Annotated in this window: 49 protein-coding genes (2 of these 49 cut by a window edge); 7 read left to right on the forward strand and 42 right to left on the reverse strand. The window is 68.0% G+C overall.

Annotated features, from left to right (window positions below):
* The 8 genes from mihF to pyrR form a co-directional block, all read right to left on the reverse strand.
* A protein-coding gene (mihF, locus tag DQ353_RS08755; protein WP_113762376.1) for an integration host factor, actinobacterial type crosses the window boundary here: on the reverse strand, positions 1–234 show its 5' portion. It extends 102 nt beyond the left edge of the window; 234 of the gene's 336 nt are visible here — the first part of the coding sequence; it begins with the start codon at positions 232–234; its stop codon lies beyond the left edge, outside the window.
* A gap of 389 nt (positions 235–623) precedes the next feature.
* Entirely contained in the window at positions 624–1,487 is an 864-nt protein-coding gene (gene pyrF, locus DQ353_RS08760) for an orotidine-5'-phosphate decarboxylase (protein WP_113762377.1), read from the reverse strand.
* Entirely contained in the window at positions 1,480–4,821 is a 3,342-nt protein-coding gene (gene carB, locus DQ353_RS08765; RefSeq protein ID WP_113762378.1) for a carbamoyl-phosphate synthase large subunit, read from the reverse strand. Before carB ends, pyrF begins: the two co-directional genes overlap by 8 nt.
* Complete coding sequence (carA, locus tag DQ353_RS08770) at positions 4,822–6,021, reverse strand: glutamine-hydrolyzing carbamoyl-phosphate synthase small subunit (RefSeq protein ID WP_113762379.1); 1,200 nt, start codon at positions 6,019–6,021, stop codon at positions 4,822–4,824.
* On the reverse strand, positions 6,018–6,578 hold the full coding sequence (locus tag DQ353_RS08775) for a PH-like domain-containing protein (protein WP_113762380.1): 561 nt from the start codon (positions 6,576–6,578) through the stop codon (positions 6,018–6,020). The genes carA and DQ353_RS08775 overlap by 4 nt, the downstream gene beginning before the upstream one ends.
* The gene (locus DQ353_RS08780; RefSeq protein ID WP_113762381.1) at positions 6,579–7,910 is read right to left on the reverse strand and encodes a dihydroorotase; all 1,332 of its coding nucleotides are present in this window, start codon (positions 7,908–7,910) and stop codon (positions 6,579–6,581) included. It lies immediately after the preceding gene.
* 20 nt (positions 7,911–7,930) lie between these two features.
* The gene (locus tag DQ353_RS08785; RefSeq protein WP_113762382.1) at positions 7,931–8,935 is read right to left on the reverse strand and encodes an aspartate carbamoyltransferase catalytic subunit; all 1,005 of its coding nucleotides are present in this window, start codon (positions 8,933–8,935) and stop codon (positions 7,931–7,933) included.
* Complete coding sequence (gene pyrR / locus DQ353_RS08790) at positions 8,932–9,522, reverse strand: bifunctional pyr operon transcriptional regulator/uracil phosphoribosyltransferase PyrR (RefSeq protein ID WP_113762383.1); 591 nt, start codon at positions 9,520–9,522, stop codon at positions 8,932–8,934. The genes DQ353_RS08785 and pyrR overlap by 4 nt, the downstream gene beginning before the upstream one ends.
* Before the next feature lie 94 nt (positions 9,523–9,616).
* Between pyrR and DQ353_RS08795 the strand changes: the two genes are divergently transcribed.
* Positions 9,617–10,834: a PrsW family intramembrane metalloprotease gene (locus tag DQ353_RS08795; protein WP_286166694.1), complete on the forward strand. Its 1,218-nt coding sequence runs from the start codon at positions 9,617–9,619 to the stop codon at positions 10,832–10,834.
* Between the two features lie 82 nt (positions 10,835–10,916).
* On the opposite strand, the gene DQ353_RS21605 is transcribed toward DQ353_RS08795, so the two are convergent.
* The 17 genes from DQ353_RS21605 to DQ353_RS08875 form a co-directional block, all read right to left on the reverse strand.
* Positions 10,917–11,078 (reverse strand): MFS transporter small subunit, encoded by a 162-nt coding sequence (locus DQ353_RS21605; protein WP_181578309.1) that lies wholly within the window; start codon positions 11,076–11,078, stop codon positions 10,917–10,919.
* Positions 11,079–12,473 carry an OFA family MFS transporter gene (locus DQ353_RS08800; RefSeq protein ID WP_113762384.1) on the reverse strand — a complete coding sequence of 465 codons (1,395 nt, stop codon included), beginning with the start codon at positions 12,471–12,473 and terminating at the stop codon, positions 11,079–11,081.
* Positions 12,474–12,782: 309 nt separating this feature from the next.
* Positions 12,783–13,193: a transcription antitermination factor NusB gene (nusB, locus tag DQ353_RS08805; RefSeq protein ID WP_113762385.1), complete on the reverse strand. Its 411-nt coding sequence runs from the start codon at positions 13,191–13,193 to the stop codon at positions 12,783–12,785.
* Positions 13,193–13,753 (reverse strand): elongation factor P, encoded by a 561-nt coding sequence (efp, locus tag DQ353_RS08810; protein ID WP_071215093.1) that lies wholly within the window; start codon positions 13,751–13,753, stop codon positions 13,193–13,195. Before efp ends, nusB begins: the two co-directional genes overlap by 1 nt.
* Before the next feature lie 215 nt (positions 13,754–13,968).
* Entirely contained in the window at positions 13,969–14,568 is a 600-nt protein-coding gene (locus DQ353_RS08815) for a hypothetical protein (protein ID WP_113762386.1), read from the reverse strand.
* A complete protein-coding gene (gene aroB, locus DQ353_RS08820) occupies positions 14,565–15,656 on the reverse strand; it encodes a 3-dehydroquinate synthase (RefSeq protein WP_113762387.1) in 1,092 nt (363 codons plus the stop codon). The genes DQ353_RS08815 and aroB overlap by 4 nt, the downstream gene beginning before the upstream one ends.
* A 194-nt stretch (positions 15,657–15,850) precedes the next feature.
* Complete coding sequence (locus DQ353_RS08825; protein WP_113762388.1) at positions 15,851–16,414, reverse strand: shikimate kinase; 564 nt, start codon at positions 16,412–16,414, stop codon at positions 15,851–15,853.
* The gene (gene aroC, locus DQ353_RS08830; RefSeq protein ID WP_113762453.1) at positions 16,411–17,613 is read right to left on the reverse strand and encodes a chorismate synthase; all 1,203 of its coding nucleotides are present in this window, start codon (positions 17,611–17,613) and stop codon (positions 16,411–16,413) included. The genes DQ353_RS08825 and aroC overlap by 4 nt, the downstream gene beginning before the upstream one ends.
* A gap of 32 nt (positions 17,614–17,645) precedes the next feature.
* The gene (locus DQ353_RS08835) at positions 17,646–18,560 is read right to left on the reverse strand and encodes a shikimate dehydrogenase family protein (protein ID WP_353616675.1); all 915 of its coding nucleotides are present in this window, start codon (positions 18,558–18,560) and stop codon (positions 17,646–17,648) included.
* Positions 18,551–20,794 (reverse strand): endolytic transglycosylase MltG, encoded by a 2,244-nt coding sequence (mltG, locus tag DQ353_RS08840; RefSeq protein WP_113762390.1) that lies wholly within the window; start codon positions 20,792–20,794, stop codon positions 18,551–18,553. Before mltG ends, DQ353_RS08835 begins: the two co-directional genes overlap by 10 nt.
* 172 nt (positions 20,795–20,966) lie before the next feature.
* Entirely contained in the window at positions 20,967–21,455 is a 489-nt protein-coding gene (gene ruvX, locus DQ353_RS08845) for a Holliday junction resolvase RuvX (RefSeq protein WP_113762391.1), read from the reverse strand.
* Positions 21,456–21,496: 41 nt separating this feature from the next.
* Positions 21,497–24,178, reverse strand: a complete 2,682-nt coding sequence (gene alaS, locus DQ353_RS08850; RefSeq protein WP_113762392.1) for an alanine--tRNA ligase — start codon at positions 24,176–24,178, stop codon at positions 21,497–21,499.
* Between the two features lie 145 nt (positions 24,179–24,323).
* Entirely contained in the window at positions 24,324–24,557 is a 234-nt protein-coding gene (locus DQ353_RS08855) for a hypothetical protein (protein ID WP_113762393.1), read from the reverse strand.
* Between the two features lie 133 nt (positions 24,558–24,690).
* A complete protein-coding gene (locus DQ353_RS08860; RefSeq protein ID WP_113762394.1) occupies positions 24,691–25,062 on the reverse strand; it encodes a DUF948 domain-containing protein in 372 nt (123 codons plus the stop codon).
* Between the two features lie 158 nt (positions 25,063–25,220).
* Positions 25,221–25,847, reverse strand: a complete 627-nt coding sequence (gene rpsD, locus DQ353_RS08865; RefSeq protein WP_113762395.1) for a 30S ribosomal protein S4 — start codon at positions 25,845–25,847, stop codon at positions 25,221–25,223.
* A 240-nt stretch (positions 25,848–26,087) separates the two neighbouring features.
* Positions 26,088–27,725: a replication-associated recombination protein A gene (locus DQ353_RS08870; protein ID WP_502696390.1), complete on the reverse strand. Its 1,638-nt coding sequence runs from the start codon at positions 27,723–27,725 to the stop codon at positions 26,088–26,090.
* A gap of 270 nt (positions 27,726–27,995) precedes the next feature.
* Positions 27,996–29,930 carry an HNH endonuclease signature motif containing protein gene (locus DQ353_RS08875; protein WP_146755226.1) on the reverse strand — a complete coding sequence of 645 codons (1,935 nt, stop codon included), beginning with the start codon at positions 29,928–29,930 and terminating at the stop codon, positions 27,996–27,998.
* A gap of 216 nt (positions 29,931–30,146) precedes the next feature.
* Between DQ353_RS08875 and dtd the strand changes: the two genes are divergently transcribed.
* Positions 30,147–30,587 carry a D-aminoacyl-tRNA deacylase gene (dtd, locus tag DQ353_RS08880; protein ID WP_113762397.1) on the forward strand — a complete coding sequence of 147 codons (441 nt, stop codon included), beginning with the start codon at positions 30,147–30,149 and terminating at the stop codon, positions 30,585–30,587.
* 29 nt (positions 30,588–30,616) lie between these two features.
* On the opposite strand, the gene DQ353_RS08885 is transcribed toward dtd, so the two are convergent.
* The 4 genes from DQ353_RS08885 to hisS form a co-directional block, all read right to left on the reverse strand.
* Positions 30,617–31,729, reverse strand: a complete 1,113-nt coding sequence (locus DQ353_RS08885; RefSeq protein ID WP_113762398.1) for a hypothetical protein — start codon at positions 31,727–31,729, stop codon at positions 30,617–30,619.
* A gap of 70 nt (positions 31,730–31,799) precedes the next feature.
* The gene (locus tag DQ353_RS08890) at positions 31,800–32,126 is read right to left on the reverse strand and encodes a PadR family transcriptional regulator (RefSeq protein WP_113762399.1); all 327 of its coding nucleotides are present in this window, start codon (positions 32,124–32,126) and stop codon (positions 31,800–31,802) included.
* A 496-nt stretch (positions 32,127–32,622) separates the two neighbouring features.
* On the reverse strand, positions 32,623–34,425 hold the full coding sequence (gene aspS / locus DQ353_RS08895) for an aspartate--tRNA ligase (RefSeq protein ID WP_113762400.1): 1,803 nt from the start codon (positions 34,423–34,425) through the stop codon (positions 32,623–32,625).
* Positions 34,426–34,635: 210 nt separating this feature from the next.
* Entirely contained in the window at positions 34,636–35,970 is a 1,335-nt protein-coding gene (gene hisS / locus DQ353_RS08900) for a histidine--tRNA ligase (RefSeq protein ID WP_113762401.1), read from the reverse strand.
* 275 nt (positions 35,971–36,245) lie between these two features.
* On the opposite strand from hisS, the gene DQ353_RS08905 reads away from it, so the two are divergent.
* Positions 36,246–37,892, forward strand: coding sequence for a DUF349 domain-containing protein (locus DQ353_RS08905; protein ID WP_502696391.1), 1,647 nt, complete (start codon positions 36,246–36,248; stop codon positions 37,890–37,892).
* Positions 37,893–38,051: 159 nt separating this feature from the next.
* Positions 38,052–38,714: a type IV toxin-antitoxin system AbiEi family antitoxin gene (locus tag DQ353_RS08910; RefSeq protein ID WP_113762402.1), complete on the forward strand. Its 663-nt coding sequence runs from the start codon at positions 38,052–38,054 to the stop codon at positions 38,712–38,714.
* A 38-nt stretch (positions 38,715–38,752) separates the two neighbouring features.
* Here the strand turns inward: DQ353_RS08910 and DQ353_RS08915 are convergent, their stop codons facing one another.
* The 10 genes from DQ353_RS08915 to DQ353_RS08960 form a co-directional block, all read right to left on the reverse strand.
* Positions 38,753–41,044 carry a RelA/SpoT family protein gene (locus DQ353_RS08915; protein ID WP_113762403.1) on the reverse strand — a complete coding sequence of 764 codons (2,292 nt, stop codon included), beginning with the start codon at positions 41,042–41,044 and terminating at the stop codon, positions 38,753–38,755.
* 239 nt (positions 41,045–41,283) lie between these two features.
* The gene (gene secF / locus DQ353_RS08920) at positions 41,284–42,267 is read right to left on the reverse strand and encodes a protein translocase subunit SecF (protein ID WP_113762404.1); all 984 of its coding nucleotides are present in this window, start codon (positions 42,265–42,267) and stop codon (positions 41,284–41,286) included.
* Positions 42,260–43,993, reverse strand: coding sequence for a protein translocase subunit SecD (secD, locus tag DQ353_RS08925; RefSeq protein ID WP_113762405.1), 1,734 nt, complete (start codon positions 43,991–43,993; stop codon positions 42,260–42,262). Before secD ends, secF begins: the two co-directional genes overlap by 8 nt.
* A 224-nt stretch (positions 43,994–44,217) precedes the next feature.
* Positions 44,218–44,679 carry a preprotein translocase subunit YajC gene (yajC, locus tag DQ353_RS08930; protein WP_286166695.1) on the reverse strand — a complete coding sequence of 154 codons (462 nt, stop codon included), beginning with the start codon at positions 44,677–44,679 and terminating at the stop codon, positions 44,218–44,220.
* A gap of 175 nt (positions 44,680–44,854) precedes the next feature.
* Complete coding sequence (ruvB, locus tag DQ353_RS08935; protein WP_113762406.1) at positions 44,855–45,913, reverse strand: Holliday junction branch migration DNA helicase RuvB; 1,059 nt, start codon at positions 45,911–45,913, stop codon at positions 44,855–44,857.
* A 9-nt stretch (positions 45,914–45,922) separates the two neighbouring features.
* Positions 45,923–46,540 (reverse strand): Holliday junction branch migration protein RuvA, encoded by a 618-nt coding sequence (ruvA, locus tag DQ353_RS08940; RefSeq protein ID WP_113762407.1) that lies wholly within the window; start codon positions 46,538–46,540, stop codon positions 45,923–45,925.
* A gap of 150 nt (positions 46,541–46,690) precedes the next feature.
* Positions 46,691–47,299 (reverse strand): crossover junction endodeoxyribonuclease RuvC, encoded by a 609-nt coding sequence (ruvC, locus tag DQ353_RS08945; RefSeq protein ID WP_113762408.1) that lies wholly within the window; start codon positions 47,297–47,299, stop codon positions 46,691–46,693.
* Between the two features lie 7 nt (positions 47,300–47,306).
* Positions 47,307–48,062 carry a YebC/PmpR family DNA-binding transcriptional regulator gene (locus tag DQ353_RS08950; RefSeq protein ID WP_113762409.1) on the reverse strand — a complete coding sequence of 252 codons (756 nt, stop codon included), beginning with the start codon at positions 48,060–48,062 and terminating at the stop codon, positions 47,307–47,309.
* Positions 48,063–48,064: 2 nt separating this feature from the next.
* Positions 48,065–48,736, reverse strand: coding sequence for a pyridoxal 5'-phosphate synthase glutaminase subunit PdxT (gene pdxT / locus DQ353_RS08955; protein WP_113762410.1), 672 nt, complete (start codon positions 48,734–48,736; stop codon positions 48,065–48,067).
* Positions 48,737–48,873: 137 nt separating this feature from the next.
* Positions 48,874–50,127 (reverse strand): CapA family protein, encoded by a 1,254-nt coding sequence (locus tag DQ353_RS08960; RefSeq protein ID WP_286166696.1) that lies wholly within the window; start codon positions 50,125–50,127, stop codon positions 48,874–48,876.
* A gap of 79 nt (positions 50,128–50,206) precedes the next feature.
* Between DQ353_RS08960 and DQ353_RS08965 the strand changes: the two genes are divergently transcribed.
* From DQ353_RS08965 to DQ353_RS08975, 3 genes are all read left to right on the forward strand, one after another.
* A complete protein-coding gene (locus tag DQ353_RS08965) occupies positions 50,207–52,228 on the forward strand; it encodes a M3 family metallopeptidase (protein ID WP_113762411.1) in 2,022 nt (673 codons plus the stop codon).
* Positions 52,225–52,983 carry a GNAT family N-acetyltransferase gene (locus DQ353_RS08970; protein WP_113762412.1) on the forward strand — a complete coding sequence of 253 codons (759 nt, stop codon included), beginning with the start codon at positions 52,225–52,227 and terminating at the stop codon, positions 52,981–52,983. The genes DQ353_RS08965 and DQ353_RS08970 overlap by 4 nt, the downstream gene beginning before the upstream one ends.
* Before the next feature lie 104 nt (positions 52,984–53,087).
* Positions 53,088–53,921: an SDR family NAD(P)-dependent oxidoreductase gene (locus tag DQ353_RS08975; protein ID WP_286166697.1), complete on the forward strand. Its 834-nt coding sequence runs from the start codon at positions 53,088–53,090 to the stop codon at positions 53,919–53,921.
* A gap of 61 nt (positions 53,922–53,982) precedes the next feature.
* On the opposite strand, the gene pdxS is transcribed toward DQ353_RS08975, so the two are convergent.
* The 3 genes from pdxS to thrS all read right to left on the reverse strand — a co-directional run.
* Positions 53,983–54,939 carry a pyridoxal 5'-phosphate synthase lyase subunit PdxS gene (pdxS, locus tag DQ353_RS08980; protein ID WP_425355059.1) on the reverse strand — a complete coding sequence of 319 codons (957 nt, stop codon included), beginning with the start codon at positions 54,937–54,939 and terminating at the stop codon, positions 53,983–53,985.
* Positions 54,940–55,399: 460 nt separating this feature from the next.
* Positions 55,400–56,008: an HIT family protein gene (locus DQ353_RS08985; protein WP_113762414.1), complete on the reverse strand. Its 609-nt coding sequence runs from the start codon at positions 56,006–56,008 to the stop codon at positions 55,400–55,402.
* 4 nt (positions 56,009–56,012) lie between these two features.
* Positions 56,013–57,671 carry the 3' portion of a threonine--tRNA ligase gene (thrS, locus tag DQ353_RS08990; RefSeq protein ID WP_113762415.1) on the reverse strand. It continues 345 nt past the right edge of the window, so only the last 1,659 of its 2,004 coding nucleotides appear in the window; its start codon lies beyond the right edge, outside the window — the gene reads right to left on this strand; the stop codon is at positions 56,013–56,015.

Genomic DNA, 57,671 nt, shown 5'->3' on the forward strand with positions numbered 1-57,671 from the left:
TCTATCGATAAGCGTGTGGGCCCGGATCTCGCCGACACCCGGAACGGACTCCAGCAGGTCCATGACCCGCAGCCGGCCGATGGCCTCGTCGTCGGGTACCAGCTCCAGCAGGTCGGTGATGCTCAGCTTGCCGGCGCCGAATTGGTTCTTGATCTCGGCCCGTCGCGTGCGTGCCGCCAACGCCTTTGCCCGTGCGCGAATACGGTCCTCGTCTGAGAGTTCTCGCAGTACCATGCCTCTTGCCGCCAATCCATCCATAGGGTCAAGCACCAGGGCAAACAGCCCTGAACTGAAGATAACCAATCGAGCGCCCCGATGCAATGGTTAATCGCGCTGTGGCTACCACAAATGCGTTAACAACGGGAAAATTCGGGTCATTGGGCGCAAAGCGGCGCCAGGGGTGTAACCAAGATCATCCCGGGATTCGCGCTCCGCGTCCGATCCCGGCCCCACATGCACCGATGCGTGGGGGCCGGAGGCCCGGCACGGATCGCGCACGGCGGGGCCCGACAGGCTCCCGGACGCGGGCTTTTCCGGGACAACGATGCCCCCGGCGCGGCCCCTTTGGGGACGCGCCGGGGGCATCGAACCAAGCCGGGTGCCGGTCCGTCGGGAAATCGTGCCTAGAGCAGCGAATCCCTGGTTGCTGCGGCGGCAGCACGCAGGGCGTCGGCGTCGGGGCCGGCCTTGAGCACGTCGCGGCTCGAGGTGCCCAGCACCTGTGGCCAGAAGGCACCGAACGACGCCTTCATGTCCGCCCCGGTGGCACCCTGGGCGCCCAGGCCCGGGGCCAGGATGGGTGCGGCGGAGGCGGCCAGGTCGATGCCCAGCTCCTGAAGCGCGTCGCCCACGGTGGCGCCGATGACCAGGCCGGTGGAACCGAACGGGGTTGCCCCGTCGTTTTCCGCGCCCACGGCACCGATGATGCCCTTGGCCACCGAAGCGGCGCCACCGACATGCTGCACGGTCTTGCCTTCCGGGTTGGAGGTCAAACCCAGCACGAACACTCCGCGGCCGGTGGCCGCCGCGAGGTCCAGGGCCGGGCGCAGCGACTCGTAGCCCAGGTACGGGCTCAGCGTCACCGCGTCGGCGGCCAGCGGGCTGCCCTCCCCCAGCCAGGCCTCCGCGTACGCGGCCATGGTGGAGCCGATGTCCCCGCGCTTGGCGTCGGCGATCGACAGGACGTGCCCGGCGGCGCACAGCGCCAGGGTTTCCTCCAGCACCGCCAGTCCGCGCGATCCGTGGCGCTCGTACAGGGCGACCTGCGGCTTCAGGGCCGCGACGTGCCCGGCCAGGGCCTCGACGACCGTGAGGGAGAAGCTGCGCAGCCCCGCCACGTTGTCGTCCAGGCCCCAGGCGGCAAGCAGGGACGGGTGCGGGTCGATGCCCACGCACAGCGGACCGTGCGCGGCCATGGCTGCGGCCAGACGCTGCCCGAAGGCGGTGCGCCCTGCCGCCGCGGCCGCCCGCGCTTCGGGGCTAGGCATTGGCGCCGTCCTTGGCCGCGGCGGCTGCCGCGTCGGCCTCGGCGATGCCGGCGGCCTGCAGGGTCTTGGCGTGCTCCTGCAGCGAGGTCACCGACCATTCGAAGTGGCGCATCGCGTCGATGGCCTGGATCGCTGCACCGAACTCGGCGACGGTGGTGATGATCGGGGTGCCCACGGAGACCGCGGCGGCGCGGATCTCGTAGCCGTCCCCGCGCGAGTCGCCGCCCGAGGGGGTGTTCAGGATCAGGCTGATCTCCCCGTCGGTGATCAGGTCGACGATGTTGGATTCGCCCTCGACCTGTCCCTCGCGGACCTTGCGGACCACGGTGGAGGGGATGCCGTTGCGGCGCAGCACCTCGGCGGTGCCGCCGGTGGAGACGATCTCGAATCCGATGTCGGCCAGGTGCTTGACCGGGATCACAATCGAGCGCTTGTCGCGGTTGGCGACCGAGACGAAGACCTTGCCCTTGGTCGGCAGCGGCGAGTTCGCCGCGGCCTGGGACTTGGCGAAGGCGGTGTCGAAGTACTTGTCGATGCCCATGACCTCACCGGTGGAGCGCATTTCCGGGCCGAGCAGCGAGTCGACGACCTTGCCCTCCGGGGTGCGGAAACGGGCGAAGGGAAGCACGGCTTCCTTTACCGAAACCGGTGCGCCCTCGGGCAGGTTGGCCCCGTCGCCGGTTTCCGGCAGCAGGTGGTGCACGGAGCGCAGGTGGGCGATGGACACGCCGACCCCGATCATCGCCGCGGCCTTGGCCAGCTGCACGCCGGTGGCCTTGGAGGTGAAGGGCACGGTGCGCGAGGCGCGCGGGTTGGCCTCGATCACGTAGAGCACGTCGGAGGCCAGCGCGAACTGGATGTTGATCAGGCCGCGCACGCCCACGCCCTCGGCGATGGCGCGGGTTGCGGCGACCACGCGGTCGCGCACGTCCTGGCCCAGGGTGATGGGGGGAAGCACGCAGGCGGAGTCGCCGGAGTGGATGCCGGCCTCTTCGATGTGCTCCATGATGCCGCCGACGTACAGGTCGGTGCCGTCGAACAGCGCGTCGACGTCGATCTCGATGGCGTCCTCGAGGAACCGGTCAACGAGCACCGGGTGGTCGGCCGTGATCTCGGTGGCGTTGGCGATGTAGCGGGACAGGTTTGCCTCGTCGTACACGATCTCCATGCCGCGGCCGCCGAGCACGTAGGAGGGACGCACCAGGACCGGGTAGCCGATCTCGTCGGCGATCTTCTTGGCCTCGTCGAAGGACACCGCGGTGCCGTTCTTCGGGGCGATCAGCCCGCCGGCATCCAGCACGCGCTGGAAGGCGCCGCGGTGTTCGGCCAGGTCGATGGCCTCCGGGGAAGTGCCCAGGATCGGCACGCCGGCATCGGCGAGTTCCTGCGCAAGCTTCAGCGGGGTCTGCCCGCCCAGCTGCACGAACACGCCGAGCACCCCTCCGGTTGACTCCTCCGCGTGGATGACCTCCAGCACGTCCTCGAGCGTCAGCGGCTCGAAGTACAGGCGGGTGGAGACGTCGTAGTCGGTGGAGACGGTTTCCGGGTTGCAGTTCACCATCACGGTCTCGTACCCGGCCTTGCGCAGCGCCATGGTGGCGTGCACGCAGGAGTAGTCGAACTCGATGCCCTGGCCGATGCGGTTCGGGCCCGAACCCAGGATGATGACGCTCGGCTTTTCGTGCAGCGCGACCTCGGTCTCCTCGTCGTAGCAGGAGTAGTGGTACGGGGTGAAGGCCTCGAACTCGGCGGCGCAGGTATCCACGGTCTTGAAGACCGGGCGGATGCCCAACGCGTGGCGGATCCCGCGGACCACTGCCTCGGTCTTGAAAGTGAGCTTGGCGATCTGCGCATCGGAGAAGCCGTGGCGCTTGGCCTCGCGCAGCACGTCCTCGTTCAAATCCGGGTTGGAGCGGATCATCGCGGCGGTCTCGTTGATCAGCACCAGCTGGTCCAGGTACCACGGGTCGATGGCGGTCTTCTCGAAGACCTGCTCGATGCTCGCGCCGCCCAGCAGGGCGCGCTGCACGTTGTACAGGCGGTCCGTGGAGCCCTTGACCGAGTCCTCGAGCAGCTGCTCGATCTCGAAGTCCATCGGCTTGTTGAACTCGATTTCGGACCCCTTTTGCTCCAGGGAGCGCAGGGCCTTCTGCAGGGCCTCGGTGAAGTTGCGGCCGATGGCCATGGCCTCGCCGACCGACTTCATGGTGGTGGTCAAGGTGGCATCGGCGGCCGGGAACTTCTCGAACGCGAAGCGCGGGACCTTGACCACGACGTAGTCAAGGGCCGGCTCGAAGGCCGCGGGGGTCTTGAGCGTGATGTCGTTGGGGATCTCGTCCAGCGTGTAGCCCAGCGAGAGCTTGGTGGCGATCTTCGCGATGGCGAATCCGGTGGCCTTGGAGGCCAGCGCGGAGGAACGCGAGACGCGCGGGTTCATCTCGATGACCACGATGCGCCCGGTGGACGGCTCGATGGCGAACTGGATGTTGCAGCCGCCGGTGTCCACGCCGACCTCGCGGATCACGGCGATGGAGATGTCGCGCAACTTCTGGTACTCGCGGTCGGTCAGCGTCATGGCCGGGGCCACGGTGATCGAATCCCCGGTGTGCACGCCCACCGGATCGAAGTTCTCGATGGAGCAGATGACCACGACGTTGTCGTTCTTGTCGCGCATCATTTCCAGCTCGTACTCCTTCCAGCCCAGGATCGACTCCTCCAGGAGCACCTCGGTGGTCGGCGAATACTGCAGGCCCTGGCCGGCGATGCGGCGCAGGTCCTCGGCGTTGTACGCCATGCCCGAGCCCAGGCCGCCCATGGTGAAGGACGGGCGCACGACGACGGGGTAGTTCAGGATCTCGACGGCGGCGAAGGCCTGCTCCATGGTGTGCACGATGACGGACTTGGCGGACTCGGCACCGCAGCGCTCCACGACGCCCTTGAACTTCTCGCGGTCCTCGCCGAGCTCGATGGCCTCGATGTTCGCGCCGATCAGCTCGACGTTGTACTTGGCCAGCACGCCGGCCTTGTCCAGCGCGATGGCGGTGTTCAACGCCGTCTGTCCGCCCAGGGTCGGCAGGATCGCGTCGGGGCGTTCCTTGGCGATGATCTTTTCCACGACCTCCGGGGTGATCGGCTCGACGTAGGTGGCGTCGGCGAACTCCGGGTCGGTCATGATGGTGGCGGGGTTGGAGTTGACCAGGATGACCCGCAGGCCCTCCTCCTTGAGCACCCGCAGCGCCTGGGTGCCGGAGTAGTCGAACTCGGCGGCCTGGCCAATGACGATCGGCCCGGAGCCGATGACCAGGACCGACTTGAGGTCTTCGCGCTTAGGCATTTACTTCTCTCCCTGGGTGGAATCTGCGGTGGTTGCTGCGGCGTTCTTGGCCGCCGCCATGTTGGTGATGAACCTGTCGAACAGGTGGGAGGCGTCGTGCGGACCGGAGGCGGCCTCGGGGTGGTACTGCACCGAGAAGGCAGGCAGGTCCAGGCAGTTCAGGCCCTCGACGACGGAATCGTTCAGCGAGATGTGGGAGACCTCGACGCGGCCGAAGCGTTCCAGCGGGGCGTTTGCCGCGCCCTCGCGCGGGGCGTCGACGGCGAAGCCGTGGTTCTGGCTGGTGATCTCCACCTTGCCGGTGGCCTTGTCCAGCACCGGCTGGTTGATGCCGCGGTGCCCGAAGCGCAGCTTGTAGGTGCCGTAGCCCAGGGCACGGCCCAGGATCTGGTTGCCGAAGCAGATGCCGAAGTACGGGATCTTCGCTTCGAGCACCTGGCGGACCAGCTCGACCTGCACGTTGGCGGTGGCGGGGTCGCCGGGGCCGTTGGAGAAGAACACGCCGTGGGCGCCGGTGGCGGTGACGTCCTCGAAGCTGGAGTCGTGCGGGAGCACGTGCACGCGCACCCCGCGCTCGGCGAAGCGCTGCGGGGTCATCATCTTGATGCCCAGGTCGATGGCCGCCACGGTGTACTTGACCTCGCCGGTGTAGCCGTGGTCCGCGGGCTCGACCGTGTAGGCCTCCTTGGTGGAGACCAGTTCGGAGAGGTTTGCGCCCTCCATGGACGGCTGCGCGTTGACGGCCGCCACCAGCTCCTCCACGGGGGCCTTTGCGGCCTCGCCGGAGAAGATGCCCGACTTCATGGCGCCGCGGTCGCGCAGGTGGCGGGTCAGCGCGCGGGTGTCGACCTGCTGGATGCCGACGATGCCGCCGGCAACCAGGTCTTCGTCGAGGGTGCGCTGGGCGCGCCAGTTCGAGGGGATGCGGGCGGCCTCGCGGACCACGTAGCCTGCGGCCCAGATGCGGGAGGATTCGGCGTCCTCGTCGTTGACCCCGGTGTTGCCGATGTGCGGGAAGGTCTGCACGATGATCTGGCGTGCGTAGGAGGGGTCGGTGAGGGTCTCCTGGTAGCCGGACATGCCGGTGGAGAAGACCGCTTCGCCCAATGCGGTTCCGATGGTGCCGTAGCTACGGCCGCGGAAAACCCGTCCGTCTTCGAGCACCAAGAGGGCTTGCTCGGTTCCCTGTACTGCTGTCACTGGTTTTCCTTTGTTTCGGCGGGTGGTTCTTCATTGTTGTCTGTTTCGGGACCGCCCGGCGCGGCGATGCGCGCGAGGATCCCGGGGAGTTCGGCGTGGTAGCGCGGGCGGAACCCGGTGTCCACGGCCTTGGTGCCCAGCATCCAGCTGATGACCAGCAGGCCGTCCTTCTCCACGAACTTCCCGGCCATGCCGCTGGAGCGGGACACCCCGGTGATGGAGGCGGCGGGGATGAACACGTCGGGGGCGCCGTGGCGGGCCAGCAGCACGCCCTCGGGGTGGATGGACATATCGGCGTTGGTGCGGATGCCCAGGTGGTGGGCGGCGATGCGGTCCAGCCAGTCCCCGGCGGTGGTGGTGCACACGTACACGCCCTGCGCCGGTTCCCCGATGAAGTCGCCCAGCTCCGGGTCCCCGTTGGCATCCAGCGGGATCTGCGGCGGCGCCGGCACGTCGGATTGCCGGCGCAGGCGGTTGCGCCAACCCAGCAGGATCAGCCCGGCGGCCAGCACGACGACCGCCAGGGTGATCAGGACCGCGCCGGTGTACTGGCCCATCTAGAAGGCCTCGGAGAGCCGCGGGGTGCCCAGCTTGCCGTCGCGCACCGTGGGGTGCCCGTGGAAGAACACGTGGGTGACCTTGCCCGGCAGTTCCAGTCCCTTGAACGGGGAGTTCCGGCCCTTGGTGGCCATCGCGTACGGGTCCACGACCCAGCGGGCCTCGGCATCCACCAGTGTGATGTTTGCCGGTTCGCCCACGGCCAGCTCGCGGCCCTGGTCGGTGAGCCGGCCAATGGCCGCCGGGGCGGTGGAGGTGATGCGGGCAAAGTCGGCCCAGGTGATCAGCCCGGTCTCGACCATGGTGTGCTGCACGACCGAGAGCGCGGTTTCCAGCCCGGTCATGCCCATGGCCGCCGCGGCCCATTCGCATTCCTTGGCCTCGGAGGGGTGCGGTGCGTGGTCGGTGCCGATGATGTCGATGGTGCCGTCTGCCAGTCCGGCACGCAGCGCCATCACGTCGGTCTCGGTGCGCAGCGGCGGGTTGACCTTGTAGACCGGGTCGTAGCTGGAGACCAGTTCGTCGGTCAGCAGCAGGTGGTGCGGGGTGACCTCGGCGGTGACGTTGACGCCGCGGGACTTGGCCCAGCGGATGATCTCCACACTCCCGGCGGTCGAGACGTGGCAGATGTGCAGGCGGGAGCCCACGTGTTCCGCCAAGAGCACGTCGCGGGCGATGATCGATTCCTCGGCGACCGCCGGCCAGCCGGCCAGTCCGAGCACCGCGGAGACCTCGCCCTCGTTCATCTGGGCGCCCTCGGTCAGGCGCGGTTCCTGGGCGTGCTGGGCGATGACGCCGTCGAACGCCTTCACGTACTCCAGGGCGCGGCGCATGACCAACGGGTCGAAGACGCAGATGCCGTCGTCGGAGAAGACCCGGACCTGTGCGCGGGAGTCGGCCATCGCGCCGATCTCGGACATCTGCTTGCCCTCAAGCCCGACGGTGACTGCGCCCACCGGGCGCACGTCGACCCAGCCCGAGCGCTTGCCCAGGGACCAGACCTGCTCGACGACCCCGGCGGTGTCCGCCACGGGGTTGGAGTTCGCCATGGCGTGCACGGCGGTAAACCCACCCAGGGCGGCGGCGCGGGTGCCGGTCTCCACGGTCTCGGCGTCCTCGCGGCCCGGTTCGCGCAGGTGGGTGTGCAAATCGACCATGCCCGGCAGGGCGATCTGCCCGGCGGCCTCGATCACGGTGGCGTTGGCGGCAGCCGGGTGCGTTGCGGCGTCGGCGCCCAGGGCGGCGATGGTGCCGTCGTGGACCAGGATGTCGGTTCCCTGGTTGCCCAGCGGCTTGGCGCCGCGGATCAGGTAGGTGGTGTTGGTGCTCATGAGGATTGACTCCCGTTTCTTTACAGGCCGGCCGGACGGGTGGCGTCCGAGGGTGCGGGACGCTGCTGGTCCCCCGATAGCAGTAGGTACAGCACGGCCATGCGCACCGCCACGCCGTTGGCCACCTGGGCCAGCACGGTGGAGCGGGGCGAGTCGGCGGCCGCGGAGGAGATTTCCAGGCCGCGGTTCATCGGGCCGGGGTGCATGATGATGGTTTCGCCGGTGTCGCGGGCGTCCAGTGCCGCCAGGCGTGCGTCGTCGAAGCCCCAGAGCCGCGAGTATTCGCGGGTGTTGGGGAAGAAGGAGTCGTGCATGCGTTCGCCCTGCACGCGCAGCATCATCACCGCGTCGATGCCGCCGGCCAGCGTGGCGTCGAGGTCGTAGCTGATGGTGCACGGCCACACCTTGGATCCGTGCGGCAGCAGCGTGGGAGGGGCGACCATGGTCACCTCGGCGCCCAGGGTGCGAAGCAGCCAGAGGTTGGAGCGGGCGACCCTCGAGTGCAGGATGTCCCCGACGATGGCGACCTTCATGCCGGAAAGGTCCGAACCCAGCGAGGTGTGTCCATGCAGCGCGGACCAGTGGGTGCGCAGCGTGAACGCGTCCAGCAGCGCCTGGGTGGGGTGCTCGTGGGTGCCGTCCCCGGCGTTGACCACCGGGGCGTCGATCCAGTCGGTGGCTGCCAGGCGGGCCGGGGCCCCGGAGGCGCCGTGCCGGATGACCACCGCGTCGGCGCCGATGGCCTGCAGGGTCTGCGCGGTGTCCTTGAGCGACTCGCCCTTGGAGACCGAGGAACCCTTGGCGGAGAAGTTGATGACATCCGCGCTCAGCCGCTTGGCGGCGGCCTCGAAGGAGATTCGGGTGCGGGTCGAGTCCTCGAAGAAGAGGTTGACCACTGTCCGTCCGCGCAGCGCCGGGAGCTTCTTGACCTCGCGGGTGCCCACGGCGGCCATTTCCTCGGCGATGTCCAGGATGCGGATCGCATCGGCGCGCGAGAGATCGAGGGTGGAGAGCAGGTGCTTCATGCGTGGGCCTCGATGACGACCTCGTTGTTGTTGGCCCCGTCGACCTCGGAGAGGTGCACGCGCACCTTTTCGGTGGTGGCGGTGGGCAGGTTCTTGCCGACGTGGTCGGCGCGGATGGGAAGTTCGCGGTGGCCGCGGTCCACCAGCACCGCCAGGCGCACGATGCGGGGGCGGCCCAGGTCGGCGATGGCGTCAAGGGCGGCGCGGATGGTGCGCCCGGAGTAGAGCACGTCGTCCACCAGCACCACGACCTTGTCGTCGATGCCGGAGGCCGGAAGGCGGGTGGGCACGGGGGTGCGGGTGGTGGAGCGGCGCAGGTCGTCGCGGTACATCGTGACGTCGAGCTGTCCGGTGATGCAGGCGGGATCCAGGCCCGGGGTGGTGGCGGCGATGCGCTGCGCCAGGCGTTGGGCCAGCGGGAATCCGCGGGACGGGATGCCCAACAGCACCAGGTCCGCCACTCCCTTGTTGGCCTCGATGATCTCGTGGGCGATGCGGGTGAGAACGCGTTCGATGTCCTCGCTGGAGAGGACTATCCGGGCACTGACGGGCGCGAGGGCACGGTCCCGGGTGGGCTCGTTGCTCATGTGCGGCCTCCTTCCCCGCCTCACTGGACGGAATTTAAAGGTTGCTTGCTGGATCAAAATTATCATAGGCCGTGCCGCACGTAGGATTTGAGTCATGCGCGTTACCTCACACCCCCCGCAATCATCCCCGCACTCGGCCCCGCAGGACCCCTGGGCCTCCGCCGGTTCCCCCGCTTCCCCTGCGCTCCCGGGCCTGCCCGGGTCCGGTCCCCCGCCGGGGCACCGGCGCCGTTCCGGGTCCACTGCGGTGACCCTCGCGCTGGTGGCCTGCACCGCGGTGCTGCTGGGTGTGGGCTTCTTCCTGGCCGGGGTCTTCGGTTCCGGCACCGTGCTGTGGCTCGGCGCGCTGGCCATGGTGCCGCTGGCGCTGTGCCTGCTGGGGCTGCGCTGGGTGGATCGCTGGGACCCCGAGCCGCGCGCCCTGCTGGCGCTGGGGCTGCTCTGGGGCGCCGGTGCCTCGGTGGCCGGGGCCCTGCTGGTGGGGGACGTGTTCATGGAGCTGTTCTTCGACCCCGCGGGCCGTGTGGACCTTGACCTCTTCGGCGCGGTGGTGCAGGCCCCCATCGTGGAGGAACTGGCCAAGGGCGCCGGGGTGCTGCTGATCTTCTGGATCAACCGCTCCCACTTCGACGGTCCCATCGACGGGATCGTGTACGGCGGCATCGTCGGTGCCGGGTTCGCGTTCACCGAGAACATCTTGTACTTCGCCTCCAGCTACGTGGACCCGGGGGCCCCGGGCGAGCTGGTCTCGGTCTTCGTGCTGCGCGGGCTCTTCTCCCCCTTCGCCCACGTGATGTTCACCGCATGGACGGGTTTCGCGCTCGGTCTGTGTGCCGCGCGCGGCAAGCGCGGGCGCTGGCCGCTGTACCTGGTACTGGGCCTGCTGCCGGCGATGGTCGGCCACTTCCTGTGGAACGGCGGGGTCGGGATCTTCTTCGACAACTTCCTGAGCTTCTACTTCGTGCTGCAGGTGCCGTTGTTCGTTGCCTCGATCGTGGCCGTGGCGCTGCTGCAGCGCGGGGAGCGGAAGCTGGTCGAGCAGCGCCTGGACGAGTACCGGGCCGGCGGCTGGTTCACCGCCGCGGAGGTCCAGATGTTTGCCACACGTGCGGGCCGGCGCAATGCACGGCGCTGGGCGGCGGGCATCGGACGCAGCCGGCAGATGAAGGAATTCACCACCACCGCGATGAACCTGGCCGCGGTGCGCCAGCGAATCGTGGCCGGACACCCCGCGGGCACCGACTTCGCCCGGGAACTGGCGCTGCTGCACAAGTCGCACATGCAGCGGGCGCAGCTGCTCGCCCTGGCCTGAGCCGGGCATTTGGCACGGGCGTTCGGCGTGTCGATATGCAACACGCCGAACGCCCACAGATCCTGCCCGGCAGCCGGTAGGGCTACTGGAAGAGCTGGCCGACCCTCGACAGGGTGGTGATGACCCCGTACGCCAGCGGGATCCCGACCAACAGCCAGCCGAAAACCAGCCGCCCGGTGGAGGGGTCCACCGGGACGCCGGCGGGCCCTGCGGGATCAATGGCGTCATGTGGTTGCGCAGGCATCTAGGATCCTTTCCTGGAGGAAGCGAGTGCTTCCTCCGGCTCGTGGTACTTCGCATCGACCGGGCGGATGAGCGTGCTGGCGACGAAGCCGATGACCAGCAGCCCCACCATGGTCAGCAACACCGGCAGGTAGTTGTGTGCGTTCATCGTTCCGGGCTTGCCCTGGGCGTCCAACAGCCCGTTGACGATCAACGGCCCGGCAATGCCGGCGGCGGACCACGCGGTCAGCAGGCGGCCGTGGATCGCCCCGACCTGGAAGGTGCCGAAGAGGTCCTTGAGGTACGCCGGGGCGGTGGCGAAGGAGCCGCCGTAGAAGCTGATGATGACCACGGCCATCGCCACGAAGAGAAGCATCGAGCTGCCGCCGAAGAAGGCCAGCACCACATAGAAGAGCGCGCCGGCTCCGAGGTAGACCATGTAGATGCGCTTGCGACCGATCAGATCCGAGGCGCTGGACCAGATGAAGCGTCCCGCCATGTTGCCGATCGAGAGCATGCCCACGAATCCGGCGGCCACCGCGGCATTGACAGCGGAGTTCCCGTCGGCGCCGCGGAAGAAGTCCTGGATCATCGGGGATGCCTGTTCCAGGATGCCGATGCCGGCGGTGACGTTGAGGAACAGGACGGCCCACACCAGCCAGAAACTGCGGGTCTTGATCGCGTTGGCCGCCGAGACCTGCTTGGTGGTGACCATCGCCGAGACCTTGGCCTTCGAAGGATCCCAGCCGCGCGGCATCCAGCCGGGGGCGGGCACGCGGATGTTCAGCACCCCGTACATCATCACCGCGAAGTAGAGCACGCCCAGGGTCAGGAACAGCTTGCCGACCGAATTGCCCGAGGCGATCCAGTCGGCGCCGTCGGTTGCGGGGTTGAACCCGTCGAAGAACTTCAGCAGCGCGCTGGACATCGGGGAGGCGATCAGCGCCCCTCCCCCGAAGCCCATGATCGCCATGCCGGTGGCCATGCCCGGGCGGTCCGGAAACCACTTCATGAGCGTGGAGACCGGGGAGATGTAGCCGATGCCCAGCCCGATGCCGCCAATGAACCCGTAGCCCAGGTAGACCAGCCAGAGCTGTGAGGTGAAGATGCCGGCGGCACCGACCAGGAAGCCGGCACCCCAGAAGGAGGCGGCGACGAACATCGACTTGCGCGGCCCGCTGCGTTCGACCCAGGTGCCCATGATGGCCGCGGAAAGGCCGAGCATCACGATCGCGATGGAGAAAATGATCCCGATGGCGGTCTGCGAGAGGCCGAAGTGGCCAATGAGCGCGGACTTGTACACGCTGGTGGCGTAGGCCTGGCCGATGCACAGGTGCACGGCCAGTGCGGCGGGCGGAATCAGCCAGCGGTTGAAGCCCGGCGGGGCGATGGAGCGGGAGCGGTCGAGCCAATTCAACGTGTTCTCCTCTGTTCTAGGGTGGGCGCGAGTATCACCGGGAACAGAAACCATGTGATTGCCGGATTCCGTGACCCAAGCACTCAGTGTGGCACGATTCACAGGCCGGGCCGCGGCCCCGCGCCGAGGAATGGCGACTTGCCGCCGCGATGGGTGCCGCGAGAAGATGCGAAATGGTCACGGCTTGCCCTGCCGGTCCGGCCGCCGGGTCGCTTGGGGACCGGCATGCCGGTCAACGCACCGCGGCCGGCGGGATCCCGAAAAGTTCGGGTTCCCGCCGGCCGGCGGAGAGGTTCGTAGCGCGAGCCGCTAGGCCAGCAGTGTCGGCTTCATCTGCTGGATGCGTCCGAGCAGTCCGTTGACGAATTCCGGGGACTCGTCGGTGGACAGTTCGCGAACCAGCGAGACTGCCTCGGCCACGGCAACGCCGTCGGGAACGTCGTCGTTGAACAACAGCTCCCAGGTGCCGATGCGCAGCGCGGTGCGGTCCACAGTGGGCATGCGCTCGAGGGTCCAGCCCTTGGAGTAGGAGGAGAGGATCTCATCGATCCGGTCCAGCTCTCCCATGACGCCCTCGATGAGGGTCACGGTGTACTCGTTGATGGTGATGTCCGTGGCTTCACGGCGCAAACGCATGGCCGCCAGGGGCGAGACATCGCGTTGTTCGGCTTCAAAAAGGATGTCAAGTGCCCGGCGGCGGGCCTTGGCGCGGGCGCTCACTAGGAGACACGCCCCAGGTAATCGCCGGTGCGGGTGTCGACCTTGACCTTGGTGTTCTGCTCGACGAACAGCGGCACCTGGATCTCCTTGCCGGTCTCCAGCGTGGCCGGCTTGGTGCCGGCCGAGGAGCGGTCGCCCTGCAGGCCCGGCTCGGTGTAGGTGATTTCCAGGACAACCGACGGGGGCAGCTCGACGTACAGCGGGGAACCCTCGTGCATCGCGATGGTGGCGTTCTGGCTCTCCAGCATGTAGCCGGCGGCGTCTCCCACGGTGGCACCGGCGACGGTGATCTGGTCGTAGTCGCTCAGGTCCATGAACACGAAGTCTTCGCCGTCCTGGTACAGGTACTGGTAGTCGCGGCGGTCAACGGTGGCGGTCTCGATCTTGGCGCCGGCGTTGTAGGTCTTCTCCAGGACGCGGCCGGTGATGACGTTGCGCATCTTGGTGCGCACGAAGGCGCCGCCCTTGCCGGGCTTGACGTGCTGGAAATCGATGATGGTCCAGAGCTGGCCCTCGATCTTGAGGACCTGTCCGTTCTTGATGTCGGTGGTTGATGCCACGATCTACTCTTCTTCCGTATTTCGCCGCCGGCTCGCCCGGCGCGGAATCGCGCTGGCGGGCCCAGGCCGCCGCAAAGCGGCAACCCCGGGCGTGTTGTCAAAAATCCAAGATTCAGTTTAGCGCACCGGGGCGGTTGCCCGGGTAACTCCCGATGGTGATCTGCCGGACGTCGGCGCCCGGCCGGCACACGTGGTGTGTGCCGGCGGTGCCGTTGCTACTGCGCGGGGTGCTGGTGGGCCGGCGCGGCCACGGTTCCGGTGTGCTCGAGCACCGAGGCCAGGCAGGCGCGCGACGACTCGACCAGGTGGGCGTCGGCCCCTGCAGTGGTGCGCAGGTCAAGGGCCTTGCGGAAACGGTTGGTCGCGGCCAGCAGGTCCCCGGACTCCACGTAGGCGAAGCCCAGGTGCTGCTGCAGGATCGCCTCGTGCTCGGTGTCCTTGAACTCGGTCAGCAGCGCGCGCAGGCGGTTGATGGCCCTTGGCGCGTCGCCCGCGGCACGGGTCAGCGAGGTGTCAAGTACGCGCATGGCGAAGTCCTGCGGGTTTCTCAGGCGGGTCTCGGCGACCAGTTCGCTGGCGGCGCGCAGCTCGCCCTTGGCCAGCAGCACCACGACCTGCCAGGCGGCGGAACCGGTGCGCAGGGTTTCCTCGGCCAGGGCCGCGTCGGAAATCTCGTGGCGCATCAGCGACGGGTTCAACCGCACCCCGGGGATGCCCGATTCGATGTTTTGGCGCGGGGCACTGTCCAGTCCCCCGACGGGTACCTGCAGCAGCGCCTGGGTGTGGGTCAGGTCCCGATCCGGTGCGGTGATCATTGTGCAATCTCCTGGTAGGCGGCGAACAAGAGGGAAGTGTCGGGCACATCGAGCATGCGCGGGCTGCCGATCGCATCGAGCACCACGAAGCGCAACAGGTCGCCACGGGTCTTCTTGTCCCGGCGCATCCCGTCGAGCAGGGCCTGCCAGCGGTCCCCGCGGTAGGTGGTGGGCAGTCCCAGGGACTTCAGGATGGCCAGGTGGCGGTCGGCGACCGCATCCGAGGTGCGTCCCACGCTGCGGCCCAGCTCGGCGGCGAAGGCCATGCCGATGGACACCGCGGCGCCGTGGCGCATCGAGTAGCGTTCGACCAGCTCGATGGCGTGGGCCAGGGTGTGCCCGTAGTTCAGGAACTCGCGCTCCCCGGATTCACGCAGGTCGTTGGAGACGACCTTGGCCTTGACGATGATGGCTCGTTCGATCAGTTCGCGCAGGCGGGCGGAGGTGGCGTCGGTGGCGTCGGCGGGGTCTTCCTCGATGAGCTCGAGGATGCGCTCGTCGGCGATGAAGCCGCACTTGACGACCTCGGCCATGCCGGTGACCAGCTCGTTCTTCGGCAGCGTGGCCAGGGTGTCCAGGTCCACCAGCACGCCGGCCGGCGGGTGGAAGGCGCCGACGAGGTTCTTGCCCTCGGCGGTGTTGATGCCGGTCTTGCCGCCGAGGGCGGCATCGACCATGCCCAGCAGCGAGGTGGGGATGTGGATGACCTTGGTTCCGCGCAGCCAGGTGGCGGCGACGAATCCGGCCAGGTCGGTCACGGCCCCGCCGCCCACCGCGACGATGGCGTCCGAGCGGGTGAAATCGTTCTTGCCCAGCACCTGCCAGCAGAAGGAGGCGACCTCGATGTGCTTGCCCTCTTCGGCGTCGGGGATCTCGGCGACCATCGCGGCGTAGCCGGCGGCCTCGAGGTCGGCCTTGACGATGTCACCGGTGGCGCGCAGGGCGCGCGGGTGGATGATCAGCACCTTCTTGACGCGCTCGCCCAGCAGGCCGGGCAGGCGCCCGAGCAGGCCGTTGCCGACGATCACCTCGTAGTTCTCGGCAGGAGCCGATCCGGTGACGTTGATCGTCGTGGGTGCGGGGTTCATCGTTGGATCCTCCATGTGCTGCGTGGCGCGCCGGTCCCCGGCACCGACCGGGTCGGTGCGGTTGGGGGCTTGGGCTCGTGGGTGAATACGCGTCAACCGATTCTTCGCCGGTGACCAATTAGCCGTGCGGCGGGCGCGCGGATGCGTCCGTTGCTTGGCTTAAGCCTACGCGTTTGGGCGTCCGAGTTGGGGTTTCAGTGTCCGGCATCACGGTATGCGGTGAGGATCGCCTCGGCGATTTCTGCCGCGGTCCTCCCCCGGGTGTCGATGCACAGCGTCGCTGTCGCCTCGTAGAGTTCGCTGCGTTCGGCGAAGATCCGGCTCCACGATTCCAGCGGGGTGGCGCCGAGCAGCGGCCGGGTGGTGTCCGTGCCGATGCGCGGGCCGACGGTGGCCGCATCGGTCAGCAGGTACACCGCGAAGCCCGTGGCGATCAGGTCCCGGTTCCCGGCCGCGAGCACCGAGCCTCCCCCGGTGGCCACGACCGCCGGGGCGCACCGGTCGGCCGGCGGCCCCGGGGTGGCGGTGCCGGATGCGGCCTTGGCCTGCGGGCGCACGGCATCGGCCAGCGCCTGGGACTCGAAGCGGCGGAATCCGGCCTCCCCGTGGGCGGCGAAGATCTCGGGGATCGTGCCGTGGGCCGCAACGACGCGGGCGTCGGTGTCGATCAGGGTGGTTCCCAGCAGGCGCGCCAGGATCGCCCCGACCGCACTCTTGCCGCTTGCCATCGGCCCGATCAGGAAGATCGGCGTGCTCATGGGGTGCGAACCGACCCCAGGTTCCGCGGGATGGCCCCGAGATAGTTTTCCACGTTGCGCTTGACCTCGGTGATCGAGTCGCCGCCGAACTTCTCCAGCATGGCCTGGGCCAGCACCAGGGCGACCATGGCCTCGGCGACGACGCCGGCGGCCGGGACCGCACAGACGTCCGAGCGCTGGTGGTGCGCGGTGGTCTCTTCGCCGGTGGCGGTGTCGATGGTGCGCAGCGCGCGCGGGACGGTGGCGATCGGCTTCATGGCCGCGCGCACGCGCAGCACGTCCCCGATGCTCATGCCGCCCTCGATGCCGCCGGCCTTGTTGCCGGAGCGGTCGATGACCCCGTCTTCGCCGCGCACGATCTCGTCGTGCGCGGCCGAACCGCGGCGCGAGGCGGTAAGGAAGCCATCTCCCACCTCCACGCCCTTGATGGCCTGGATGCCCATCAGCGCACCGGCCAGGCGCGCGTCGAGCCGGCGGTCCCAGTGCACGTAGGAGCCCAACCCGGGGGGAAGGTTGTAGGCCAGCACCTCGACGATGCCGCCGAGGGTTTCGCCCTCCTTGTGGGCGGCGTCGACCTCGGCGACCATGGCCGCGGAGGTCTCGGAGTCGAAGCAGCGCAGCGGGTCGGCATCAAGGGCACGCACGTCGGCGGCGGTGGGCAGCGCGGAATTCTCCGGGGAGGCAACGGTGCCGACCGAGACGGTGTGGGACACCAGCTGGACGCCGAGCTGGGCCAGGAAGTTTGCTGCCACCGAGCCCAGGGCGACGCGGGCGGCCGTTTCGCGGGCGGACGCGCGCTCAAGGACCGGGCGGGCGTCGTCGAACCCGTATTTCTGCATGCCGGTGAAATCGGCGTGACCGGGCCTCGGTCGGGTAAGCGGCGCGTTGCGCGCCATCGATGCCAGTTCCTCGGGGTCCACGGCGTCGGGATTCATGACCTTTTCCCACTTGGGCCATTCGGTGTTGCCGACCTCGATGGCCACCGGGCCGCCCTGGGTGAGCCCGTGGCGGACGCCGCCGATGAAGGACACCGCATCCTGCTCGAACTTCATCCTCGCGCCGCGGCCATAGCCGAGGCGGCGGCGTGCCAGGGCATCGCGCACATCCTGTGAAGAGATGGCAATGCCCGCGGGCAGTCCCTCGATAATTCCAACCAATGCGGGGCCGTGTGATTCGCCCGCCGTCAACCAACGCAACATGCCCTCCATCTTGCCATGTCCCGGGGCCGTGATCAGGGCCGGGACAGCCCCACTGCGTCGCACATCACATTTGTGACGTGGTTCCAGTCCGCATGCTGGACACCGGAAAAGAGCTTGACCTGCTCCACTCCCTGGTAGAGCAGCATCGACAGCCCGCAGACGACGGTGCCGCCGGCGCGCTCCCAGGCGGTGGCGAGCACCGAGGGCCACGGGTCGTAGGCGACATCCAGCAGCACGGCGCCGGGGGCCAGGGCGCCGGGCACCGGGCCTCGTTCCGGGTCCAGACCCAGCGGGGCAACCAGGACGTCGGCGGCGTGCGCCGGGAGCGTGGAGATGACCGCCTCGTAGTGCGCCAGCCGCTGCCCGGCGACGGTGCTGTCGATCGCTTCGCATCCCAGCCCCAGGGATTGCGCCAGGTCCAGGGCGGCGGCGGCGCGCTGCGGGTTGCGCACCACCAGGTCCACCTGGGTGTGCCCGAGCTCGGCGCAGGCCTCCAGCGCGGCCAGCGCGGTGTTCCCGGCACCCAGGATCGCGGCACGGCGCGCGGGGCCCGGCGTGTCGCCGTGGCGGCGCGCGGGAAGCACACCGGCCATCGCCCCGACGATCCCGTCGACGTCGGTGTTGTGCCCGTACAGGTGCACGGCCCCGTCACGATGCTGGACCACCACGGTGTTCAGTGCCCCGAGCCGCTGCACGCGCTCGGAAAGTTCGTCCAGGTGCGGGATCAGCGCGTCCTTCATCGGCATGGTCACCGAGACCCCGACCCAGCCCGGTTCGGTGCGCAGGCGCTGGGCGAAGGCCGCGGCCTGCCCGGGGAGGGTGTCGATCGCGGTGTATTCGATGTCCACGCCCAGGGCGCGGTAGGCGCTCGAGTGCAGCAGCGGGGAACGTGAATGGGAGATCGGGTGGCCGAGCACCGCCGCGCGGCGGGCCCCGGTCACTTGCACACGTCCGTGTTGGCGGCGCACCAGGAACGGAATTCGTTCTGGTACACGCGGTGTTCGGCGTAGGTCCTGGCGAACTTCGTTTCCCCGGTGTTGGTGTTCACGGTGACCCAGTAGTAGTAGTCGTTGGGCGTCGGGTTGGCCGCGGCCTTGATGGCCGGGTCCCCCGGGGAACCGATGGGGGTCGGCGGGAGCCCCTTGTGCACGTAGGTGTTGTACGGGTTGCTCGCGTCGACCTTCTCCGCCCCGCTGATCTGCAGGGTGTAGCGGTCCAGCCCGTAGATCACGGCCGAGTCGACCTGCAGCAGGCCGTTGGTCTCGGTGTTGTTTGGGTGCAGGCGGTTTTCCAGCGCCCCGGCCACGGTGGCGTAGTCGTCCTTGCGGGCTTCGGCCTGCAGGATCGAGGCGATCTTGAGCACGTGGTATTGCTGCCCCGGGTCGGTGATGCCGTTGGCCTTCAGCGTCTTGGCGGTGGCATCGACCATGGCCTTGAGCACCGTCTTGGCGTCGGCGTCCAGCGGGAAGCGGTATTCGCCCGGGTGCAGGTAGCCCTCGAGGTTTGGGGCCCCGGAATTGATGCCGAAGGCCTTGGGATCCTCGGACAGGCCCTGGAGGTCCTCGAGTTTCAGGCCGGTGGACTTGGAGATTTCCTCGAGCACGCCGGACAGGCGGGTGTTTTGCTTGATGGCCACGTAGGAGACCTTGGCGGCGGGTTCGCCGATCAGGATCGTGGCGGCATCCAGGGCCGGCATCTCCTGGCGCAGGTCGTAGGTTCCGGGGTGGATTTCGCGGTTTTCGGCATCCACCAGTTGGATTGCTTCGAGGAAGAGCTTGTCGCTGGCGACGATGTCCCGGTTTTCCAGTTCTCGCCCGATTTGCTTCGGGCCCCAGCCGGACTTGACCTCGAAGGAGACGGCCGCGCCGCCGGGCGCCGGGAAGTCATGGGGGTTCAGGCGTTCCATGAGCCCCTGCAGGAAGAGAACAACGCCGAAGATGACGGCGCAGAATCCCAGCAGCACCGCCAGCACCACCCAGTTTCGGCGGCGGCGGCGGGTCTTGCGGGCCTTCGGGTCGGCGGCCATGGTGGTCAGGAACAGGTTTTCGCGTTCCAGCGACTCGTCGGGTTCCACCGTGTAGCCGCCGGTGCCGTCGTAGGGGGCCGCGGGCAGGTGTTCGACGTCGGGGTACCTGACGTCCCGGTGGCCCGCGTCGTAGTGGTCGGCGTCTTGATGGCCAACGTGGTGGGGATCGATGACGTGTTGGTCTGTGTCGTCGTTTCCCCTGCCGTGTGCCGCCGCGGATGCCTCGGGGTAGGCACGGGGGTCCTCGTGGCCCACCTGCCGCATTTCAACACCTGCGCCGTTGTCGCCCGGGACCTGCAGGCCTTCGGGGCCGCGGGCCGGGTAGGCGGAACCGGCTGCGTCGGTCTGCTCCTGGCGCGCCTCCCGGGTCTCCTGCTTCTGCACGGTCGGCGGGGTGGCCGGGCGGGCGGGGGGCCCCTGGGCGCCGGGCGTGGACAATGCCTGGGCCTGGGATGCCGCGGGATCCGCTACCGCCTCGGTGGCGCCGGTACGGTGCCGCGACGCGTCCTGGTCGAACGGGCCGGCGGCGGCCGATGCGCCGGGGGCCGGGACGACGGGCTTGCCGGTGGACGGCGCGGCGCGCGATGAATCGGGGGTGATGGCGCTTCGGGCCGCGGCGGACCTGTCACGCAACGGTGCGGCGTTGGCCCGCAGGGTCTGGCGCACGCGCTCGGCGGCGGCGCGCTGGGCCTCGATGGCTTCCTTGCGTGCCCGCTGCGCGCTTTGGGTCCGTGCCCGTTGCGCGGCGTCCAACGCCTTGGTGCGTTCCGAGGCCGCGGTCCGGGCTCGTTCCTCCGCAAGGACCTGGGCTGCCACTGCTGCCCTTGCGGCCTCTTCGCTGGCTGCGGTGGCGGCCGGCAACTCCAGGTTGCTCTCTTGGGACGCCGTCGCGGCGTCGGCCGGGGCTTGGTGCCCCGGGGCGGGCGCGGCATGGTGGTGGGCCGTGCCGTGGCGTGCGGGCAGTGGGTCACCGGCGGGGTTGCCGCCGGGAGCGGTTGCCGCCGCGGGGTCGGGGTCGGCGGACGGATCCCCCGCGGCCGGAGCCTGGGCCGCGGCGCGTTGGCGCTCGGCGTTTTCGCGCGCGGCGCGGGCGGCACGCCGGGGTGAAATCCCGGGTTCGTGGCGCGGAGAATCGTTGGACGATTCGTGTGTCATGCGGTTTTCTCCCTTGCCCGCAGGCAACGTAGTAGCCGAGGGGCGACGCAGGCCCGTGTCTTCAGCCGAATGAGATGTTATGCGATCGTAACCCAAAGCGGGGTCTGCGGGCAGCACCCCGGGGGCAGCGCGGCGTGCGCTCCCCCGGTCGGCTCCGCTGGTTTGTCCCGGTTCAGCTGCCATCGCCCGGCCCGAGGGTTCGGCCGTCGGCAAGCTGCCCGGGCGAGTGCTGCCCGTGGCGGCGCATTTCAAGCACTTGCTGGAGAATCTCCACGGCGGCGACCTGGTCGACCACCGCCCGGTGCTTGCGCCCGTCCAGACCGGCTTCGTGCAGTGCACGGTGCGCACTGACGGTGGTCAGGCGCTCATCGACCAACCTGACTTCCGCGACCACGTGGGCTCGGGACAGGGCGTTAGCCAAGTCGCGTGCATAATCGCGGGCCATGGTGGTGGAGGCCGTTTCCCCGCCGGACATCGACCGTGGCAGCCCGACAAAGATCTGGGCGACCTCGCGCTCGGCGGCCAGCTTGACCAGAGCCGAAATGTCGCTGGACTTCTTCAGGTCGCGCTTGAGCGTCTTGACGGGGGTGGCCAGCACCCCGTTGCGGTCTGACGCCGCGACGCCGACGCGGGCCATGCCCACGTCGACGCCCAGCAGCACCCCGGCAACCCCGGAATGTGCGGTTTCACCTGGCGCCGAGGTTATGACAGTTCCCGGATCGAGCGGACCATGGCTTCCAGGGCCTCGGCGGTCCTGGAGACATCCTGGCCGCCGCCCTGTGCCACATCGTCCTTGCCGCCGCCGCCGCCGCCAAGGATCTTCGCGGCGGTGCGCACCAGCGCCCCGGCCTTGGCGCCCTTGGCGCGGGCTTCCTCGTTGGTTGCAACCAGCACCAGCGGGCGTCCGTTGGACGCTCCGGTGAGGGCAACGGTGGATGCCTCCGAGCCGAGGCGGTCGCGCAGGTCAAGGGCCAAGGTGCGCAGCGCTTCGGCCGAGGGAACCTCGCCGACGTCGTGCGCCAGGACCTTGATGCCGTTGACCGTGGCGGACTTTGCCGCCAGGGCACCGGCCTGGGCGGCCAGTTGGGCCCCCCGCAGCTTCTCGATTTCCTTTTCGGCGTGGCGCAGCTTCGCGACGGTGTCGGAAATGCGTTCGTTCAGCTGTGCGGCAGGGACCTTGAACATCGCCGAGAGATCCGAAACCAGTGCACGTTCGGCGGCACCGTGGCGGAAGGCCTCCATGCCGACCAGGGCCTCCACGCGGCGGTTGCCCGAGCCCACGGAGGCTTCGCCCAGCAGGGTCAGCGAGCCGATTTGTGCGGTGGCGGCCACGTGGGTGCCGCCGCAGAGCTCGCGGCTCCAGGCGTCGTTGATCTCGACCATCCGCACGGTGTTGCCGTACTTCTCGCCGAACAGGCTCATGGCGCCGGCGGCGCGGGCCTCGGCCAGCGGCATGACGTTGGTGCGCACCTGGTGGTTGTTGCGGATGGCCAGGTTCACGACCTCTTCGATCTCATTGCGGGCCGCGGCCGACAGGGCCTCGGACCAGGAGAAGTCGAAGCGCAGGTAGCCGGCCTTGTTGAAGGAGCCGGACTGCAGGGCATCGGGGCCCAGGATCTCGTGCAGCGCCGCGTGGACCAGGTGGGTGGCGGAGTGCGCCTGTTCCCCGGAGTGGCGGCGGGTGCGGTCGACCTCGGCAAGCACCGAGGCGCCGGCGGGCAGTTCGCCCTCGCGCACGATTGCCTGGTGGACGTTCAGCCCGCGGATCGGGGCCTGGACGTCCAGGACCTCGAGCACGAAGCCGTCGCCGGTGATCAGTCCGACGTCGCCGGCCTGTCCGCCGGCCTCGGCGTAGAACGGGGTCTCGTTGAGGACCAGTTCGATCTGTTGGCCCTGTTCGGCCACCTCGACCAATGAACCATTGTGCACGATGCCGCGCACGGTGGATTCGCTGGTGAGTTCCTCGTAGCCGGTGAAGATGACGTCGCCGCGCTCGTGCAGCTGGGTGAAGACGGTCAGGTCCGCGTGTCCGGCCTTCTTGGCCTTGGCGTCCTTCTGCGCGCGGGTGCGCTGCTCGTTCATCAGCTCGCGGAACTTGGTTTCGTCGACGGCCAGGCCGGCCTCGGCGGCGATTTCCAGGGTCAGGTCGATCGGGAAGCCGAAGGTGTCGTGCAGTGCGAAGGCGTCCTCGCCCGAGAGCGAACCGCCCTTGGACTTGGAGACCTTCAGTGCTTCTTCCAGGCGGGTGGTACCCGATGCGATGGTGCGCAGGAAGGCGCGCTCCTCGGCGTAGGCGATGCGGGCGATGCGCTCGAAGTCGGTTTCGACGATCGGGTAGACGCCCTTCATGGCGTCGCGGGAGGCCGGCAGCAGCTCGGGCAGCACCGCGGTTTCCACGCCCATCAGGCGCATGGCGCGCACGGCGCGGCGGATCAGGCGGCGCAGCACGTAGCCGCGGCCCTCGTTGCCAGGGGAGACGCCGTCGGAGATCAGCATCAGCGAGGAGCGGATATGGTCGGCGACCATGCGCATGCGCACGTCGTCCGCGTGGTTCGGGTCCTTCGGGTCCTCGGTGGAGGTGTAGGCCTTGCCGGCCAGCTCCGCCGCCTTGTCGAGCACGGGACGGACCTGGTCGGTCTCGTACATGTTCTCGACGCCCTGCAGGATCATGGCCAGGCGCTCAAGTCCGAGGCCGGTGTCGATGTTCTTCTTGGGCAGTTCGCCCAGGATCTCGAAGCTGTCCTTGCCGGTGCCCTCGCCGCGCTGGTACTGCATGAACACGAGGTTCCAGATTTCGATGTAACGGGTGTCGTCCGCCTCCGGGCCGCCCTCGATGCCGTACTCCGGTCCGCGGTCGTAGAAGATCTCCGAGCAGGGGCCGGCCGGGCCGGGCTGGCCGGTGGACCAGTAGTTGTCCTCCATGCCCATCTTCTGGATGCGCTCGGCCGGGATGCCGATCTTGTCGCGCCATATCTCCAGTGCCTCGGTGTCCTCGTGGAAGACCGTGATCCACAGCTTTTCCGGGTCCAGGCCGTAACCGCCGTCCTCCAGGGAGCTGGTCAGCAGCTCCCAGGCATAGGAGATGGCGCCTTCCTTGAAGTAGTCGCCGAAGGAGAAGTTGCCGGCCATCTGGAAGAAGGTGCCGTGGCGCACGGTCTTGCCGACTTCATCGATGTCGCCGGTGCGGATGCACTTCTGGACGGAGGTGGCGCGGTTGTACGGTGGTTCTTCGCGTGCGGTCAGGTACGGAATGAACGGCACCATGCCGGCGACGGTGAACAGCAACGACGGGTCGGAGGAGACCAGCGAGGCGCTGGGAACCGCGGTGTGGCCCTTCGACTCAAAGTAGTCGATCCACCGGCGTGCAATTTCCTGCGATTTCATCGTTCCTCTTCGATCCCTTCGTGCTTACGGGCGCTGTGCTTGGGTGTGGCTTCCATGTCCGCTTCCCCCGTGGCCGGTTGGCCGGGGAACGGCATGCTGCCGGGTCCGCCATGGCGGCGGGCGCCGGAGTTCCACGACAATAAGTTTAGTGGTGGCTTGCGCCGGTTGTTTCATCCAGGCCCAGGGCCTGGCGCAATTCCGTTTCGCGTTCATTCATGCCGGTGCGGAAGGCCTCGGCCACTTCGTGCAGCGAATCGCTCATGCGTCCCACGGTGCGGTTCAGTCCGTCCGCGCTGGCAAGGTCCCTGGCTGCGGAAAGCTTGCGGGCGGCCAGGACGCCTACGCCGATACCGATGCCGACCCAGAATAGTTTCTTCATCTGCGGTTTCCTCGTTTCGTGGATGGTGGATCGTGCGCTGCACGGCATTTGACGGTTGCCGGCCGGCTCCGCTGCCCGATGTGAACGGGTGGATGGTTCCGGGGCGGCAGGCGCGGTGATGCCTCGGTGCTGGTCAGCGCGAGCGTCGGCCCTTGCCGGTCGGCCTGGTGCCAAGGGCCGAACGGACCCCGGCGGAGAAGGCGGCGACCTTGATCAAGGGACGGCCGACGGTGGCCGCGGTCAACGAGGACAGCGCGCTGATGTTGGCGGACGCATCGGAGACGTGCGAGGTGATGCCATCGACCTTGCGCAGCTGGTCATTGGTGGTGGCCACGGTGTTGGTGACCTCGGAAAGCAACGGGGTGGTGCCGTCGGACACTTCCCGCACGGCGGCGCGCAGCTCGTCGAACACCTTTCCGAGCTTCCAGATGGGGATGGCGAGCAAGGCCACCAGTACGGCGAAGACGCCTGCCGCAATCAGTCCGGCGATATCCGACCCTGTCATGTGCTTTTCCTCTACCGTTGGTGACGTGTGCTTTTCCACCTTACCGAATGGTTGGCGGTAGCACGGAACCGAAACGTCTTGGATAACACGAAGCCCGCGGCGCAGGGCCACGGGCTTCGTGTTGCAAACTGCATTCGTTGGGTGTGAACCCGGTGAATTTAGCGTGCGTAGTACTCGACGACGAGGTTCTCTTCGCAGGTTACGGGAACCTCGGAGCGCTTCGGCTTGCGGACGAGCTTGGCCTGAAGGGCCTCGAGCTTGACGTCCAGGTAGGCCGGAACGGCGGGGAGAACATCGCGGTGGGCGCCTGCAGCGGCGATCTGGAACGGGCCCATCTTTTCGCTACGCTCGTGAACGTGGATCAGCTGACCCTCGGACACGCGGAAAGAGGGACGGTCCACGCGGGCACCGTTGACCATGATGTGGCGGTGCACAACCAGCTGGCGGGCCTGGGCGATGGTGCGGGCGAAGCCTGCACGCAGAACCAGGGCATCCAGACGCATTTCCAGCAGGGCAACCAGGTTTTCACCGGTCTGGCCTGCGGTGCGCTTGGCTTCCTCGAAGGCACGGGTCATCTGTGCTTCGCGGATGCCGTACTGGGCGCGCAGACGCTGCTTTTCGCGCAGACGCACTGCGTAGTCGCTGTCCTGCTTCTTGCGGGCACGGCCGTGCTGGCCGGGACCGTACGGACGACGCTCCATGTACTTTTCAGCTTTGGGGGTCAGAGCAAGGCCGAGGGCTCGCGAGAGGCGAACCTTGCGGCGGGCACGAGTGTTGTTAGCCACGAGTGTCCTTATCTTTTGTGAGCGGCTGTTATTGGGTCTGGCCTCCATGATGGAGAGTTGTGGGAAACCGCATCCCTAGTCACTACAACTGCCACGGTGCGCACCGTCCGGAACCGAGGTTCCGGACGGTTTGCGGTTGGGCAGCTTGCCAGCCAAGGATCAATCCTACCACCGCACACAAACCCAAAGTGCACGCCCGGTGGCGGCCTGCCACGTGGGATGCGTCGTCTTCGCGGCGGATTACGGGCGTCGGCGGTCCTTGGCCCGGATGATGCCGCGAATGCGTTCGACGCGTTCGCCGATCCCGCGCTCTGCGCCGTTGGCGGTGGGCTTGTAGTAGTCCACACCCAGCAGGTCGTCCGGCGCGTACTGCTGGGTGGCCACCGAGTGCGGTGCATCGTGCGAATAGATGTACCCCTTGCCGTGGCCCAGCTGCTGGGCGCCGGCGTAGTGGGCGTCGCGCAGGTGCTTGGGCACGCCCCTGCCGCGGCCGGCCCTGACGTCGGCCACCGCGGCGTTGATGGCGTTGTAGGCGGCGTTGGATTTGGGCGCGGTGGCCAGGTGCACCACGGCGTGTCCCAGAATGAGCCGGGCTTCGGGCATGCCGATCAGCTGCACCGCCTGGGCGGCGGCCACGGCGGTTTGCAGTGCGGTGGGATCGGCCATGCCGATGTCTTCGGAGGCGCTGATCATGATGCGCCGGGCGATGAAGCGCGGGTCCTCGCCGGCCTCCAGCATCTTGGCAAGGTAATGCAGTGCGGCGTCCACGTCGGAACCGCGGACCGACTTGATGAAGGCACTGATGATGTCGTAGTGCTGGTCGCCTGCCTTGTCGTAGCGCTGGACCGCGGCATCCATCGCGCGCTCGGTGTGCTCGATGGTGATGACGATCTGGCCGGTGCGAGTCAGCGCACCGGTGCCGTCGGCGTCGTCATCGACAGCATCGCTGTCCTGGGTTGCGCCGGTGTCCGGGGCCGCGGCAGGTGGGACTGCGTCCGCGGGTTCGGCGGCTTCTCCGTCCGCGGGATCCTCGTCGGACCGGGCCTCGGGTGGAGCCGGGGCCGGCATATCGACCGTGTCCTCGGCAGGGACTTCCGCTGTGTCTTCCGTGCGGGCGGCCTGCAGCAATTTGGCGCGCTTGGCCAGCAGTCCGTGGGCCTCGGCGGCGCTCCAGGCCACGCCTGCCGCCGCTTCCAGGGCCGTCAGCGCGCGGCGGGCATCGCCCCCGGCCATCCGTACGAGGTGGTCCAGGGCGCCCGGGTCCAGGACCAGCTCGTCGTTGAAGCCGCGCACGTCGGCAAGGGCGCGGGTGATCAGCGCGGCGATGTCTCCCTCTTCCAGGGGACGCAGCGTCAGGAGCAGGGAGCGCGAAAGCAACGGGGAGACGACCGAGAAGGACGGGTTTTCCGTGGTGGCGGCGACCAGCACGACCCAGCGGTTCTCCACCCCGGGAAGCAGCGCGTCCTGCTGTGCCTTGTTGAAGCGGTGGATCTCGTCGAGGAAGAGCACGGTGGTGAAGCCGCGCAGGTCGCGATCCTCGAGCGCCTGGTCCATGACGCGGCGGACGTCCTTGACGCCGGCGGTGATGGCGCTGAGCTCCACGAAGCGGCGGCCCGGGGACCGGGCGATCACGTGGGCGATGGTTGTCTTTCCGGTGCCGGGAGGGCCCCAGAGGATGATGCTGGAGGGGCCGGACGGGCCCGGCCCGTCGATGCCGGCCAGTTGCCGCAGCGGCGACCCCGCCTTGAGCAGGTGTTGCTGGCCGACGAGCTCCTCGACCGAGCGGGGGCGCATGCGCACGGCCAGGGGTGCGCGCGGACGCACATGTTCTTCGTCGTTTTCCTCGTCGTCACCCAAGGCACTGAGCAGATCGTTCACTCCCCCAGCCTAGTTGAGCATCCGGGTGCCTGCTTCCAGTGTTGCCGACGCGGTAGTTTGCCGCTTCGCCGACGCGCCCGGACACCGTCTCGGCGTGCCAGTACTGCGGGCCCGTGTCTCGGCGGTTCACCCGCGGGTCGGGTCATCGGAGCGCGGCCGGAATGATGGTGGCCCGGGTGCTGTCGTGGTGTCGAGCCGTTGGGGCATGGGGGCGACCCCGCCGGCGGGAAGACAGCACCCGGGAGCTTGGTGTGGGACTGCGGGCTGGTTCTAGCAACGGCGTGTTCCTGGCGCCACCTCGAAGAGCGGCGCTTGGTAGCCTGCGGTGCGCAGCTCGGGGTGCCAGTAAAGGTTTCGTTGCGGTGCGCCGTGTGGCTGACCGGCTATTTCAACGACGTACGGCACGCCATTGATCGATCTGAGTTTGATCAGCCCGGCATGCACCTGCAAATGATGGTACTCACAGAGCATTGCCGAATTTTCCACGCTTGTTGGGCCGCCTTCGCTCCAGGGAATCACATGGTGGCATTCGGACATGGACGCCGGATGCTTGCACCCGGGGATGATGCAGCCGCGATCACGGATGGCGATGGCCCGGCGCTGGGCCCTGGTGAAGCCGCGGAGCTCGCGGCCCAGGTCCAGGACGGCGCCTTCGTCTCCCATGACCGCCGGCAGGATGTCTCCGTTGCAGGCGAGCCTCCGGACGTTGGCCGCTGAGATGGGCCGGTTGTGGTCGGTCAGTCCGGCTTCCTCGCATTGCCCGAGCAGGCTGCGGTAGCCGATCAGCACACCGATCTTCACGCGCATCCCGCCGGATGCGGCGATGTCGGTTCCGTTCATGGCCCCTGCACATGCAGCGATCAGCGCATCGAGCAATATCTGGGGGCTGGTGCGTGGATCTTGGCTGGTGAGCTGTTCCAGGCCCGAACCGTCCGGAGGCAGGCCGCAGGCGAACTCGCTGAGCGGAATTTGTGAGCCACTGGCACCCGCTGGCGTGGCCCATTCCGGGGCGGGGGTCCCGGCCGGGGAAAAGGTCGGAGTTCCGGAGGGCGAAGGGTAGAAGGTCCCTGGCTGCCGGGTTTCGCCTGTGGTGCCTTCACCGGCGGCTGCGCTCGGCGGGGCTTCCGTCGCCGGGTCCGGGTCCGGGTTTGCGGGAACCTTGGACGGGGTTCCGTCGCTGGTGTCGGGATCCAGCTCCTCGGGACACTGCTCCTGGCCTGCTTCGGGCCGGGGATCGCCTGCCGGATCTTGGCCGTCGACGGGGCCGGTCGGCACGCTCGGCATGGTCGGGAACCCGCCGGACGGGGGCCGATGGGTGGTGGAGGCGGAGAACGGTGGGGACTTCGTCGAGCGTGGATTGGTCCAAGCCTCGCAGAAGGAGAAGAGCACCTCGGAGTCCTCGGGGTCGCAGCGCAGCAGGTACTCGTCACTGCCGTCGCGGAAGCCGCGGTAGAACAATCCGCGCCGGGCACGGATTTCCTCGTCGCTGATGGGTGTGCCGTTTTCGGCCAGGAAGCCGCCCCAGTCACGCAGTGCCTGGCCGCAGGTCTTCGGGTCTCCGGTCCTGGCTTCGTGGGCCAGGGAGCCCTCGATGGCGGTGTTCACGTTTTCGGCGTCGGGCCGGGTCTTGATGCGTGGCTGCATGGACTCGAGCTGCCCTGCCATCGAGGCGAGGTTGGCGACGTCCGCGCTTCCGTCGGATGCCGCCTTGGCGAGGATCGGGTAGCTGGGGGCCGGTGGTGCTTCGTCGCTGCCCGCAGCGGGCGAGGCTACCAAGAGCTTGGATCCGTTGATCCGTCGGCGGGCTTCGCTGGTGGAAATGTGCAAGTGGGCCTGCATGTAGGCCTGGGTGTTGCGATGCGGGGCCATGCCCTGGCGCAGTTCCCCGGCTGGGATGCCCGCGGTTCCGTCGGCCAACGGGCCGGGCTGCGCGACGAGTTGGTCGATGTGCTGGGCGGTGACCGGGTCCAGCCGGTGGACCTCGGCCGCGTCGGCTCGCCGGGTGATGAGCAGTTGGGCGTAGGCGATGGCCCGGTGGCTGCGCTCAACCAGGCCCATCATGGCCGCGGCCGCGGCTGCATCCAGCGGCACCAAGGCCAGCTGCCCGGTGGCGGCGGACAGGGCAAGAGCCGCGGCGGCCAGTTGCTGGCCAAGTTCCGCGGTGCCCATCTGCCCTGTCCGGGGCGCGGATAGTGATGTGCCCATGTGCACGAGTCTGCGCCTTGGGGGGTGCTTCCGCCTCCGAAAGGCGCCAATTGTGCGGGGAAGTGGGCGGGTGTCCCCAGGCCGGTCTCAAATGGGTGGACGGGGGCGCGAATCGGTAGAGTCGATACGTCCGTGCTCGAGCGGGTGGCACATGGTGCCGCCGTGGCGGGCCCTGACGTGAAGAACCAAAAGACGTGAAGAAGCAAAGGTGGATGCATGAAGGCAGTGTTGCAGGTGGTTTCCCGGGCCTCGGTCGAGGTCGAGGGATCGGTCGTCGGGAAGATCGACGGGCCCGGCCTGGTGGTGTTGCTGGGCGTGACCCATGGCGACTCCCCGGCACTGGCGGCGAAGCTGGCCGCGAAGGTGTGGCGGCTGCGGATGCTCGAGGGCGAGAAGTCGTGCGAGGACCTGGCCGCCCCGCTGCTGGTGGTCAGCCAGTTCACGCTCTACGGGGATGTGCGCAAGGGGCGCCGGCCGGGATGGACGAATGCGGCTCCGGGCGCGGTGAGCGAGCCGCTATATGAGGAGTTCATGGCGCAGCTGCGCGCGCTGGGTGCGCACGTGGAGTCGGGCGTGTTCGGGGCGATGATGGAGCTGTCGCTGGTGAACTCGGGTCCGTACACGCTCATCGTCGACACCGACGAGCTGCCGGGCTAGGTTTCGCCGGGCGACCCGTTGGCAAACGATCAGTCCTCGTCGTTGCCGGCCAGGGTGCGGGCATCGGCGCGGCGTTCGTGCTGGCGCGCGGTGGCTTCGGCATTGATCCGGGTCGGGCGCCAGGAAAACACCACCATGACGGCCAGGCAAAGCCACATCGCGGACTGGATGAGAAGCCAGGCGGTGACCGGGCCCTCGAGGTAGGCGGCACCGATGGTGAACCCGAAAAACGCAACAATCAGGCTGAATCCGGCACGGCGCAACAGGATTCCGCGCTTGGGGACCGTGCGTTCGGCCGCGGCAAGCTGCGCGGCAAAAAGCTCAACGTTGCCGAACTCCTCCGAGGCGGTCCCGGAGGTGGATTGGGCGCGGTGTCCCCTGGCCTCGGCCAGGGCCCGCGCGGCTTGGTCGCGGGTGAAGAGGTAGCGGCCGCGGAGCAGGTTTGAGGCGCGGGTGAAGTACCGCTCGTCATCCCAGACGGCATCGTCGACCAGCTCCCGGTCCTTGCCCTGGGGCAGCTTGAACCCGATGGCCCCGAGGACCAGGCCAGCGATCGGCATCGCCCAGTTGGGCGGTCCCTCCGGCTCGAAACCGCCCAGGAACACCATCAACGCGATGGTTCCGGCGACCCCGGCCAGGACTCCCGCCCAGATCGCCCACGGCGCCCGCAGGTTTCCGCGGGTGCGCAGCAGCCAACCCCAGACCCCGATGGCCGTGAGCACGAAGAGCAAGGGGAAGAGCAGCAGGACCGGGCCCGCGAAGCTGTCTTCGCCCCAGCCGTCGGCGAATCCGGTCCAGATCCCGAGCACCACCAGCAGCATTCCCAGGCCGGCGAGCAGGGCCGTGAATGCACCGGCGGCATTGCGGAAGGGCAGGGCGCCTTCCAGCACCTGGGTCGCGGCGCGGTTGCGCCGACCCACGCCACGCCCGTAGTCGACGGGGCCGCCGAAGAGCTCTTCGGCGCCTTGCCCGCTGGAGGCCATGGACTCGCGCACCAGCGCCAGCTCCTTGGTGATGGCGGCCTCCGGTGCATCGGCGAAGAACATGGCTCCCGCTGCGAGGTTGGCCCAGTCGCGCTGGGATTCGGGCCAGAGCTCGACCTCTGCGCCCCAAGCGGTGTCGTTGCCGTGCGTTGCGCTCATGCCGGTCCTCCATCGTCGATTCCTGCGTTTTTTCCGGATCCCGTCGTGGATCCCGGGCGGGTTGGCCGGATCATGCGCGCAGCACCGCTTCCTGGAAGAAGGCCCAGAGCTCGCGCTGGGATGCCAGGTGGCCGCGGCCGGTTCCGGTGAGCGTGTAGACCTTGCGCCCCGGTGCCCCGTCGCCGTCCTCCCAGGTGCTCTCCATGTACCCGGCGGCCTCAAGCTTGACCAGGGCAGGGTAGAGCGTGGCGCCCTTGATGGGCGAGAACCCGCGGGCCTCCAGGATCTGGCCGAGGGCGTAGCCGTGGTTGGGGCCCGCCTCCAGCGCGTCGAGCAGGCTCAGCGGCAGCAGCGCGCGTTGCCAGGTGCCGGGGAATTCCTTGCCGCCCCCTAGCATGGCCGCTCCCCCGTTTCCGGGAGGCGCCGGTGGCCCGGGCGGGACGTCGGGTGGCCGCCGTGCGGCTGGTTTGGGGTCGTGATGTCGTGGCCTTCCCTGAAGGGTGCGTATCGTGGGGAACGCACGTCGCGAAAATCCGGACTAAGTCAAAAATCGATCTAGATATAAAACAATACCAAGGTTGTGCACATTTGGCGAAGTTTTTCTACGATCGGTTTGTGGCCAACGCCACGCGCCCGAATCCCGGCGGCCGCGACCTACCTGCCGACAGGCCCAGCCCTGGGTCGGTTCCCGGCGGGCGGGCCAGCGACACAGCGGACGCAAGGCTGTTGCAGGATGGCGCCGGTGCGCGCGTCCCCTCCCAGCTCCCCCGGACCAAGACTTGGGCGGGGCCCCTCGGGCCGGCACATGGGACTTGGCACCGGACATGCACATGGGGGCGCCCACCGGGAATGGTGGACGCCCCCATGAAACCGCCCGAAGGCGGTGGGTGGAACTACTTCGCGTCGGCAGTGGCCGGCTCGTTGGACTCGGCCTTCTTGGGCTCGGGCTTCGAGTCGACTCCGGCTTCCTTGCGCTGCTGCGCGGTGATCGGCGCCGGGGCACTGGTCAGCGGGTCGAAGCCGCCGCCGGTCTTCGGGAAGGCGATGACGTCGCGGATCGAGTCCGAGCCGGTGAGCAGCTGCAGCACGCGGTCCCAGCCGAAGGCGATGCCTCCGTGCGGCGGGGCGCCGTACTTGAAGCCCTCGAGCAGGAAGCCGAACTTCTCCTGGGCGGCTTCCTCGTCGATGCCCATCATCTTGAACACGCGCTGCTGCAGCTCGGCCTGGTGGATACGGATCGAGCCGCCACCGATTTCGTTGCCGTTGCACACGATGTCGTAGGCGTAGGCCAGCGCATTTTCCGGATCCGTGTCGAAGGTGTCCATGAATTCGGGCTTCGGGGAGGTGAACGCGTGGTGCACGGCGGTCCATGCGCCGGTGCCCACGGCCACGTCGCCCGAGGCTACCGCCGCGGCGGCGGGCTCGAACATCGGTGCGTCGACGACCCACACGAAGGCCCAGTCGCCGTCCTTGATCAAGCCGGTGCGGTGGCCGATTTCCACGCGGGCGGCACCGAGCAGGGCACGGGCCTCGCTCTTGGCACCCGCGGCAAAGAAGATGCAGTCGCCCGGCTTGGCTCCGGTGGCCTCGGCCAGGCCGGCGCGCTCGGCATCGGTCAGGTTCTTGGCGACCGGGCCGGCGAGCTCGCCGTCCTCCTTGTAGAGCACGTACGCCAGTCCCTTGTGCCCGCGCTGCTTGGCGAATTCCTGCCAGCCATCCAGGGTGCGGCGCGGCTGGGAGGCGCCTCCGGGCATGACCACGGCACCGACGTGCGGGGCCTTGAAGACACCGAAGCCGGTGTCCTTGAAGAACTCGGTCATGTCGGTCAGCTCGAGGCCGAAGCGCATATCCGGCTTGTCCGAACCGTACTTGGCCATGGCCTCGTGGTAGGTGATGCGGGCGATCGGCGTGGGGATCTCGACGTCGATCAGCCTCCACAATTCCTTCACCAGGGCTTCGCCCAGGGCGATGATGTCATCCTGCTCGACGAAGGACGCCTCGATGTCCAGCTGGGTGAATTCCGGCTGGCGGTCGGCGCGGAAGTCCTCGTCGCGGTAGCAGCGGGCGATCTGGTAGTACTTCTCGAACCCGCCGACCTGCAAAAGCTGCTTGAACAGCTGCGGGGACTGCGGCAGCGCGTACCAGGAACCCGGTGCCAGACGTGCCGGAACCAGGAAGTCGCGGGCGCCCTCCGGGGTGGAGCGGGTCAGCGTCGGGGTCTCGATCTCGCAGTAGCCGTCCTCGTGCAGCAGGTTGCGGGCCACGCGGTTTGCCTCGGAGCGCAGGCGGATGTTGCGGTTCGGGGTGGGGCGGCGCAAGTCGAGGTAGCGGTGGCGTAGGCGCGCCTCCTCGCCGACCTCGACGTGCTCGTCGATCTGGAAGGGCAGCGGCGCGGCGGTGTTCAGCACCACCACGGTCTCGGCGATGACCTCGATCTGCCCGGTGGCCAGTGCGGGGTTCTCGTTGCCCTCGGGGCGGCGTTCGACCTTGCCGGTGATCTGCAGGACGAATTCGTTGCGCAGCGGGTGGAAGACTTCTTCCTCGCGCACCACGACCTGGGCGAAGCCCGAGGCGTCGCGCAGGTCAAGGAAGGCGACCCCGCCGTGGTCGCGGCGGCGTGCCACCCAACCGGTGAGGGTAACGGTTTCTCCGATGTGCTCGGCGTTCAAGGTGCCGAGCTGATGAGTGCGTAGCACTGCATTCCTTTCTACAAAGGTGCGAATTTCCGCGGGTGTCCCGAAGGCTGTGTGACGCCGGTGGCGCGTGGGGTTTCGGTGCGGAAAAGGGAAGAATCTATGTGCGAGTTTACCGGCAGCGGTGCACCCGCGGCACCGGAACCCCCGCGGTTGTGCCCTGACTCACGTGCGGGGCGCGCCGGGAAGGGATCCGGTGGCGTGTTTTGGCCGTTAGCCGGCGGCGGTGACGCGGTTTGTGAGGTCGGCTGCGTCGGGCATCCAGCCGGCCGGGTCCGCGGAAACCTGCTCCCCGCTGCGGATGTCCTTGACCTCGTGGGTGCCGTCCTCGGAAGTGAACCAGACGAAGGGGATGCCGCGCTTGTCCGCGTACTTGATCTGCTTGCCGAACTTCTCCGCCTTGGCGGCGACCTCGCAGGCGATGCCGCGGGCGCGCAGCGCGGCGGCGACGTCCTGCGCCTCGTTCCAGGAGTCGTCGTTGGCCAGGGTCACCAGCACCGCGGAGGGCACGGTGCGTGCGGCGGTGGCCGATTCCTCGGCGAGCATCCGCGAAACCAGCCGGGTGACGCCGATGGACAGGCCAACGCCCGGGTAGTTCTTCTTGCCGGTGGATGCCAGCGACTCGTAGCGTCCGCCGGAGCAGATCGAGCCCAGCGATTCGTGGCCCACCAGCACGGTCTCGTACACGGTGCCGGTGTAGTAGTCCAGGCCGCGGGCGATGGACAGGTCGGCGACGACCTTGCCCGGGGCGCGGCGCACGGCGGCCTCGATGACCTGGGCGAGCTCGTCCAGGCCCTCCTCCATCAGCGGGTGGGTGACGCCCAGGGCGCGCACCTGCTCGACGAAGGAGGTGTCGTCGGTGCAGATCTGCGCCAGGGCCAGGGCCGCCGCGGCCTGCTGGGCGGTGGCGCCGAGTTCGGTCTGCAGCAGTTCGGCGACCTTTTCCGCGCCGATCTTTTCCAGCTTGTCGATGGAGCGCAGCACCCCGGCGGTGTCGGACAGGCCCAGGCCAAGGTAGAAGCCCTCGGCGAGCTTGCGGTTGTTCACGCGCAGGCGGAAATCCCCGATCGGCAGGGCCGTCAGGGCCTCGGCGATGACCAGGGCGAGTTCCACGTCGTAGCGGAAGGGCAGCGTGCCGTCTCCCACCACGTCGATGTCGGCCTGCGTGAACTCGCGAAAGCGGCCGTCCTGCGGGCGCTCGCCGCGCCAGACCTTCTGCATCTGGTAGCGCCGGAACGGGAAGGGCAGGTGCCCGGCGTTTTCGACCACATAGCGGGCGAAGGGGACGGTCAGATCGAAGTGCAGGGCCAGCGCGTTCGGGTCGGACTTGGCCGACTCCTCGGCTGCCAGGCGGGAAAGGCCGTAGACCTCCTTGTCGATCTCGCCCTTGCGCAGCAGCTGCCCGACGGTTTCCACGGCGCGGGTCTCGATGTTGGCGAACCCATGCAGCTCGAAGATCCGACGCAGCGTGTCCAGTACATGCTGCTCCACCGCACGCTCCTGCGGGAGCCATTCGGGGAAGCCGGATAGTGAGGCCTTGCGTGCCATGAAGTCTGTACTCCTGTATGAAAGGGGAAAAGCGATGGTGGTTGCCACGTCCCTGGCAGCGGCGGGCCCGCCAGAGGCGGGTGCCGCGCCCAGCGGGCACGTAGGGAACCAAGTCTACTGGCGTGCCGGTGCGCCGAGGGCGAAACGACGCGAATGCGTCGCCGAATCGGGGCGGCAGAGTACCGGTGGGCGGGCCATGGCGGGTAAAGTGGCGGTGACAGTTGTGTCCTGAGCGCATAGTCTCTGGGCCGATCCTTAGCGAAAGAGTTTCAGCGGTGACCACCAGTCAGCAATCCGACGACAATCTCCAGCCAGCAGCAGTGGCCGAGGAGCAGCAAACCGAAGGCACCCCGGCGCCGGTTAAGGCGCCAGTTGCGCCGGCAACCGACGCGGCACCTGTAACCGAGGCCGCCGAAGCCACCGAGCAGCCGGCCGAAGCGGCAACCGAGGCACCCTCGGCCGAAGCGCCCGCAGCCGAAGAGGCGCCGGTCGCCGAAACAGCGGCAACCGAGGCCAAGGCCGAGGAAGCAACTCCCGCCGCAGTGCCGAGCCCGGCAGCAGTGCCGACCCCGGCCGCCATGGCCCCGTCGCCCGGCGCACCGCGCCCGACCGGCAGGCACGCCGCCAAGGCCGCCGCACCGATTGCAGCTCCCCCGACCTTCACCACCCCGCTGGAGGAAGCCGCGAAGATCAGCCGCGTTTCCGAGGACGGCCACGTGTTTGTCATCATCGACGGCACCGAGCACCCGGTGGGCCAGTACCCCGATGCCACCGCCGAGGAGGCCCTGGCCTACTTCGTGCGCAAGCACGACGAGGTCGTCTCCTCCCTGATGCTGCTCGAGCAGCGCGTTGTGGCCAAGGCACCGAGCTCGGACATGAACAAGACCCTGGACCACCTGGCCGCAACCGTGGCCGAACGCGCCATGGTCGGCGACATCCCGGCCCTTGAGGCCCGCATCGCGTCCGCACGCGCTGCCGTCGCCGAACTGGTTGCCGTCGAGCGCAAGGCCGGCGAGGAGCTGCGCGCCACCGAGCTTGCCGCCCGCGAGGCCATCGTCGCCGAGGCCGAGGCCCTTGCAGCGTTGGACCCGACCACCGTGCAGTGGAAGCAGGGCTCCAACCGCATGAACGACCTCTTTGATGCCTGGAAGGCAGCACAGAAGTCGGGCGTGCGCCTGGGCCGTTCCACCGAGGATTCGCTCTGGAAGCGTTTCCGCGGGGCCCGGACCACCTTCGACCGCCACCGCCGCGCCTACTTCTCGCAGCTGGATGCCACCAATGCCGAGGCCAAGAGCGCCAAGGAAGCGTTGATCGCCCGTGCCGAGGAGCTCTCGCGGTCCACCGACTGGGGAGCAACGGCCGGTGAATACCGCCGCCTGATGGACGAGTGGAAGGCCTCCAAGCGTGCCTCGCGCAAGGACGACGACGCACTGTGGGCACGCTTCCGCGCCGCCCAGGACGTGTTCTTCGAGGCACGCTCCTCTGCCAACGCCGCCATCGACGAGGAGTTCGGCGCGAACCTCATCGTCAAGGAGGCGCTGCTTCTCGAGGCCAAGGCGCTGTTGCCGATCAAGGACCTGGCCACGGCCAAGCGCCTGCTGGATTCGATCCGCGACCGCTGGGAGTCCGCGGGCAAGGTTCCGCGCGCCGACATGCAGCGCGTGGAATCCTCGCTGCGCCAGGTCGAGGATGCCGTTCGTTCGGCGGAAGACGACCAGTGGCGCCGGTCCAACCCGGAGACCAAGGCACGGTCGAACTCGATGCTGACCCAGCTCGAGGACGCCATTGCCGGACTCGAGGACGACCTGGCCAAGGCGAAGGCCAAGGGCGTGGAGTCCAAGATCAAGGCTGCCCAGGAAGCCCTGGACGCCCGCCGCCTGTGGCTCGAGACCCTGCAGAAGTCCTCGGCCGACTTCCAGTAACAGGTCGCACGGCAGCACGGGCGCCGGGCGGGTGCGGTTCGCAAGAACCGCAACCGCCCGGCGCTTTTTGCTGCGCTGGGTGTTGGGCGCGGGCGCAGTTATCCACAATTTGGGCCTCTCCCCTGCCGCTGGGGCACCGTGGCCTGTGAGAGTGGAGGGATGGAAAGCACAGACATTGGCCGCAATCCGGCCCCAATCCCCGCAGCGCCGGCCGCAACACCGCAGTTTCCGCCCCGGGCCCGCGGGGGCCCGCGGGTGGTCCTGGTCGACGAGCCGTTCACGCTCAACGAGCTGCAGGCGCTGCGGCTGCGCGGGTCGTTGCGGGAGGTGCTGCCCGGGGCCTACATCGCCGCCGTGCATCCGGAAAACCCGGTGACCCGGGCGCAGGTGGCCGCCGCGGTGGCCGGGGAACAGTTGCTGCCCGGCAGGGCCCTGTGCAAGGGCACCGCCGCATGGGTGTATGGCTGTGCGCCGATGCCGCGCGAACTGGACATCGTGGTCCCGCGCTACCACCGGCCGTGCGCCCCGACGGCCCGGATGCTGCTGCGGCTTAGCGAGGGCGTGCTTGACGAAGAGCAGATCTGCACCGTGGGAGGCGTGGCGGTGACCTCGCCGCTGCGCACCGCGATGGACATCGCCTTCAATTCCGAGTGGCGTGAATCGCTGCCGGTGCTCGCGGCCATCGACGCCTCGCCGCGCCTGCGCTGCGGGTACCGGCAGATGCTGGATTCGATCAACGAGCAGGTGCGCCGCCCCGGACGGCGCCGGGCGCTGGGCGCGGTCACCCGGCTGATGGAGGCACCCCTGCCCGCAGCGGCCTGAGCACCGCCGCAGCTGCGCCCCGCAGGGGGGAAACCGCCCTAGGTGCGGCGGTTTCCCCCGGAGGTGCGGTACACGTCGTACACCCCGTCGATGCGCCGCACGGAATTCAGCACGTGGTTGAGGTACTTCGGGTCGCCCATCTCGAAGGCAAAGCGGGAGAAGGCCACCCGGTCCCGGGAGGTGGACACGCTCGCTGCCAGGATGTTCACGTGGTTCTCCGAGAGCACCCGGGTCACGTCCGAGAGCAGCGACTTGCGGTCAAGGGCCTCGACCAGGATCTCCACCAGGAAGACACTGGACTTGGTCGGCGCCCACTGCACCTCGACCAGGCGGTCGGGCTGCAGCTCGAGCTCCTTGAGGTTCACGCAGTCGGTGCGGTGCACCGAGACGCCGGAGCCGCGTGTGACAAAGCCGCGGATCGGGTCCGGCGGCACCGGGGTGCAGCAGCGTGCCAGCTTCGCCAGCACCTCTCCGGCACCCGGAACGATGACCCCGGCGTCGGAGTCGGCGGGCCGACTGGGCACCGCGTAGATGGGGGTTTCCTCCAGCACCTCCGCGACGGAGCCGTTTTCCCCGCCGACCAGCGCGGTGAGGTGCTCGATGACGTTCTGGGCGGAGGTGTGTCCGTCGCCGACGGCGGCGTAGAGCGCGGAGATGTCGTGGTGGCGCAGCTCCTGGGCGACGGCGGAGAGCACGTCGTGGGTCATGAGCTTTTGCAGCGGAAGGTTGTTCTTCCGCAGCGCCTTGGTCAGCTGCTCCTTGCCCTTCTCAATGGCTTCCTCGCGGCGTTCCTTGGTGAACCACTGGCGGATCTTGTTCCGCGCGCGCGCGGACTTGACGAAGCCGGCCCAGTCCTGTGACGGGCCTGCGTTCTCGGCCTTGGAGGTGAAGACCTCCACCATGTCGCCGTGGTGCAGTTCCGAGTTCAGCGGGACCAGCTTGCCGTTCACCCGGGCGCCGATGGTGCGGTGCCCCACGTCGGTGTGCACCGAGTAGGCGAAGTCCACCGGGGTGGAGCCCACCGGCAGGGACATGATCTGGCCCTTGGGGGTGAAGACGAAGACCTCGGCGGTGTTGATCTCGTAGCGCAGGGAATCCAGGAACTCGTTGGAGTCGGAAGTTTCCTTCTGCCAGTCCATGAGGCTGCGCAGCCAGTCCATGTCCTGTTCCTCGACCGAGCGGGAGTCCCCGCCGTTGCCGTGCTTGTACTTGAAGTGCGCCGCCACGCCGTACTCGGCGCGCTGGTGCATGTCGTGGGTGCGGATCTGGATCTCCACCGGCTTGCCGCCGGGGCCGATCACGGTGGTGTGCAGCGACTGGTACAGGTTGAACTTGGGCAGCGCGATGTAGTCCTTGAAGCGCCCCGGCAGCGGGGTCCAGCGCGCATGCATGAGCCCCAGCACCGCGTAGCAGTCCTTGACGGTGTCAACCAGGACCCGCACGCCCATCAGGTCGTGGATGTCGTCGAAGTCCTTGCCGCGCACGATCATCTTCTGGTAGATCGAGTAGTAGTGCTTGGGCCGGCCGCTGATGGTGGCCTTGAGGCGTGCGGCGGTGATGTCCTCGGAGATGGCGGAGCGCACCGTGGCCAGGTACTTCTCGCGCTCCGGGGTGCGCTCCCCCACCATCCGCACGATCTCCTCGTAGACCTTGGGGTGCAGGGCGGCGAAGGAGAGGTCCTCGAGCTCCCACTTGACGGTGTTCATGCCCAGGCGGTGGGCCAGCGGGGCGAAGATCTCCAGGGTCTCGCGGGCCTTCTTGGCGCTGGACTCCGGGGAGACGTAGCGCCAGGTGCGGGCGTTGTGCAGGCGGTCGGCCAGCTTGATCAGCAGCACCCGGATGTCCTTGGACATCGCGATGACCATCTTGCGCACGGTCTCGGCTTGCGCTGCCTCCCCGAACTGGACCTTGTCCAGCTTGGTGACCCCGTCGACCAGCTTCGCGATCTCGCTCCCGAACTCGGCGGTGAGCTGTTCCAGGGAATAGTCGGTGTCCTCGACGGTGTCGTGCAGCAGCGCGGCGGCAAGGATCGCCCCGGTCATGCCCATCTCGGCCAGGATGGTGGCCACGGCGACCGGGTGGGTGATGTACGGGTCCCCGCTCTTGCGTTTCTGGCCCTCGTGGTGGTGCTCGGCGACCGCGTACGCGCGCGCCAGCAGGTCGATGTCGGCCTTGGGGTTCTGCGCGCGCACTGTGCGCAGCAGCGGTTCCAGGGTCGGGGGCTGGGCGGTGGAGCCGCGGCCGGCCAGGCGGACCAGCCGGGAGATGGTCCCGCGCTTGGGTGCGGGATTCGGGGCCCCGGGCATCATGACACCGTGGTTCTCTGCCATCGGGTGCCTCCTATCGATCGGGATCCGTCGCGTGGGCGCGTGGCGCGCCGTTTGGGGTGGCCGTGGAGCGCGGCACCTGCCCCGAGGGGACCAGGCACCGCCGGGACTTTCACCACGCCCAAGTTCCTCTTGCAAGGTTATAGCACTTCGTGCCCAAAGGCAGACGGCGGGGACCCGGAGTTCACACCCGGGTCCCCGCCGTCGCCGTGCCCGCAAATACCCCGGGCTTCGGCACATGCCTAGGCGTTGGCCAGGCGGTGCGCCGCGATCTTCTTGTTGTGCCGCTCGATCTCCGCTTCGCCGTCGCGCAGCAGCGAGTACAGCGGAGCCTGGACGAACAGCGTCGACAGCGCCGAGACGATGATGCCGATGAACAATGCCAGCGACAGGTCCTTGAGCGTTCCGGCACCCAGCAGGTAGGAACCGATGAACAGGATCGAGGCCACCGGAAGCACCGCCACCACCGAGGTGTTGATCGAACGCACCAGCGTCTGGTTGATGCCCAGGTTCACCAGTTCCTCGAAGGTCCGCTTGTTCTGGTCCTGGAACCCGGCGGTGTTCTCGCGCACCTTGTCGAAGACCACCACGGTGTCGTACAGCGAGTAGCTCAGGATGGTGAGGAACCCGATGATCGCCGAGGGGGTGACCTCGAAGCCGGACAGCGCGTAGATCCCGGCGGTGACGATCACGACCTGCAGCAGCCCGATGATTGCCGCCAGCGACATCTTCCAGGTGCGGAAGTATGCGGCCATCAGCAGCGAAACCAGCACCACGAACACGACCAGGCCGATCAGTGCCTGCTTGGAGACGTCGGCGCCCCAGGTCGGTCCGACGAAGGTCGAGGTGACCTCGGACTTGGTCACCCCGTACGCGGTGGCCAGTGCCTCGGCGACCGACAGCGTCTGGTCGTCGGTCAGCTTGTCGGTCTGAACGCGCATGGTGTTCGGCGCGATGTTGGTGACCCGTGGGTGGTGGTCCGGGGCGATCGCCACCACGGTCTTCTCGCCGGTGGGGACATCGACGTGCTCGACCTTGGAGATGGTGAATTCGGATCCGCCGCGGAACTCGATGCCGAGGTTGAACCCGCCCTTGACGACGGGGACCAGGAGGGCGAGCAGGACCAGGGCCGCGGAGATGGACAGCCACAGCTTGCGCTTGCCCGTGAACGGGTAGGACCGCTTGCCGGTGTAGAGCTCATTGCCCCAGGTTGCGAGACTAGCCATTTGATGAATCCTTATCCACGCGTTCGTCCGACTTGGTGGGCGCCGCGGAGGTGGCCGCGGCCTTGCGTCGCTCGGCGATGGTCTGCCGGCGTTCGGCCTCGCTGGCCGCCTTGGCGTTCTTCTTGCCGCGGGCGGCCTCCGCCTCGGTGCTGAAGCTGCGGATCTTGCCCGCGCCCTGGTACAGCGGCACCGCGCCGAGAAGCGAGGGATCGAGCCCGGAGAACCGGTGCCCCTCGCCGAAGAACCTGGTCTTGCCCAGCAGCTGCAGGGTCGGGTGGGTGAGCAGGAAGACCACCACGATGTCGACCACCGCGGTCAGCCCCAGGGTGAAGGCGAAGCCCCGCACGTTGCCCACGGCCACGATGTACAGCACGATGGCGGCAAGGATGTTCACGGCCTTGGACGCCAGGATGGTGCGCTTGGCGCGCTTCCAGCCGATTTCCACGGCCGAGTGCAGCGGGCGCCCGTCGCGCAATTCGTCACGGATGCGTTCGAAGTAGACGATGAACGAGTCGGCGATCAGGCCGATGGACACAATCAGGCCCGCAACACCTGCCAGCGAGAGCCGGTAGTTCATCGACCAGCCCAGCAGCACCAGCGCGAGGTAGGTCAGCACGCCGGAAACCAGCAGCGAGACGATGGTGACCAGGCCCAGCAGGCGGTACTGGAAGATCGAGTAGATCGCCACCAGGCCCATGCCGATGAGCCCGGCGATCAATCCGCTGCGCAGCTGGTCCGAACCCAGGGTTGCGGAAATCTGCTGCTCGGACTGGATCTCGAAGCTGATCGGCAGTGCACCGAACTTCAGCTGGTCCGCCAGCGCTTTGGCCGATTGCTCGGTGAAGCTGCCGGTGATTTCGGCGCGCCCGTCGGCGATCACCGCGTTGGACCGCGGTGCGGAGATCACGGTGCCGTCAAGCACGATCGCGAACTGGTTCTGCGAACCTTGCATGGGGGTGATTCGCTTGGTGACCTCGGCGAACTTCGCCTTGCCGTCCGCGTTGAATTCCAGGGTCACGCCCCACTGCCCGGTGACCGCGCCCTGCTGGCCGCGGGACATCCCGAAGGAGGCATCGGTGATGTCGGAACCCGGAACCTCGACCGGGCCCAGGATGTATTTGGCGCCCGTATCCGGTTCGCAGGAGATCATCGGCTTGGCCGGGTCGTGGAGTTCTTCGGCACCCTGTCCGAGTTCCGTCGGGCAGTCGTAGGCCTCGAACTTCTGGTACAGGGCCGCGTCGATCCAGTTCATGTCCGAGGCATTCTCGGGCTTGGCGCTCGGCTTGGGCAGATCGGCCTTGGCCAGACGCTGTTCCTTGGGAACGGCCGTGTACGGGCCGGCCAGGATGACCGGGCGGAACTCCATGTTCGCCGAGGCCTGGATCAGCTCGCGGGTGCGGGCATCGGGGATGCCGGGCATGGAGACGACGACGTTTCGGCCGGACTGCGTGGTGATCTCGGCTTCCGAGACACCGGTGCCGTCCACGCGCTGGCGAATGATTTCCACGGCCTGGTCCAGCTGCTCCTGCGTTGCCGCAGCACCGCCCGCCACCCGTGGTGCCAAGATCATTTGGGTGCCACCCTCGAGGTCGAGGGCAAGCTTGGGGGCAAAAGCTGCTTTCCCGCTCAGCACGCCGGTAATCAGGATGGCTGCCGAAATGAGGAAGATAACGCCGAGCCACAGCAGGGATTTGCGCGCCTGCTTGATCGGACCAGTAGATGACATCGTGAGGCTTTCTGGTTGTTCCATCGCCCCTGGGGGATGGAGATTCCGCGGAAAACCCGGAGCCTGCCTGCAACCGGCCCCTGCGGGGTGGGGGTTGGGGCTGCTCCGGGCCGCATGGTGAAGGTCAATCGAAAGCCGGATCGCTCACCGGCGGGTCTGTGTGGCCCGCGGAAATCCGGCTGCCGTTCACTGCTGGGTTGGTGTGCCCGAAGGCGCCAAGCGGATTAGGCCTTGGGGCCGTTGTCCTCGTTGTTCAGGCGGCGCAAGGTCTCTTCCGGGGTTTCGTTTTCCGATCCCGGGGCCTCTTCGGCGCTCTCGACGGAGGCCGAGGTCAGCGACGAGGCGTCGTCGGGGACCTGAACCGGTGCGTCGGCCTCTTCCGGGGCCACGACCTTGGCAACGACCTGGGAGTGGACGGTGACGAAGCTGCCCGGGGAGACCTCCAGGACGATCTTGTTTTCGTCGGTGTCGATGCTCGCAATGGTGCCAAAGAGACCGAACTGGGTCATCACCTCGGCGCCGACGGCAAGGTTGGAGCGGATCTGCTCCTGTGCCTTCGCGGCCTTCTTGCGGCCACGCATCATCATGAAGATCAGCAGGCCGAAGGCGGCGAGCATGATCAACATGGTCGGGTCGAATGGGGCCTTTTCGCCGGAAGCGGCTTGGGCCAAAACGTATTCGGTCACGTGTGGATACCTGTTCCTAAGTCATTGTCAACGGCGCGCACAATCGCAATTGCGCAGCCGGTGGGCCTATCCATACTATAGGGAGATCCTGTCCAAACCCCGACCACAACGCAGTTTTGGCCTGCGAATGTCCTTGGAATGTGCCGGAGTGCCGCCAAGGTGGGTGACCTGCCGGCTATTCCGCTTCTTCGTCGTCAACCCCAAGGCCGGACCGGCCTGCGAAGATGGCATCGGCCGGCATGCGAAGCCCCAGGTGGTTCCAGGCCTCCGCGGTGGCGATCCGGCCGCGCGGGGTGCGCCCCAGCAGCCCCTCACGGACCAGGAACGGTTCGGCGACGGTCTCCACGGTCTCGGGTTCCTCCCCCACCGCAATGGCCAGGGTTGACAGGCCCACCGGTCCCCCGCCGAACTTGGTGCACAGGGCGTGCAGCACCGCGCGGTCCAGCCGGTCCAGTCCGCGGACGTCGACCTCATACATGTCCAGGGCCGCGGAGGCTGCACGCGCGTCGATGCTTTCAAGCCGGTGCACCAGTGCCCAGTCGCGCACGCGGCGCAGCAGCCGGTTGGCGATGCGGGGGGTGCCACGCGAACGCGAGGCAATTTCACTGAAGGCCGCGGAGTTGACCTTCAGGGAGAGCATCATGGCCGAGCGACGCAACACCAGTTCGAGTTCCTCCACGCTGTAGAACTCCAGGTGCCCGGTGAAACCGAACCTGTCGCGCAGCGGGCCCGGCAGCAGCCCGGCGCGGGTGGTGGCACCGACCAGCGTGAAGGGGGGAATTTCCAGCGGGATGGCGGTGGCACCGGCGCCCTTGCCCACGATGATGTCGACGCGGAAGTCCTCCATGGCCATGTACAGCATTTCCTCGGCAGGGCGGCTCATCCGGTGGATTTCGTCCAGGAAGAGCACCTCGCCCTCGGTGAGGGAGGAGAGGATCGCGGCCAGGTCCCCGGCGTGCTGGATGGCCGGGCCGGAGCTGATGCGCAGCGGCGCGTTCATTTCGGCGGCGATGATCATCGACAGCGTGGTCTTGCCCAGGCCCGGAGGGCCCGAGAGCAGCACGTGGTCGGCGGTCCGCTCACGGATCTTGGAGGCCTCGAGCACCAGTGAGAGCTGTTGGCGCACCCGGTGCTGTCCGACGAAGTCGTCCAGGTTCTTCGGGCGCAGCGCCGCTTCGAGCACGCGTTCCTCGGGTTCGGGTCCCGCGTTGGTCAGCTCGCCGGTTTCTGTCATGTCGAACTCCTAGTTTCCGGGCCGGTTCCCGCGCCCCAGGGAACGCAGCACCGCCCGCAGGATTTCCGGGACGCTGCCGGTGGCAACGATTTCCGGGTCGTTCTTGGCCAGGGCTTCCAGTGCCTTGTTCGCGTCCTTCTCGGTCCAGCCCAGGCCGGTGAGGGCCTCGAGGACCTGGGGTTCCCAGGTGGGCGCCGTGGGGCTTCCGGCTGGAACCGGTCCGCCGGTGGGGACAAGCTTTCCGTTGAGCTCGAGCACGATGCGCTGGGCTCCCTTGGGCCCGATGCCCGAGACCTTGGTGAAGGCCTTGGTGTCCTTGGTGCTGGCGGCGATGCGGACTTCCTCAGGGGTGTGCACCGAAAGGATGGCCAGGCCGGTGCGCGGCCCGATGCCCGAGACCCCGGTGAGGACCTCGAAGACTTCGCGTTCGTCCCCGGAGGCGAAGCAGAAAAGCGTCATGGAGTCCTCGCGCACCACCATGGAGGTGTGCACGAGCGCTTCGCGGCCCACCTGCAAGGTGGACAGCGTCTGCGGGGTTGCCTGGACCAGCATGCCGAAGCCGCCGACCTCGATGACCGCGTTGTTCAGGTTGACCTGTTGAGGCACTCCTCGCAGCGTACTGATCATGGGGGTGTTCCTCCGTGGTGCCGGGCCGCGCCGGTGGTACCCGAAACACGCAAGCCATACGAATATATCTACGAACAGCTTACAGGCTCCTTGGCCCGCACCCGCGGATGCAGGCAGCTCAGGACGTCAGGGGCAGGTTCCCTTCGGCCCCTAGCGTGCCTTGACCGCTCGGGCCTTGGCCTCGGCAGCGATCCAGGCGCGCTGGGCGGGCGTCAACCCCGAGGATCCGCCGGCGGGCCGCGGGGCGGAGGCCGAGGCGGCGGCACCGGCGGCGCCAAATGCGGCGCCGCGCCAGCCGTGGGTGATGGCCAGCGCCGCGGCGTCGGCGGCGTCGGCCGGGGATGGCGGGGCGTCCAGGCGCAGGATCTTGGCGACCATCTTGCCCACGGCCAGCTTGTTGGCGGTTCCCGAGCCCGTCACCGCGGCCTTGACTTCGGTGGGGGTGTGCAGCGCCACCGGGATGTTCCGGCGGGCAGCGGAAACGATCACCACGCCCGAGGCCTGCGCGGTGCCCATCACCGTGCTGACGTTCAGTTGGCTGAAGACCCGTTCCAGGGCGACAACGTCGGGTTTGTGCTCATCAAGCCACGCATCGATGCCGTCGGCGATGGCCAGCAGTCGCTGGTCCAGCGGGGTCCCGGGCGGGGTCCCCACCACCGAGACATCGATGAGCGTGGCCCGGCGGTTGGGCTCGACATCGACCACGGCCAGGCCGCAACGGGTCAGGCCCGGGTCGACGCCCACCACTCGCAAGGGCATGTGGTGGCTAGTCCTCTTCGAGTTCTGCCATGACCTCGGCGCTGATGTCCGCGTTGGAATAGACGTTCTGCACGTCGTCCAGCTCCTCGAGCGCGTCGGCAAGCTTCAGGAACTTGCGGGCCGCTGCTGCATCGAGCTGGACCTGCATCGAGGGCACGAATTCGACTTCGTCGGTTTCGTACTCGATCCCGGCCTCCTCGAGAGCGGCAACAACCGCACGCAGGTCGGTCGGGTCCGAATGGATCTCGAAGCTGTCCCCGGATTCCTTGACCTCGTCGGCCCCGGCATCCAGCACCGCCATGAGCAGGTCGTCTTCGGTCAGGTCCTTCTTGGGCAGGCCGACGACTCCCCGGCGGGAGAACAGGTATGCGACCGAACCGGGGTCCGCGACGGTGCCGCCGTTTCGGGTGATGCCCAGGCGCACCTCGGAGGCCGCACGGTTCTTGTTGTCGGTCAGGCACTCGATCAGCAGGGCGGAGCCCTGCGGTCCGCGCGCCTCGTAAATGATCTCGGTGTAGTCGATGACCTCGCCGGTCAGGCCGGCACCGCGCTTGACCGCGCGGTCGATGTTGTCGTTAGGCACCGAAGTCTTCTTGGCCTTGGAGACAGCGACCTCAAGGGCCGGGTTTCCGGCCAGGTCGGCGCCGCCTGCGCGCGCCGCAACCTCGATGTTCTTGATCAGCTTGGCGAACGCCTTGGCGCGCCTGCTGTCGAGGATTGCCTTCTTGTGTTTCGTGGTTGCCCATTTGGAGTGGCCGGACATGCTTACGCGTCTCCTCTGATCATTTGAATGAAAAGTTCATGGATCCGGCGCTCCCCGGCCACCTCGGGGTGGAAGGAAGTCGCCAATAATTTTCCAGAACGTACTGCAACAATTCTAGCCACCCTTGTCCCGTCCACGCCCAAGGGCGTGTTTTCGGCGGGGATGGTGGCCAGTACCTCTACGGACTCCCCCACGCTTTCCACCCAGGGTGCGCGGATGAATGCCGCGCGGACCGGCTCGGTGGCACGGTCCGGGTCCTGGCTGGGAAGGGTGTCCAGTCCCTTGATCGCAAGGTCGACCTCGAACGAATCGACCTGTCGCCCGAAGGCATTGCGCTTCACCACCATATCGATTCCCCCGAAGCTTTGCTGGGGTTCACCCTTCATGTTGGTGGTCGGGTCGGCAATGGTGTCGGCCAAGAGGATCATTCCGGCGCACGATCCATAGACCGGGAACCCGTCTGCGATCCTGGCCTTGAGCGCCTCGGCCACCCCGTACATGCGGGCTAGCTTGTCGATCACCGTTGACTCCCCGCCGGGAATGACCAAGCCGTCCAGGTCCGCCAGTGCACCCGGTGTTTTCACCGGCAGCGCAAGGGCACCCAGTGATTCGAGTGCTTGCAGGTGTTCGCGTACATCCCCTTGCAGGGCAAGGACTCCAATTCGTGGCGCCAAGGTGGATCACTTTCTAGTCTCGTGGAACGGATCATGCATGCCGCGCGCACCGCGATGAAGTACGTGGACAGCTCAGAATAAACCCGTGCACCCCGTTGGGAATATTTTCGTGACACGCCCGGATTCCCGGATGCCGGTCAGCGGCTCCCCAGCGTCCACATCTTCGCGCCGTTTGCCTTGGCGTTCATGGAGTTCACGGTGTCGGTGGTGCGTTTGAGCGAGGCGGCATCCTTGGCATCGGTGGTGCACGGGGCCGACGCTGCGGCGGGCAGCGCGCACCAGCGCAACGGGGATGGTTTCATGATGTGCGGCGCCCACACCAGGTCCCCGGATTTCCAGGTGTTTCCGGTGCGCACGAACTGCATTTTCACCGTGAGCCCCTCCTTGTTCAGCGCGGTCTTGGTTGCGTGCTTGGCCACGGAGTTGCCCAGCCCGTACACGATCCAGGTGCCCCGGTGCTTTTCGATCGGCAGCACCGAGTGGGTGTGGTGGGAGTAGATGAAGTCGAACTCGCCGCTGGCCGCCAGCGAACGGTAGAGTGCCAGCTGGGCGGCGGTGGGGGTGCTGGTGTATTCGGCACCGTCGTGGATCGCGGCGAGCACGATGTCCGCCCCGGCCGCGCGTGCCGCCTTGGCCCGGGCCACCAGCGAGGCCTTCTCGATGTCGTCGACCCGCCACGGCACGTCTTCCTTCATCCCGTTCAGCGAGTAGGTGCCGGCGATGACCGCGACCTTGGCGCTGCCCACCGGAACCAGCAGCGGCCTTTGGGCCTCGGCCTTGCTGCGGTAGGAGCCGGTGGAAACCATCCCGGCCGCCGCCAGCGCGTCCAGGGTCCGTTTGACCCCGGCCACGCCGGCGTCCATGGAATGGTTGCTGGCGGTGGTGCAGCCGTCATAGCCGGCCTTCTTCAAGGCCGGGATGATCTGTGGGGGGACGTTGAACATCGGATATCCGCCGAATGGCCCGTTCGGGGCCGCAACCGGGGTTTCCAGGTTGCACAGGGCCAGGTCGCTTTGGTCCAGGTAGGGGGCGATGCCCGCCAGCAGGGGGTCGAAGTCGTATTTCCCCTTCCCGTCCAGCTCGGCCTGGGCCCACAATGCCGGGTGCAGCAGGATGTCCCCGGCCACCGCGACCTCGATGCACTCGTCCCCCGGGCACGACGGGTCCGCGGTGTCCCCGTCGGCTTTGGTGGCGCTCGGAGACGGGGTGGCCGAGGCCGTCGGGGTTTCGGGGCTCGCGGCCGACGGCGCGGTGAGCACCGGCATGCTGGCCGAGGCGGGACCCGGCGGCGGGGCGGGGGTGCAGGCCGCCAGGGATGCGGCCAGGAGCAGCGCGGCGCCGAAGGCTGCACGTTTCCGGGCCCCGGGCCCATGCACGATTCGATCAAACATGCTAAGAGCCTAACCTTTGCCGCGTGCATTCCGGCGCGGGAAACCCACAGCGCCGCGGGCTTATGACAGGGTTAACAGCATGCATAATCCGTTGCTTGAGCGAAGCACCTTGCCGTTTGAATTCCCAGATTATTCAGCCCTGGAGGCAGCCCACTACCTGGATGCCGTCCAGCAGGGCGTGGCTGGGCACCTGGAAGAACTTCGGGCCATCGCGCAAAACACGCAGGTCCCCACGTTCGAGAACACCTTTGTGGCCATGGAACGCAGCGGTGCACTGCTGCGGCGCGCCGTGATGGCGTACTGGACGGTGTTCTCCGCCCATGGCACCGACGAACTGCGCGAGATCGACCCGCAGATCCAGTCGCTGGTTTCCGGCCACCAGGATGCCATCCACCTCGACGGCGCACTCTTTGCCCGCCTGGCTTCCCTGGACGCCGGCGCACTGGACGGCGAGGACAAGCGGCTGGTCTCGGAGACGCTGCGCACCTTCCGTGCGGCCGGTGCCGAACTCGATGCTGGGCGCAAGAAGCAGTTGCGTACGCTGAACAGCGAGATCACGGACCTGTCCAGCGAATACTCGCGCAGGCTCCTGGGCGCGATGAACGAGGCCGCCGTCCACTTTGCCGAGCCGGGCGAACTGGCCGGGCTCAGCGACGGGGACCTGGCATCCGCCGCGGATGCCGCACGAGCCGCCGGACACACCGACGGCTACCTGCTGACCCTGGTGCTGCCCACCGGGCAGCCATTGCTCGAGCGGCTCGAACTTTCCGCATCCCGCCGCCGTCTTTTCGAGGCCTCGGTGAACCGCGGCCAGAAGGGCGAGAACCGGACCCTGGACCTGGGTGCACGGATGGCGTCGCTGCGCTCGAAGCGTGCGGCGCTGTTGGGCTTTGCCACGCACGCCGATGTGGTGCTGCAGGAGGCCACCGCCCCGGACCTGGCTGCGGTGCGCGGGCGCCTGGCCGAGCTCATCCCGGCGGCCGTGGCCAACGCCCGGGCCGAGGCCAAGGAACTTGAGAAGATTTCCGGTTCCCCCATCGAGCCCTGGGACTGGGCGTTCTACTCCGCCGCCGTGGCGCGCGAACGCCACGCGCTGGACCGCGGGGCGTTGCGCGAATACTTCGAGCTCGATGCCGTGCTCGAGCGCGGCGTGTTTGCCGCGGCATCCCGCCTCTACGGGCTGGGTTTCACCGAGCGTTTCGACTTCCCGCTCTACCACCCCGATGTGCGCACCTGGGAGGTCTTCAACGAGGACGGCTCCACACTGGGTCTGTTCGTGGGCGACTTCTTTGCCAGGTCCACCAAGGCCGGGGGTGCGTGGATGAACTCCATCCGCGAATCCGTGTCCCTGCTGGGCGAGCGTCCCGTGGTGACCAACACCCTGAACATCCCCAAGCCCGCGGAGGGCGAACCGGCGCTGGTGTCCCTGGACGAGGTCAACACGCTGTTCCATGAGTTCGGGCACGCGCTGCATGGGCTGTTCTCCGCCGGGACCTACCCGTCGCTGGCCGGCACTTCCGTGCCGCGCGACTTCGTGGAGTACCCCTCGCAGGTCAACGAGATGTGGGCCCTGCACGCCGAGGTGCTGCCCGGCTATGCCGCGCACACGCGCACCGGGGAGCCGCTGCCGGCCGGCACGGTCCAGGTCCTGGAGGCCGCTGCGCTGTGGGGCGAGGGATTCGCCACCACCGAGTACCTCACCGCCGCCGTCCTTGACCTGGCCTGGCACTCGCTGGCCGACGGGGAACTGGTTTCCGATCCGCTGGCCTTCGAGCAGCGGGTGCTCGCCGAGGCCGGGCTGATCCCGGAGCTGGTGCCCTCGCGCTACCGCACCGGCTACTTCAAGCACATTTTCGACGGCGGGTACTCGGCCGGCTACTACTCCTACATCTGGTCCGAGGTGCTGGACGCCGACACCGTCGAGTGGTTCACCGAAAACGGCGGGCTGAAGCGGGAAAACGGCGAACGGTTCCGCACCGAGCTGCTCTCGCGCGGCAACACCCGCGACCCGCTTGAATCCTACGAGATCTTCCGCGGCAGGGAAGCACGGATCGAACCGCTGCTGGTGCGCCGCGGACTGGCAAGGAGCACGAACGCGTGACAACGATTGGTTTTGCGCAGGACGCGCTCTCGCACTGGCACCAGGCCATGGCGATCGCCACCGGCGGCAAGCTCTTCACGACCCACGGCTGCTCGTGGGCCTGGCAGCCGGCCAGGGGCCGGCTGGTGCTGCTTTTCCCCGCCCACGCGCAGGAGGCCGGGCTGCGCCCGGGCCTGGCCGAAGGCACGCGCCTGGGTGTGCGCCGGATCGAGGCCTGGGTCAATTCCGGTGCGCCCTCCGGCCCGCTGGAGGCCGCCGGGTTCTCCGATGCCGCACAGATCTCCTGGCATGCCGGCGAACTGGTGGGCCCCGAGGAACCGTGGGACGGGCGCGTGCGCCTGGGCACGGAGATCCCCGAGGCCCGGGGCGCCGACGCGAAGGAACTGCAGGTCGCCAATCTCTGGCGCGATCCGGCCGCTGCCGGGCTGAGCGCCGGGCACCCGGCGTTGCGCCGCATCGAGCAGGCCACCGCGCGCACCCTTGAGGGCGAGCTGGTGGGCCGCGCCTTTGCCCAGCAGGCCCTGGGCGGCCAGCTGGCCATCCACGGCCTGGCCGTCGCCTCGGCACAGCGCCGGACGGGCGTGGGCTCGGCCCTGCTCAACGGGCTGGCCCGCGGCATGGTCAATCCGCTGGGGCTGGAGGAGGACACGCCCATCGAACTGATTGCCGCCGCCTCCCCGAGCTCGGCACCGTTCTTCGAGGCCAACGGGATGCGTTTGCTGGGTCGCGGCCGGCACCTGGTGCTGCGCCAGTAGCCACCCGGGGCCACCACTCCCGGCACACCGGATTTGCGACCCGAGCTGCGCCGTTCTCCACGCTGTTCATGAACCACAGCCGCTGTTACCGGGAGGCAACCCCCATGACAGGCAAGACCGCACTGGTCACCGGGGCATCCTCGGGAATCGGGGAAGCCACAGCCCGGAAGCTGCAGGCCATGGGCTTCACCGTCTACGCGGCGGCCCGACGCCTCGAGCGGATGCAGGTCCTCGCGGCGGACGGCATTGCCGTGATGGGGATGGATGTCACCGACGACGCCTCCATGCGGGCCGGGATCGAGCGGATCATCGCCGAGTCCGGCCGCATCGATGTGCTGGCCAACAACGCCGGCTACGGTTCCCACGATGCCCTGGAGGACGTGGAGATCGACGAGCGGCGCCGGCAGTTCGAGGTCACCGTGTTCGGGGCGATCAGGCTCGCGCAGCTGGTGCCGCCCCCCATGCGCGCCAGCGGGGCGGGCACCATCGTGAACATCAGCTCAACGGGAGGGAATACCCACACGCCGCCGGGCGGCTGGTACCACGGCACGAAGTCTGCCCTCGAGGCGCTCAGCGATTGCCTGCGCCTGGAAGTCAGGCCATTCGGCATCGACGTCGTCGTGATCGAACCCGGCGGCATTGCCGCCGCGCGGGGAAACCGCCGTTGGGCGCAACTCCCCTCCGCGGGTGGTGGCCGACGCGGTCGGAAGGGCCGTGCGTGCATCCAGGCCCAAGACCCGGTACGCCGTGGGCTTCGGTGCCAAGCCGCTGTTCCTGGCGCGCAGCTTCCTTGGCGACCGGCTGTTCGATGCGCTGATCACCTGGGCCACGGGCATGCCCCGGCGCTGATACCGGGGTTCAGGAGAGCAGCAACGCTCCCGCCGGCCGGGAACGACAAACGGGCCGGGTGCCTTCCGGATCCGCCTTCCCCCGTTTAATGAAGGGGAATCCTGGATCCGGCGCACCCGGCCCGTTGCCTGTCCGGCTGTGGCCCGGGACCTACCAGCCGCGCTCGGCCAGGCGGTGCGGTGCCGGGATGTCGGCGACGTTGATGCCGACCATGGCTTCGCCCAGGCCGCGGGAGATCTTGGCCAGCTCGTCCGGGTCGTTGAAGAAGGTGGTTGCCTTCACGACGGCTGCGGCACGCTGTGCCGGGTTGCCGGACTTGAAGATGCCCGAGCCCACGAAGACGCCGTCGGCGCCCAGCTGCATCATCATCGCGGCGTCGGCCGGGGTGGCGATGCCGCCGGCGGTGAAGAGCACGACCGGCAGCTTGCCGGTGGCGGCAACTTCCTTGACCAGCTCGTACGGGGCCTGCAACTCCTTGGCTGCAACGTACAGCTCGTCCTTCGGAAGCGCCGCGAGCTTGGCGATCTCGGAGCGGATCTTGCGCATGTGGCCGGTGGCGTTGGAAACGTCGCCGGTGCCGGCCTCGCCCTTGGAGCGGATCATCGCAGCACCCTCGTTGATGCGGCGCAGGGCCTCACCGAGGTTGGTGGCGCCGCAGACGAAGGGAACCTTGAAGTTCCACTTGTCGATGTGGTGCTCGTAGTCGGCCGGGGACAGGACCTCGGACTCGTCGACGTAGTCCACGCCGAGGGACTGCAGGATCTGCGCCTCGACGAAGTGTCCGATACGGGCCTTGGCCATCACCGGGATGGAAACCGCGGCGATGATGCTGTCGATCATGTCCGGGTCGCTGGCGCGCGAAACGCCTCCCTGGGCACGGATATCGGCCGGAACGCGCTCGAGGGCCATGACGGCAACGGCGCCGGCATCTTCGGCGATGCGTGCCTGTTCCGCCGTGACAACATCCATGATGACGCCGCCCTTGAGCATGTCGGCCATGCCCCGCTTGACGCGGTCGCTACCTACGGTGGTTGCGGGGGTGGGGACGCCTTGGTTTTCAGACACCTTGGGGGTTCCTTTCAATAAGGTGAGCAGTACGCGAATCATCGTAGGTCCGCCGCGTCACAAAGACCGCGGGTGTGTCGTCACAATTCAAAACTAGGTGCAAATACACCTACTGTCCAGCGCGGAAAGCGGCAGGGAAAATGCTGCGAAAACTCGACCGTTATCGCAAAACCTCCTAGTGGGAGCCTCAATTTAGGATTGCACACCGTTTTCCGTCCACGCCCCGGATCTCGATGGCGAAAGACACGGAAAATCAAATGCCGCCCTGACCTCTGGGCCCCATTCGGGCAACAGGGCGCCCGACTTTTCCACGCTCGCGCCGGAATCCCTGTCCCCTCGGTTCGCTGCACCCGCACACGCCCGATCCGTTCCCCGGGGCCGCAGGCGGCAAGCGCAAGGAGTGGCACTGGCCGAAGCATCGTCGGCGATGCCTGCTTGCATATTAAACGGATTGGCCGCCGGGGTCATCCCCGACGGCCAATCCATGAAGTGCCATGTCGTTTTAGTCGATGTCCGCCCAGCCGGCGGCAAGGTCCACGCGGATGTCGCTGAGCGTTGCCGGGATGGCTTTGGTCTCGGCAATGATCGGGAAGAAGTTTCCGTCCCCCGCCCAGCGCGGGACCACGTGCTGGTGCAGGTGAGCGGCAATCCCCGCACCTCCGGTGACGCCTTGGTTCATGCCCAGGTTGAAACCGGTGGGACGCGAGACGTGCCGCAGCACGCGCATGGCCTTTTGGGCCAGCGCTGCCATCTCAGCGGTTTCCTCCGCCGTGATGTCGGTGTAGTCCGGCACGTGGCGGTACGGGCAGATCAGCAGGTGGCCCGGGTTGTACGGGAAGAGGTTCAGGATCACGTAGGCGGTCTTGCCGCGGTGGATGATCAGCGAATCCTCGTCGCTGCGGGTCGGCCCGGCGCAGAAGGGACAGGATTCCTCGTCCTTGACCTGGTCCTGGCCGGCCTTGATGTAGGCCATCCGGTAGGGAGTCCACAGGCGCTGGAACGAATCGGGCACCCCGGCGAGTTCGAAGTCGTCGGTGATGGCGGCATCGGCTGCTTCCTGGGACGCGCCACCCGGATGGGTGGATGCGTAGACGTTCGTGGACTCCCCCATGGATCTAGGCTTCCCGGTTCTTCACGGCCGCGACGATGCGCGCGACGGCCTCGTCGACCGGCACGCCGTTGTCGGTGCTGCCATCGCGGAAGCGGAAGGACACCGCCCCGGCCTCGGCATCCTCGCCGCCGGCGATGAGCACGAACGGGACCTTTTCCTTCGACGCGGTGCGGATCTTCTTCGGGAACCGGTCCGAGGAGATGTCCGCCTCGGCACGGATGCCCGCGGCCTTGAGCTTGTCGATGACATCGAACATGTACTCGTTGAAGGCCTCGGCCACCGGGATGCCCACAACCTGGACCGGGGAGAGCCAGGCCGGGAAGGCGCCGGCGTAGTGCTCGGTGAGCACGCCCATGAAGCGTTCCACGGAACCGAACAGGGCGCGGTGGATCATCACCGGGCGCTGGCGGGTGCCATCGGCGGCCTGGTACTCGAGCTCGAAGCGCTCGGGCAGGTTGAAGTCCAGCTGGATGGTGGACATCTGCCAGGTGCGGCCCAGCGCGTCCTTGGCCTGCACGGAGATCTTCGGGCCGTAGAAGGCGGCTCCTCCCGGGTCCGGGACCAGCTCCAGGCCCGAGGCCTCGGCGACCTCGGCCAGGGTGCGGGTCGCTTCCTCCCAGACGTCGTCGTCGCCGACGAACTTCTCCGGGTTCTTGGTGGAGAGCTCCAGGTAGAAGTCATCCAGCCCGTAGTCCTTGAGCAGCCCGAGCACGAAGTTCAGTGTTTCGGTCAGCTCGTCCTTCATCTGCTCCTTGGTGCAGTAGATGTGGGCGTCGTCCTGTGTCATGCCGCGCACGCGGGTCAGGCCGTGGACCACGCCGGACTTCTCGTAGCGGTAGACCGAGCCGAATTCGAACAAACGCAGCGGCAGTTCGCGGTAGGACCGTCCGCGCGAGCGGAAGATCAGGTTGTGCATGGGGCAGTTCATGGGCTTGAGGTAGTAGTCCTGGCCGGGCTTGCGCACCGTGCCGTCCTCGTTGAGCTCCGCGTCCACGTGCATCGGCGGGAACATGCCGTCCTTGTACCAGTCAAGGTGCCCGGAGACCTCGTAGAGGTGGCCCTTGGTGATGTGCGGGGTGTAGACGAACTCGTAGCCGGCCTCGACGTGGCGGGCACGCGAGTAGTCTTCCATTTCCTTGCGGATGATGCCGCCGCGCGGGTGGAACACCGGCAGGCCGGAACCCAGCTCGTCGGGGAAGGAGAAGAGGTCGAGTTCGACGCCGAGCTTGCGGTGGTCGCGGCGTTCGGCCTCGGCGATGCGCTCCTGGTAGGCCTTCAGGGCGTCCTTGGTCGGCCAGGCCGTGCCGTAGATGCGCTGCAGCTGCTGGTTGTCTTGGTTGCCCAGCCAGTAGGCGGCCGAGGTGCGGGTCAGCGCGAAGGCGTTGGAGATCAGCTTGGTGTTGGGCAGGTGCGGGCCGCGGCACAAATCGCACCAGACGGTCTCGCCGGACTTGCGGTCGACGTTGTCGTAGACGGTGATTTCGCCGGCGCCGACCTCGACGTTGACGCCCTCGCCGGCCGAGTCGGCTTCGTTGGCCTTCTTCAGCAGCTCGAGCTTGTAGGGTTCGTTGGCCATGGCCTTGCGGGCCTCGTCCTCTGTGACGACGCGGCGGGCGAACTTCTGGTTCTGGTTCACGATCTTGAGCATCATCTTCTCGAGGGT

The sequence above is a fragment of the Arthrobacter sp. AQ5-05 genome, from assembly GCF_003287975.1.
Classification (GTDB): domain Bacteria; phylum Actinomycetota; class Actinomycetes; order Actinomycetales; family Micrococcaceae; genus Paeniglutamicibacter.

What these genes read in the sequence shown, in the direction of transcription:
- secD (WP_113762405.1), bottom strand. Translation starts at nt 43,993, where the DNA reads ATGTCATCTACTGGTCCGATCAAGCAGGCGCGCAAATCCCTGCTGTGG.
- pdxS (WP_425355059.1), bottom strand. Translation starts at nt 54,939, where the DNA reads ATGATTCGCGTACTGCTCACCTTATTGAAAGGAACCCCCAAGGTGTCT.
- DQ353_RS08875 (WP_146755226.1), bottom strand. Translation starts at nt 29,930, where the DNA reads ATGGGCACATCACTATCCGCGCCCCGGACAGGGCAGATGGGCACCGCG.
- pyrF (WP_113762377.1), bottom strand. Translation starts at nt 1,487, where the DNA reads ATGCCTAGCCCCGAAGCGCGGGCGGCCGCGGCGGCAGGGCGCACCGCC.
- ruvA (WP_113762407.1), bottom strand. Translation starts at nt 46,540, where the DNA reads ATGATCAGTACGCTGCGAGGAGTGCCTCAACAGGTCAACCTGAACAAC.
- secF (WP_113762404.1), bottom strand. Translation starts at nt 42,267, where the DNA reads ATGGCTAGTCTCGCAACCTGGGGCAATGAGCTCTACACCGGCAAGCGG.
- dtd (WP_113762397.1), top strand. Translation starts at nt 30,147, where the DNA reads ATGAAGGCAGTGTTGCAGGTGGTTTCCCGGGCCTCGGTCGAGGTCGAG.
- DQ353_RS08855 (WP_113762393.1), bottom strand. Translation starts at nt 24,557, where the DNA reads ATGAAGAAACTATTCTGGGTCGGCATCGGTATCGGCGTAGGCGTCCTG.
- aroC (WP_113762453.1), bottom strand. Translation starts at nt 17,613, where the DNA reads ATGTTGCGTTGGTTGACGGCGGGCGAATCACACGGCCCCGCATTGGTT.
- DQ353_RS08885 (WP_113762398.1), bottom strand. Translation starts at nt 31,729, where the DNA reads ATGAGCGCAACGCACGGCAACGACACCGCTTGGGGCGCAGAGGTCGAG.
- DQ353_RS08825 (WP_113762388.1), bottom strand. Translation starts at nt 16,414, where the DNA reads ATGAGCACGCCGATCTTCCTGATCGGGCCGATGGCAAGCGGCAAGAGT.
- DQ353_RS08785 (WP_113762382.1), bottom strand. Translation starts at nt 8,935, where the DNA reads ATGAAGCACCTGCTCTCCACCCTCGATCTCTCGCGCGCCGATGCGATC.
- carB (WP_113762378.1), bottom strand. Translation starts at nt 4,821, where the DNA reads ATGCCTAAGCGCGAAGACCTCAAGTCGGTCCTGGTCATCGGCTCCGGG.
- DQ353_RS21605 (WP_181578309.1), bottom strand. Translation starts at nt 11,078, where the DNA reads ATGCCTGCGCAACCACATGACGCCATTGATCCCGCAGGGCCCGCCGGC.
- DQ353_RS08780 (WP_113762381.1), bottom strand. Translation starts at nt 7,910, where the DNA reads ATGAGCACCAACACCACCTACCTGATCCGCGGCGCCAAGCCGCTGGGC.
- DQ353_RS08795 (WP_286166694.1), top strand. Translation starts at nt 9,617, where the DNA reads ATGCGCGTTACCTCACACCCCCCGCAATCATCCCCGCACTCGGCCCCG.
- pyrR (WP_113762383.1), bottom strand. Translation starts at nt 9,522, where the DNA reads ATGAGCAACGAGCCCACCCGGGACCGTGCCCTCGCGCCCGTCAGTGCC.
- DQ353_RS08915 (WP_113762403.1), bottom strand. Translation starts at nt 41,044, where the DNA reads ATGGCAGAGAACCACGGTGTCATGATGCCCGGGGCCCCGAATCCCGCA.
- DQ353_RS08960 (WP_286166696.1), bottom strand. Translation starts at nt 50,127, where the DNA reads ATGTTTGATCGAATCGTGCATGGGCCCGGGGCCCGGAAACGTGCAGCC.
- alaS (WP_113762392.1), bottom strand. Translation starts at nt 24,178, where the DNA reads ATGAAATCGCAGGAAATTGCACGCCGGTGGATCGACTACTTTGAGTCG.
- DQ353_RS08910 (WP_113762402.1), top strand. Translation starts at nt 38,052, where the DNA reads ATGGAAAGCACAGACATTGGCCGCAATCCGGCCCCAATCCCCGCAGCG.
- aroB (WP_113762387.1), bottom strand. Translation starts at nt 15,656, where the DNA reads ATGAACCCCGCACCCACGACGATCAACGTCACCGGATCGGCTCCTGCC.
- ruvB (WP_113762406.1), bottom strand. Translation starts at nt 45,913, where the DNA reads ATGACAGAAACCGGCGAGCTGACCAACGCGGGACCCGAACCCGAGGAA.
- hisS (WP_113762401.1), bottom strand. Translation starts at nt 35,970, where the DNA reads ATGGCACGCAAGGCCTCACTATCCGGCTTCCCCGAATGGCTCCCGCAG.
- DQ353_RS08890 (WP_113762399.1), bottom strand. Translation starts at nt 32,126, where the DNA reads ATGCTAGGGGGCGGCAAGGAATTCCCCGGCACCTGGCAACGCGCGCTG.
- DQ353_RS08985 (WP_113762414.1), bottom strand. Translation starts at nt 56,008, where the DNA reads ATGGGGGAGTCCACGAACGTCTACGCATCCACCCATCCGGGTGGCGCG.
- ruvC (WP_113762408.1), bottom strand. Translation starts at nt 47,299, where the DNA reads ATGCCCTTGCGAGTGGTGGGCGTCGACCCGGGCCTGACCCGTTGCGGC.
- DQ353_RS08860 (WP_113762394.1), bottom strand. Translation starts at nt 25,062, where the DNA reads ATGACAGGGTCGGATATCGCCGGACTGATTGCGGCAGGCGTCTTCGCC.
- DQ353_RS08965 (WP_113762411.1), top strand. Translation starts at nt 50,207, where the DNA reads ATGCATAATCCGTTGCTTGAGCGAAGCACCTTGCCGTTTGAATTCCCA.
- DQ353_RS08815 (WP_113762386.1), bottom strand. Translation starts at nt 14,568, where the DNA reads ATGATCACCGCACCGGATCGGGACCTGACCCACACCCAGGCGCTGCTG.
- DQ353_RS08775 (WP_113762380.1), bottom strand. Translation starts at nt 6,578, where the DNA reads ATGGGCCAGTACACCGGCGCGGTCCTGATCACCCTGGCGGTCGTCGTG.
- DQ353_RS08950 (WP_113762409.1), bottom strand. Translation starts at nt 48,062, where the DNA reads ATGTCCGGCCACTCCAAATGGGCAACCACGAAACACAAGAAGGCAATC.
- DQ353_RS08975 (WP_286166697.1), top strand. Translation starts at nt 53,088, where the DNA reads ATGACAGGCAAGACCGCACTGGTCACCGGGGCATCCTCGGGAATCGGG.
- mltG (WP_113762390.1), bottom strand. Translation starts at nt 20,794, where the DNA reads ATGACACACGAATCGTCCAACGATTCTCCGCGCCACGAACCCGGGATT.